This is a genomic window from Sphingomonas sp. (assembly GCF_025362505.1).
In the GTDB taxonomy this organism is placed as follows: Bacteria; Pseudomonadota; Alphaproteobacteria; order Sphingomonadales; family Sphingomonadaceae; genus Sphingomicrobium.
The window spans coordinates 1-55809 of sequence record NZ_JANYGG010000079.1; the positions used below are offsets into that span (position 1 = coordinate 1).

The window sequence follows — 55809 nt, forward strand, 5'->3', positions numbered from 1 at the left end:
GCCTGCCGTGACTCTTGGGAAAATACGGCTCAAGCCGCGCCATCTGCTCGTCCGTCAGCCAGTACAGGTTGCTCATGCTCCGTCTCCTTGCGGAGCCTGAATCAGATCGCGCCTCTCAAATCAATGGGTCCTGACCCTAGAGTTACCGGACCAGTCAATGGGGACGATAATATGCGCAGCTTTATCAAACTCGTCCGAAACACCCAAGGTGCGACCGCGATCGAATACGGCCTGATCGCCGCGCTCATCGCCGTTGCGGCCATCGGCGCGATGCAGGGCATCGGCACGAAGCTGAACTCGACGTTCAACAACGTTTCAACTTCGCTGGTCTAACCGCGTTTCGTCATGCGGAGTTGAAAAGCCCGTCGCCCCGGTGGTGCCGGGGTTTTTACGCGTTGACCGCGTCGCGTCGCGCGGCCATCGCTCCGCGCCATGCGCTTCTTTTCCGACAATGCCGCCGCCTGTCATCCGGCGGTGCTCGACGCCCTCGCCGAGGCGAACCGGCTCGACACCGCCTATGATGGCGACGCGTGGAGCAGACGGCTCGACGGCGCTTTCTCCGACCTGTTCGAAACACCGGTCCGCGCGCTGTGGGTGACCACCGGCACCGCCGCCAACTGTCTCGCGCTCGCCGCGCTGTGCCCGCCCGAAGGCGCCATCTTGTGCCACCGCGACGCGCATATCGAGGTTGATGAAGCCGGCGCGCCGGAATTCTTCACCCACGGCGCGAAGCTGACCTTGCTCGAGGGCGAGGGCGCGAAACTGCTCCCTGAGACAATCGAAGCCGCCTGCGACCGCGTCCGCGCCGACGTCCACCAGGTCCAGCCGCACGCGCTGGCGGTCACCAACGCCTCCGAATATGGTCTCGTCTACCGCGCCGCCGAGGTCGCCGCGATCGGCGAGGTCGCCAAGCGCCGCCGCCTCGGTTTCCACATGGACGGCGCGCGCTTCGCCAACGCCGTCGCGTCGACCGGCGAATCGCCCGCCGACGTGACGTGGCGCGCGGGAGTCGACGCGCTCAGCTTTGGCTTCGTCAAGAATGGCGGGATGAGCGCCGAGGCGCTGATCTTCTTCAACACCGCGCTCGCCGACGAAACCCTTCGCCGCCGCAAGCGCTCGGGCCACTTGCTGTCGAAGGGCCGCTACCTCGCCGCGCAATTGCTCGCGCTGCTCGAGGACGACCGCTGGCTTGCCAACGGCCGCGCCGCCAACGCCGCCGCAACGGCCCTCGCCGAAGCCGCCGGATCCGAACGCCTGGTCCACCCGGTCGAAGCCAATGAGCTGTTCGTCCGCATGACCCCCGCCGAAGCCGCCCGCCTGCGCGCCGCCGGTTATGACTTCTACGACTGGGGTCCCGGCGAGGCTCGTTTCGTCACCAGCTGGGACCAGGACATGGCCGCAGTCGCCGGCCTCGCCGAGGCGATCCGAGCGCTGTGATCAACCCTGCAAGCGGCGAGCATCGCTTCCGCGGGATCATCCTGCCGTTCATCGTCTTCACCGCGATCTGGGGCTCGACCTGGATCGTCATCCGCGACCAGCTCGGGGTCGTTCCGCCGCAATGGTCGGTGACTTATCGCTTCATCCTGGGGGCCGCCGCGATGGCGGTGATCGCCAGGTTCAAGGGCCACAAGCTTGCCCTGACGCGCGGCGGTCTCGGCGTCGCGCTTTTCATCGGCGTCACCCAATTCTGCCTCAACTTCAACGCCGTCTACCTTGCCGAGCGCCACGTCACCTCCGGCGTCGTCGCGACCGTATTTGCGTTGCTGCTGATCCCCAACAGCCTGCTCGCCTGGGCCTTCCTCGGCCAGCGTCCCGGCCTGCGCTTCATCGCCAGCGCGGGCATCGCCGTCGTCGGCATCGCGCTGATGATCGTCCACGAACTTCACGACAGCCGCGCCACCACCGAGCAGATATTGGTCGGTATCGGCCTGACCCTGTTCGGTATGCTCGCCGCCTCCAGCTCCAACGTCATCCAGGCGCGCGAGGAGGCGAGGCACATGCCGATGAGCGTGCTGCTCGCATGGTCGATGGGCATCGGCGCCGCGATCGACGCCGTCGTCGCGCTGGTCGTCGCCGGGCCGCCAGTGTTCGACCCGCGTCCCGCCTATTGGCTCGGCCTCGCTTACCTTTCGCTGGCCGCCTCGGCACTCGCCTTCAGCCTTTATTTCCCGGTCGTCCGCAAGATCGGCCCGGGCAAGGCGGCCTATTCGAGCGCACTCGTCCCGATCATCGCGATGGCGTTGTCGACCGGGCTCGAAGGCTATCGCTGGACGTTGCTCGCCGGCGCCGGCGCCGCTCTCGCGCTCGGTGGGATGGTGCTGGCGTTGAGCGGCGGCGGCAAGGGGCGCACCACCCCACGCTGATCGACCGGCAGGTCGGCGAGGTGCGCCGCCTTCCACGCCATCGCCCGGTGCACCCGGTTCGACCCCGACGGATGGTCGAAGAACAGCGCCTCCTCGACCCGCCCCGGCTCGATCTTGCGATATTCGCTGAGCTGCATCGCGCTCTGGGCAAAGCCGTCGGGCTCGCGCGCCGCGTCGAGCCCGAAGTTGTCGGCCTGGATCTCGTGCCGCCGGATGAGCGTATTGGTGATCGGAGTCGCGACCAGCATGATCAGCGACACCATCAGGAAATAGACCGGCACCGCGGCGAGGTCGGCAGGCCCATTGACGCCCCACCGCGCGCCATGGCGCGCGATCAATCGCGGTACCGACCACCACAGCGCGAACATCACCCCCACCAGCAACAGCGCGAATTGCGCGATCATCCACTGGATGTGGTCGAGCACATAATGCCCCATTTCATGCCCCATGACCGCCTTGACCCCCGCCGGAGTCGAGCGGTTTAGGAGATTGTCGTTGAGCGAAATGCGGATCGTCGGCCCCAGCCCCGAGACGTTCGCGGAGACTCGCTTCGACTGTTTCGATGCGTCGAAGACATAGACATTGTCGGCCGGGATATGGTTGGCGTGCGCCATTCCCAGGATCTGGTCGCGTAGCGGACCCGCCGCCATCGGCGTATATTTGTTGAGCAGCGGCGAGATGTATACCGGCTGGATCATTACGATGAAGGCGAGCAGCAACGTTACCGCCCCCGCCGACCACAGCCACCAGCGGCGAGGCGACCAGCGGATCAAGGCGAAGACGATTCCGATCAGCACCGCCATGATCAGCGCGTTGACCGCAAGCACGATCGCCTGCTCGCCGAGCCATCCGCCAAACGACTGATTCATCAGCCCATAATGTTTCTCGCGGACAAAGCCGGCGTAGATTTCCCACGGCGCGGTCAGCAGCGCGCCGATGAAGACGAATGGCACCGCAAAGAGCATCGCCTGGAGGAACCGCCGCCGCGTGATCCGCTCGGCGAGGTCGCGCCACTTCGCTGACCAGCCGAGGCGCAGCATGACGAGGTAGGACAGCACCCCGACCAGCGCGCTCCACAGCAGCATCCAGTATCCGCCCTCGAAATAAGCGTCCGACTTCGCCCGCGCGGCGCCGGACAGCGTGTCGAGATAGGCGCGCGACGCGGCCTCGACGTCGAACGTCGGCGCAATGGCGGCAAGCGTGGTGAGCATGATCAATTTCCCCCGAGTTCCGGGCGTATTATTCTAACAACACACCTTTGGCCAGTCCGTTGGCAGATCGACCAACGGCGGGGTTTTCGTGCATTGCCACCCACCGGCGCGCTCCCTAGCTAGTCGCCATGGATATCCGTACCGCGCCCGCCGCCGCCGCCCACGCCGAAACCCGCCGCGGCGATTACCGCCCGCCCGACTGGCTCGTCCCCGAAGTCGCACTCGACTTCACCCTCGACCCCGACCGATCGACAGTGCGCGCCCGGCTGATCGTCGAGCGCAACGGCGCGCACGACCGGCCGCTCCGGCTCGAAGGCGACGGGATCGCCGCTACCTGGCTCAAGGTCGATGGCGCGCCCGTCGAGCCGGTGATGGATGGCCCGACGCTGGTCATCACGCTTTGTGGCGACCGCGCGACGATCGAGACCGAAGTCGCGCTCCACCCCGCCGCCAACAGCAAGCTGATGGGGCTCTACGCCTCGGGCGGGATCCTCTGCACCCAGTGCGAAAGCCAGGGCTTCCGCCGCATCAGCTTCCACCCCGATCGCCCCGACGTCCTGTCGGTCTACACCGTGCGAATGAGCGCCGACAAAGCGCGCTTCCCGGTGCTGCTCGCCAACGGCAACTGCACCGCGTCGGGCGACGGCCAGGGCGGTACCCACTGGGCCGAGTGGAACGACCCTTTCCCCAAGCCGTCCTATCTGTTCGCGCTGGTTGCCGGCGATCTCGCCCCCAACCGCGACAGCTTCACCACCATGTCCGGTCGGAATGTCGATCTCGGCATCTGGGTGCGCGAAGCCGACCTCGCCAAGACCGCCCACGCGATGGCCGCTCTCAAATCGTCAATGGCGTGGGACGAACGCACCTACGGCCGCGAATATGACCTCGACCTGTTCAACATCGTCGCGGTCGACGATTTCAACTTCGGCGCGATGGAGAACAAGGGGCTCAACATCTTCAATTCGCGCTACATCCTGGCCGACGCCGACACCGCGACCGACGGTGATTTCGACGCCATCGCCGGGGTCGTCGCGCACGAATATTTCCACAATTGGTCGGGCGATCGAGTCACCTGCCGTGACTGGTTCCAGCTCAGCCTCAAGGAAGGCTTCACTGTCTTCCGCGACCAGGGGTTCTCCGCCGACATGGGCTCGGCGGCGGTCAAGCGGATCGACGACGTCCGCGTGCTGCGTTCGGCGCAATTCCCCGAGGATGCCGGCCCGCTCGCCCATCCGGTGCGCCCCGAGAGCTATCTCGAGATCACCAACTTCTACACCGCCACGGTGTACAACAAGGGCGCCGAAGTCATCGGCGTGATGCGCACCATCCTCGGCCCGGACCGCTTCCGCGCCGGCTCCGACCTCTATTTCGACCGCCACGATGGCGAGGCGGTGACCTGCGAGGATTTCGTCAAGGCGATGGAGGATGCGAGCGGCATCGACCTCGCCCAGTTTCGCCTGTGGTACAGCCAGGCCGGTACGCCGACCGTCACCGCGCGGCTCGATCAGGACGGCGGCAGGACGGTGCTGCACTTGTCGCAATCCGTCCCCGCGACCCCCGGCCAGTCGACCAAGCAGCCGATGGTGATCCCGCTCAGGACCGCGCTGATCGGCCGCGACAGTGGCGCCGAGCTTGCGCCCGCGCAGGTCATTCTGCTGACCGAGGCCGAGCAGGCGATCGCCTTTGACAGCATCACCGAACCGGCGATGCTGTCGATCAACCGCGACTTCTCGGCCCCGATCATCCTCGACGTGACGCGCGCGGCGGGCGAGCTTGAATCCCTCGCCGAGCACGATCCCAACCCGTTCGCCCGCTACGAAGCGCTGCAGGAACTGATGCTCCGCACGCTCATTGCCGGCGCCAGTGGCAAACCGGTCGATCCCGCCCCGGTTATCGAGGCGATGCGCCGCACGCTGGCCTCGAACGCGCTCGACCCGGCCTTCAAGGGCGAAGCGCTGCTCCTGCCGTCGGAGAGCATGATCGGCGACCGTATGCCATTGGTCGACCCCGACGCGATCCACGCCGCGCGCGAAGCCTTGCGCCGGGCGATCGGCGTCGCCTTGGCCGACCCGCTCGCCGCCGCGCAACGCGAGGGCGCGCCCGGCAGCGACCTGTCCCCCACCGCCAAGGGCATCCGCCGCCTGCGCAGCGTCGCGCTCGGGCTCATCGCCGCCGGCGACACGCTGCGCGGCGCGGCGCTGGCCAAGGCGCAGTTCGACAGCGCTGACAATATGACCGACCGCCAGGGCGCGCTCGGCATCCTCGTCAGCGTCGACGCGCCCGAGCGGCAGGCCGCACTCGACGGCTTCTACGACCGCTACCAGGCGGATTCGCTGGTGGTCGACAAATGGTTCGGGCTGCAGGCAGCGGCGCAGCGTCGCGATACCCTCGCCGCGGTCAAAGCCCTCGCCCGTCACCCCGATTTCAGCATGACCAACCCCAACCGGTTGCGTTCGCTGGTCGGCAGCCTCGCGATGAACCAGTGGGCGTTTCACACCGCGTCGGGCGAGGGCTATCGCTTCCTCGCCGACATGATCCTCGCGTCCGACCGGATCAATCCGCAGACCGCGGCACGGCTCGTCCCCCCGCTCGGCCGCTGGCGCCGGTTCGAGCCCGGCCGCGCGGCGCTGATGCGCGCCCAGCTCGAGCGGATCGTCGCCGAGCCAAACCTGTCGAAGGACGTGTTCGAGCAGGTCTCGAAATCGCTCGCCTGACAGCAGGACACGCGGGATTAACCCGTCGTCGATTAAGGTGGTGCAATGATCCCGATGCGCCACTCGACAATCTTCAAGAACCGCTGGTGGGCGGGTCTGTGGGCGGCGGGCATCCTGTGGTTTGCGCTCGACGTCGCCGGGGGCAGTGACGAAGCGGTGCAGGCGCAGGCCAACAACATCGTCGCGAACGACGCGACGGGCGCGCCGGTAACCGACGAGCAGGCCCGCCAACTGGCGCAGGCGATCAACTCGATCTGACCGCCCGCGCCCTTCGCCAGTTCGCCTTAAACGGCGTCGTTCTTTTCCTCCTCGAACGTCACCGCGACGTCGCCATTGGCCGACAGCCGCACCCGGTCGCCCTCGATGTCGGCAACGAGCCCGCGCGAGATATAGTGGTGATGGCCCTCGTGGCTGCCCTCGCCGCTGTCCTTCTTGGTCAGCTTGATGCGGTCGCCGTCGATGTGGTCGACCGTCCCGACATGCACGCCGTCGGCGCCGATCACTTCCATATGTTCCTTGATGTCCTCGAACCCGGCCATGCTGTTTCTCCTTCGCGTTGCGTGATCCCCTAACGCCGGGGCCGCGCGAAGGATGCGTCAGCCCTTCTCGATGAGCCCGCTCTGGACGATATGCCAGCGGCGCTGCTCAGGCGTCGAACCGTCGACATCATTGACCCGCCGAAGCGTCAGCGGCCCGATGAAATTGAACCGCCTGCCGGCCTTGTCCAGTCCGTACAGCCGCAGTGGCACCTGGACGAAGCTCGATCCCATCGCTCCTTCCTGGTCATGGGGCTTGCCGACCTCGCCATGAACCTCGCGGAACGTCGCAAGCGTCGCCGGAGCGAGCGGCCCCTGATTGATTCCCGCGCGCCACGCCTTGTCGGCCGCCGCGAACTTGCCCTGCTCGATCAGCGCGGCATAAAGCTGCACGACCTGCCCCGCCCCCTCGGCGCTTTTCGGGTCGATCGGCCCCTTGGGCTCGGCCAGCGGGGTGCGATCGTCGGGCAGCCCGCCTTCCGTTCCCGGCGAGCCCGGTTCGGGCACCACGGCGGGCTGCGCCTCATTGGCGATCGGCTTGACCGGCGATCCGATCGCCACCGTCGCGTTGACCGGAGTCCCCTTATTCTCGATCGGGGCCCCAGAATTGCACGCGGCGAGCAGCAATAGGCTCACGAAAATCATTCTTTTCATCATGCACAAGCGCACCTTAAAGCGTATCGTTCCGGGCCGGGAGGAACCACATCCGGCACCACGAGTTTGTTTCACATGCTCAATAAGCCTCAACAGGGAGACGACCGATGGACAATGACGAACGCCCGGTAGAGCACACGACGATCATCGAAACCGGCAATGGCGGCAATGGCGGCATCGTCGCCGTTGTCGTGCTGATCATCGTCGTGCTGGTTTTGCTGTTCCTGTTCCGTGACCAGCTCGGCTTCGGCAGCAAGTCGTCGACGATCAACGTCCCCGACAAGATCGAAGTCAACATCAACTGATCCCCAGCCGCCGCGGTCTTTCCCCATCGCGGCGCCCTCGATTTGAATCTCCCCGCGAGCGACGGTAACGCGCCCCCGTGGCAATCTTCAGGGGGCGAATATGACGCGCGGTCTCGACGAAACGCACCAACCATCGCGAACAAGCTGGGTCGCCAGCGCGAACGGCCACCCCGATTTCCCGATCCAGAACCTGCCGCTCGGCGTCTTTTCGTCGCCCGGCGGTGATCCACGCATCGGTGTCGCGATCGGCGACCGGATCCTCGACGTGCGCGCCGCCGCCGCCCTGCTCGACCCGGCCTGGCAGCGCGCCCTGTCGCAGCCCATCCTCAACGACTGGTTCGCCCACGGTCCGGCCGACGCCACCGCGCTTCGCCGCCGCCTGTCCACTTTGTTGAGCGACCCCGCGCACCGCGCCGAAGTCGAACCCCACCTCGCACCCCAGGCCGAGGCGACGATGCACCTTCCCGCGCGAATCGGCGACTACACCGATTTCTACGTCGGCATTCACCACGCGACCAACGTCGGGCGCCTGTTCCGCCCCGACGCGCCGCTGCTGCCCAACTATAAATATGTGCCGATCGGATACCACGGCCGCGCCAGCTCGGTTCGCGTTTCGGGAACGCCGGTCATCCGCCCCAGTGGCCAGCGCAAAGCCCCGCAAGCCGACGAGCCGACCTATGGCCCGACCCAGCGCCTCGATTATGAACTCGAGCTCGGCCTATGGATCGGTCAGGGCAACGACCTTGGCTCGCCCATCCCGATCGGCGAAGCGGGCGAGCATATCGCCGGCTACTGCCTGCTCAACGACTGGTCGGCGCGCGAAATCCAGGCGTGGGAATATCAGCCGCTCGGACCGTTCCTCGCCAAGAATTTCCTCACCAGCATCTCGCCGTGGGTGATCACCGTCGACGCGCTCCTCCCGTTCCGCCGGGCGATGCCCCCGCGCCCAGCGGGCGATCCCGCCCCGCTGCCCTACCTCGCCGACCCCGCCAACCAGGCGAGCGGCGCGCTCGGCATCGCGCTCGAAGTCACCCTCACGACCGAGGCGATGCGCGCCGCCGGCCTCCCCCCGCACACCCTGTCGCGCGGCGAGGCGGCAGCGGCGATGTACTGGTCTGCGGCGCAGATTGTCGCCCATCACAGCGCCAACGGCTGCAACCTCCAGCCAGGCGACCTGATCGGCACCGGCACGCTGTCGATTGCCGAAGACAGCGGTCTCGGCTCGCTGCTCGAGATCAGCGAAGGCGGCAAGGCCCCGGTTACCCTCGCCAACGGCGAGACGCGCTCCTTCCTCGAAGACGGCGACGAACTGACGATGAAAGCCTGGTGCGAGGTGGCAGGGGCGGTCCGAATTGGGTTCGGGACCTGTTCCGGACGGGTCCTCCCCGCGCGCTAGAAATCGGTGATTCCCGGCGACCATTGCGCGCTCGTATCCAAAGGCGCATGGTTGCACCGCTCGGCTGGTTTATCCGGATGGAACCCGCTTGAGTCACCCGCTCCCGAGCAACTTGCTCCGACCGCGCACGATACGCGCGCCGCTGATCGTCATGCTCGCCGGCTCAGGCGCGCTGTTGGGCGCCGCCGGCGGACGCGGCGTCGCGCCGATGATCCCGCCCTCCTACCGCGCCGCCGCGCAAGTCGAATTCGTCCAGGCGCCCGGCACGGCCCCACTGTCGGACGCCGCCCGCGACGCGCGGATCGACGGCTTTGTCGAAACAGCGCGCGCCCTCCCGGTCGGCACGGCGGCGCTGCAAGGCGGAGGCCTGCGCGACGACCCCGAACTCGCGCGCGATGCCCTCGTACTCGGGAATGGCGATCAGGCCTTGGCGATCGCGCTGCTCGACCGCGTCCGTCCCGAGCGGGTCGGGGCGACCACGCTCATCCGGATCGAGGCGACGAGCGCCGATCCCTCCCGCGCCGCGCGCTACGCCGACGCGCTCGCCAAGGCGCTGATCGCCCGCTCGCTCGCCGACCGGATGACCGACATCTCGCCGCCCGACGCGCTGCTCGATCGCGACCTTACCGCCAGCCGCCTCGCCGCCGAACGCGCCGATGTCACCCTCGCCGCTTTTCGCGCGAACAACGCCGACGGCGCCACCCAGGGCGACGCGCTCGTCGACCAGCTCCGCAGTGCCCTCGCCACCGCGCGCGGCGACGAAGCGGCGGCGGCGGCGCGCGCCTCGTCGGCCGGGGGCAGCGTCGTCGTCTCCGCCTCGACGATCGGCCAGAACGGCACCGCCAGCCTCGCCCAGTTGCGCACCCAGCGCGCCGAACTTGCCCGCCGCGTTGCGCAACTCGGCGACCGCTTCGACCACGCCTACCCGCCGCTGACCAGTGCCCGGGTCGAACTCGGCGAGCTCGATTCGGCGATCGCCGCCGAACTCCACTCGCTGTCGCGCAGCGCCCGTGCCGAGGCCACCGCCGCGACCTCGCGCGCCGCCGCGCTCGACCGCGGTCTCGCCAGCGCCGAGCAACGCCGCGCCCGCACGATCGGTGCCGGGGCCGAGATCGCCCGGCTCCAGCGCAACTCCGACACCGCGCGCGAAGCCTATCGCCAGTTGCAGGCGAGCCTCGTCCAGCGCGCAACCGATCGCAGCATCGCCCGCTCCGAACTCCGCCTCGCCGCCCCCGCCGCGCCGCCGCTCCGCCCGTCCTCGCCCGACCGGCTGCTGCTCAGCCTGTTCGGCGCACTGGCGCTCGGCATCGCCGGCGCGCTCGCCGGGCTGTGGCTGCAGCGTCCCCGGCTTGACGCACCCGCCGTCCTGTTCGCGGTTTAATAAGTGCTTTTGTATCGCGCAGTCTGTGCCGGCCCGTACCCCCGCCCGGCACAGTTTTGCCGAAACAGGCTTTAATAAGTGCCGATCGTCCCGGCCCCCGCGGCGGGCGCGCGAGATGGCGGCATCGCCCGGGTGAAGATCGCCGACCCCGCCGTCGCCGCGTGAATCGCCAGCGTCCCCGCCGGCATGTCGACCGCCACCCGGTCGCACCAGTAACGCGCGCTGTCGTCGACCCTCAGCGCGGTGCCGATCAGCGTGCCCCCACTGGCAAGGTCGCCCATGTCGCCCTCTGCCCGGCTCCCCGCGAGCCAGCTCACCGAGGTGTTGATCGACCGCATCGTCCCGCCGCGATTGGCGCGATAGACCCCCGCGACGTCGAGCCCGACGACATTCTCGTGCGTCGTCCAGCCGTTGCACGACACGCCCGGCGCGCGGCCATTGTTGCTCGCCGAACAGTTGACCGTGACGACATGCGTCGCGGCGGTCGGCGCGGTGCTGTTGTGGACGTTGAAGCCGTCGGTGGCGTTGGCGTCGGCGGCGCAGTTGAACAAGGCGGCGAGGCCGTGGACCGAGTTGATCGCGACCCCGCTCGCGCCCGTTTCGCCCGTGCCCCCGGCGTAGCGAAAGCTGCACCCGTCGGCGACGACCGCCTTCATCGCCGCGGGCACGGTCGCCGGCGCATAGGTCAGACAAGCAGCCGAGCTTCCGCCCTCGAGGTCGAACCCGTCGCCCGCGAACTGCCCGCCGACGAACAGGCTGACCGGCGCGGTCGCCTTGATCGTCGCGGTGCCGGAGCGCAGCACGCGCGTGTTGACGTTGGTCACCGCCGCCGCGTCGGCGCGGTTGATGTACAGCGTGCCCGCGACCAACGCCCAGCTACCTGGACGGACATTGCATTGCGCTGCCGTCACCACATTGGTGAGTTCGACCGCATTGCCGAAGCGGTCGAGGTTGGCGCGGTCGAGCACCCGGTTCATCGTCGCGACAGCGAAGCTGTAGCAGTTGGTGAAGGTCGCGTCGGCAGTCGGCGCGGCGAACGCGTCATAGGCCCCCGTTTTCACCCGCCCGCCCGTCGCGATCAATGCGAGGTCGACGGTCGGCAACACCGCGCCGCCGTTCGACGGGTTGTTCGCGCGCGGATAATCCCCCGCCGCGACGAAGACGGTGGCCGGCTGTCCGGCGGTGTTGGCGGCGGTTACCGCCTTGTGGATCGACTGGAACGGCGCGCCCGACGCGCCGGTGCCGGTCGTGTCGTTGCCGCTCGCGATGTTGACGTAAAGCGTCGTACCGGGCGCGCCGCGCGCGGTCGAGAACAGGTCGAACAGTTGCACCGCCGACTTGCCGACCGATCCGAACGACGCCCGCCTGTCCTCGTAAAGACTAACCACCGGGGTGAAGGCGGAGATGGTCCAGGCGGTGCTCCATGCTGCCGGCGCGGTCAGCGTGAGCGGCGCGAGCCGTGCCATGGAGCCAAGCCCCGACAATTGCGCGACGCTGACGGCGCTGCCGCCCGACGACCGGCCCATCGCTCAGGCCTCGCCGATAAGGTCGGCAGCGGTCGTGCCGGTCGCGCGGACATGGCTCGCCCGCACCCCGATGTAGCTCGCGTTGGGCAAATTCTTGTAGGTCACGTCACTCGCCGCGCCGACCCCGCGCAGCGTCACGTCGCCGCCGGTCCCGACGTAGATCCCCTTGACCACCTGCGCCAGCGCGACGGTGTCGCTCGGGATCAGCGCGAATGGCACCCGCGACGGCAGTTCGGGCGAATCGCCCATCGTGTCAAAATTGTCCGGCATGGTTCTCTCCCGTTTGCTTATCAAATCGCCGTAGCTTGCGAAACAAGCTGTAGGAAAGGCATTTCTTGAACCTTACCGGTTATTTCGAAATCCGCCGCTTAACGTGGGCGAGGGTTACGTCCGGTGCGATGGTCACCACCGGGGGCCTTGCCGTGTCGAGCGCGCTCAATCTCGCCGGACTGCTGCTGTGGGTCCGCCTCCTCACCCCCGACGAATTCGGCACGCTGTCGCTGGTCAGCGCTGCTGGTCTGATGCTCAACGCGCTCGGTTTCGAGTGGCTGCGCCTCGCCGGCGCGCGCAGCCTGAGCGATCCCACACGCTCCGAGGGAGTCTCGCCCGAACGCCTGTCCGCTTGGATTCGCGTTGCTGGGATCGCCGCCTTGATTGTCACCCTTACCGTGCTGTTGCTCACCCTCGCAGGAATTGCCGCACCGGGCCTCGCCCCGCGATGGAACGCCGCGATTCTCCTGCTCGGCGCCAGCGAAATGCTCCTCGTTGCAATCACCCTCGTCGCCCGACTCCGCCTCCAGTCGGGCACCTATGCAGGCGTCATGATCGGCCGATCCGCGCTCGCCCTTTCCGGCGGCGTCGCGCTCGTCTTCAGCGGCGCCGGCGCGGCGGGCATTGTCGCCGCCACCGCAATCGGCCAAATCGCGATCACTGCCCTCGCTATCGCCCGCGATCCGCTGTGGCGCTCGGCCATCGGCGCGCCATCGAACCGCCAGGACCGATCCGACCTGGTTCGTCTTGGCCTGCCACTCATCGCTGGATCGGCGCTTGCGCTGGCCGCCGGAACGATCGACCGCGGGCTGATCTCGGCGCATCTCGGGCTCGCCGCCGCGGGCCATTTCGCCGCCCCGGCCGAACTCGTCGCCAAGACCCTCGGCTTCGCGCTGATGGCGGTCAACCTCAGCGCCTACCCGTTGCTCGTCCGCACCCACGAGCGCGATGGCCCCGCGGCGGCGTCGCGCGCGCTCGAGCGCAACCTCGCTGTCCTGCTCGCCGTCGCGCTGCCAATCCTGCTCACCATCTGCCTCCTTGCCCGTCCACTCGCCGCCGCGCTGCTCGGCCCGGCGAGCCTCCCGCTCGCCCCTCGCCTGCTCCCGTGGCTTGCCGGCGCGGCGCTGCTGCGGCTGCTCGTGACGTTCCACTTCGGCATCGCAATCCAACTCGCGCGGCGGATGAGCTTGCTGCTGGTACCCCCGCTCATCACGCTCGCGATCCTCATCCCCGGCGCGGCCCCGGTGATCGCGAGCGGCGGCCTCGAGGGCTTCACCATCCTGCTTTTCGCGGCGCAGGGCGGAGGGACGGTTGCCGCCTGGTTCCTCGCCCGCCGAGTCCTCCCCACCCGTCTGGTTACACCGGCAATCCTGCGGCTGCTCGCGGCGAGCGCGCTCCTGACGCTGCTTCTCGCCCCGCTGCGCCCAGCATGAGCCGCTGGGCACCGATCGTTTCGCCGTCCGGAACGAACACCGCGCCAAGCAATGTCGCTCCGCAAAACAGGGTCACCCCGTCACCGAGCCGAGGATAATCCGCGACCTCGACCCAGCGTCGCCCCAATGTCACTCCCTGATAGATCGTCGCCCTTGATCCGACGAAACCTCCTTCGCCGATAACGATCCCGAGCGGATGCGGGAAGCGCACCCCGGGCCCGATCCGCGCCTGCGCCGAGACATGGCATCCGAACCGCGCGATCATCCGTCGCTCGATGAGCAGGGCGAGCACCCGGCCCCACCGCCCGCGCGCAACCGCCCAGTGCGCCGCCCGATAATGACAGGCGAGCGCGAACCCCGGGCTCAGGAACCACGCGACCGTCGCCTGCCCCACGCTCGGGCGCCTCCCGCAAGCAACCAGATCGGCACGCCACGCACTCATGGTCCTGTCGTCGCTCGGCGGGCAGCATCATAAAACTCATGATGTGCCGCGACCACCGCGCGCTCGCTGAACGGATCGAGCGCCTCGGCCGACGCCGCCCCCCCGGTTCGCCATGGCGCGCTATGGTCGATCGCGCCGCGCATCACCCCCGCCAGGGCCCGCGCGTCGCCCGGTCGGAACAGCGCGATGCACCGCCCGATCGTCGCCACCTCGGGGATTCCCCCTGACGCCGCGGCAATGATCGAGCGGCCATGAGCGACTCCTTCGACCAGAGTGCGCGGCAACGGTTCGGGCCACAGCGACGGGATCATCAGCACGTCGATCGAGCGCGCGAAATCGCCCGCATCGGCCCAGCCGAGCCAGTCGATCCGCGGATCGTCGCTTTGCCTGCGCAGTCGCTCTGCATACGCACCGCGCCCGACCCCCGCGATGCGCAGCCGCCACGCATCTCGGCCGATGTGCGGCAGTGCGTCGAGCAATGTCTCGATCCCCTTCTCGGCCTCGATTCGCCCCATGAAGCCGAACGTCAGCGGTCCCTCGGTTGGCCGCGCCGACACGCGCTTCGGCCTCGGCACGACATTGAACAGGCTGCGTCCGTCGACCGCCTTGAACCGCCCCGCATCGCGATGCGCCGCCAGAATGAAATCACTGTTCCCCGCGACCGCGTCGACCAGCGCCGACGCCGCGCGCGTCGGTCGCGTCACCAGCTGGCAATCGACGCAGCGCGACACGCACGGCTGTCCGTTTCGGAACAGTGCCGAGCGCGGGCAGATCAGCGCATAGTCGCGCAAGCTGTGCGCGAGCGAAAGCCCGCGCCGCTTGACTTCGGGCCAGATCGAAGCCCCGAACCCGGTCAGCACATGGCTGTGCACCAGGTCGGGCCGGACCGTGTCGAGCAGCCGCCCGAACCGCGCCGCCGCCGCCCGGTTCCAGCGGTCGCGCCAATGCCACAGCGCGCGCCGGCCGCTGCCCGGACGCGACCCGCCCCACGGCCAGTAATACTGGTCGATCGGCAGCCGGTGGACGATCACCCCGCGCTCGACCACGACCTGCTCCGCCGAACCCGCATCGAGCGTCGCGACATGCACCTCGACCCCGTCGCGGGCGAGTGCTTCGGCGAGCAGCGCGACCGACGTCTCGGCGCCGCCGATGCGGTGCGGCGGGTAGAGCGCGTTGACGATCAGCAGCCTCATGCCGCCACCGCCCGCGGCTGGTCCATCGCCGCGCAAGCCCCGGCAAGCACCGTCGCCGAGCTCGCCCAGCGATAGTGGAGTGCGCGGTCGAACCCGGCGGCGATCCGCGCGCTGCGCCACCGCCCGTCATCGGCCAGCGCCGCCGCCATCAGTACCGCCAGCCGATCCTCCTCGTCAGGGCCGAAATGCTCGGCCGCGCCGCCGCACACCTCGATCGCCGCGCCGCAGTCGCTCGCCAGCACCGGGCACCCCGCCGCCATCGCCTCGAGTGGTGGCAGGCCACATCCCTCGTAGCGGCTCGGGAAAATCAGCGCCCGCGCCGAGCGCAGCAGTGCGCCGACCTCGGCATCGCTCAATCGTCCGGCAAAGATCGCGCGCGGATCGTCGCCGATCTGCGTTGAACCGAAAATCCGCCCCCGCCGCTCGCCGACGATCACCAACCGCACATTGTCGCCGGCAATTCGGCGCAAGGCACGCATGACGAGTCCGAGATTCTTGTTCGCGCTCAGATTGCCGACGGTCAGGAAAAAAGGCCGCGCACCGAGCCCGAGGCGGAGCAGCACACCGTCGTCGACCGGACCGCGCAGATGATCGGCGCCGTTGGGAGCGAGCACTATGTCGGCCAGCGATATGCCGAGCACCGCCGCCAGCTCACGCCGCGAAAACTCCGACACGGTCGCGATCCTCGCCCGCCGCGCGAGCCCGCGCTCGAGCATTCGGTGCCCGAGCCCATAGCTGCGCGAGAAATACGCGGGAAAGCGATGCACCGCGGCGTCGTGCAGCACGACCAGCTGGCGCGGATGGAGCAGCGGCCCGCTCATCGCCAGCGACAGCGCGATCCCGTCGCGAGCGCCCCGCGCGAACGCCCACTGATCCCAGCCATGCCCTCCGCCGCGCCCGATCCGGCGCTGCGCGATGTGAGCGAGCCCCGCAGCGGGCGCCCCGGGCGGAGACAGCAGCACCATCTGGGGCCACCCGCCATCGCCCGCCAGCACGTCCAGCGCGCGGACGATTTCGCCGGCATAGCGCTGCACCCCGCTCTGCGGCTGGGTTGCGAACCGCCCGTTGATGAACACCGTCATCGCCGCGCCGCCAGCCGCACGTAGAGCGCCTCGGTTCGATCGACCATGTCTGTATCGCGCACCGCTCGGGCGGCGCTGACCGCCTCCTTGCGAAGCCGTACAAGCCGCGTCGGATCGGCCAGCAAGGCCAGCAGCAGCGCGGGCAGCGCTTCGCTGCCGCACAGCTGTCCGCCGCCCTCGCCGAGCAGCTGGCGCGCGCCGGTTGCCATCGTCGCGATCACCGGCACCCCCACCGCCACCGCCTCGATCACGCCATGATCGACGGCACCGGCGCGGCCGGGAACGACGAGCAGGTCGATCCCGGCGATCCATTTTTTCGTCGCAATTCCCCGCAGCCACACGAAACGATGCGCATGATCGCTCGCCGCAATCGCCTGGGCGACCAGCACCGCCTGCTCGCCATCACCCAGGATCAGCGCCCTGACATTGGATTGCCGCCGCATCGCGCCGAGCGCGGCGGCGACAAACAACAGCGGCGCAGTGTCCGGCGTCAGTCGGCCGATGAAACCGATCCAACAGTCGCCGTCGCGCGCGCCGAGCGCCTTGCGCGCTTCGCTGCGGGGTCTCGCCGTGACGGTCTGGTTCCCGTTGGCGATCAGGTGCCGCCGCTCGACGTCGATCCCCAACCGGCCGGCGTCGTCCCATTCGGCCGGGTTGGCCGCGACGAACGCGTCGGTTCGCGTGGCGCCGAGCAGCCGCTCGCCAAGCTCGATCAGCGACCTCGCCGCAACCCCGCGATCACGCCCGGCCGCTTCCAGCGCATGCGGTGAATAGACGAGGGCGGCCCCGCCAGTACCGGCCAGCCGGGCGACACTGCCGGCCTTCGCATGGTGGGCATGAAGAACTTCGAACGGACCGCGCTTGGCCAGCATCCGGCCGAGCGAACGCGCCGCCGGGATGTCGCGCCAGCTGGCGGCACGCTCGATCGGCAACGGCACCACCTCGGCGCGAATGTCGCACAGGGAATGACGAAACGCGCTGTCGGCACTGGTCGGCGAATAGATCAGGGTCAAATCGTGACCGCGCGTGGCCAGCGCCCGGGTCAACTCGACGACGTGTCGGCCGGTGTCTCCCACCGCCGCCTCGACCACCTGGCACAGCCGCATTCCCTGACTCCCGATCGCCCCCGAACGGGGGCCAACCGAGCGCTTCATCAGGCACGAGCGACTCGAATTATGCGGTATCGAGTGACGCTTGCCGATCGCTTCGGCAAGCAGGAACATGGCGCTACCGTAACAATTCGGTAGTCACGGGCCACGATCATTCAGCCTATCAAGCAACTGTGCCGGGGGAGAACAAGGTGGGCGACCGCCGGCACACGACCGACCTTTCAACCGGCCCCGCAGAGCGGCCGATCGTCGAGGCAGCGACCCGCTTCCTCCCGTGGATCGCCGCCGCTGCCGCGACCTGTATCGGCGCGGCGGTCGCGCCCTCACCGGCATGGGCGCTGGCGGCTTTTGCGATCTTCGCCGGTTTCTGCCTGACACTCGCCCGCCGCGCTCCCGCTACCTTCCTCCTGCTCGCCCCGCTGCTCGTCCTGCGCCTGACCGAGCTTGGCTCGGGGGTGGCGATCGAATCCGGCGCGGCGATGGTCGAGACCGGCACGATCGGCGCACCGAGCGGCGCCTTCGCCCACCTGTGCCTGCTCAGCCTGCTCGTCATCCTCGCGGCGGCATGGCCGATCGAGCGGATGTGGCGAGCCACGAGCGAGCGCCTGTCGCAAGCCCGGCTCGACTGGACCGACACTGCTCCGGCCCTCGCCATCGCGCTCGCGGCGCTGCTCGGCCTCGCCAGTATCATTCTCGCCTTCCTCGCGATCCGCCACGGCGTTCCGCTGATCGGCCACATCGACCGCTTCACCTACCTCGGCCAGCTCGAGGGCACTCCCTATCGCTCGATCATGATGAACCGCCCGGTGATCGCACCGCTGATCGGGGTGGTAATCGCCACCTCCCGTACCCGTCGCGCCGGCCTTGGCCTGCTCGGATGGCTGTTGCTGATGTCGGTGCTGTTCGGGGAGAAGTTCACGTCGTTACTGCTGATCATCGGCGGCGCGGCGGCGCCTCCGTTGCTCGTTCGGCTGGCGCAGGGCGGTCGGCTCCCGCGGCGCCCCCTCCTGCTCGCCCCGGCGATGTTCGCGATCATCAGCCTGCCCGCGATGCTCCTCGCCTATGGCACGATCGGCGACAGCGGGGCGGCATGGCGGCGGCTTGGCGAGCGCGCCGCGGTCCAGGGCCAGCTGTGGTACTTGGCCGACCGCGCCGGTCCGCTGCGCGAGGTCGATGTCCCGGCCCTACGCGCCGACCTTATCAGCTGGTTCCATCCCTCCAAGCAGCACGCCGAGCGCGTCGGACCGCGCTTCGGCCTCTATTATGTCATGGCGCGCTTTACCCCGACGCACCGGCTCAAAGTGGCCGAGCGAGGCGGCACCGGCTTCGTCTTCGCGCTCCATCCGTATCTGCTGCTCGCCGGTGGAGTCGTTGGCCTGTTGCTCGGCACACTCATGATCATGCTGACGCAAGGGTGGGCGCTGGCGCTGCTTCTGCGCTCGCTGGTAGCCGGGCGGTGGCTCGCCGCGCTCGCCTTCGGTCGGGTGATCAACAGCTGTTATGCCGGCATGGCGACAGGCTATTTGTGGAATATTTTCGGGGTCAAGACGCTGGTGACGTTCGCGCTCGGCCTGCTGCTGCTCAGCCTGCCCGACCTGCGGACAATACTGGGTCGACTAAAACCGCTTAGCGCCGAGCCCGGCATCACCTAATCTGTCCACTTCGGACGATTCGCGCTGCTCGGAGCGGATCGAACAGGAGACTGTTCGACCATGTTGCAGCTGCCTTACGCCACCTATCGCCCCGCGCCTGTCTCGCTAGCCGACTTGGCCCCGCCGACCGGCAAGCCGCGGCCAGCGGGCGACGCGATCATCCGCCTGCTCGACCTGACGATCGCCGCGGTCGCGCTTTTCGTGCTCGCGCCGATTATGCTCCTCGTCTCGCTGCTGATTGTCGCCGGCGACGGCGCCTCGCCGCTGTTCGTCCAGCAGCGCCTCGGCCGCGGCGGATCGGGCTTCGGCTGCCTCAAGTTCCGCACCATGATCCCCGACGCCGAGCACCGCCTCGCGCTGCTGCTCGCCGGAAACACAGCCACTCTCTCCCTGTGGCGGCGCGACCAGAAGCTCGCCGGCGACCCGCGCATCACCCCGCTCGGTCACCTCCTGCGCATCGCCAGTATCGACGAGCTTCCCCAGCTCCTGAACGTCCTCGCGGGCCACATGAGCCTGGTCGGCCCGCGCCCGATCGTCGCCGCCGAGGTCGGCCGCTACGGCCGCCGCTTCGCAACCTATTGCGACCGCCGCCCGGGCATCACCGGGCTGTGGCAAGTCACCGGTCGCAGCCGCGCCGGCTACGACCGCCGCCTCGCGTGCGACCGGCTGTTCGCCCGCCGCCGCTCGGTCGCGCTGTACCTGCGCATCCTCGCCGCGACCGTGCCAGCCGTGCTCTTGGCGCGCGGTGCCTGCTGAGGTGCCTTCCGCCCGGCGCTTGCGTCATGCCGTTCGCCGGCGCAGTCTCGCTCATCAGTCTCAGGGGGACGCAGCATGACCGAGATCCACGCCGACAATGACCTCGCCGCGCCGGTCCGCCCCGCGCCGAGCTGGTTCACCGCCGCCGCCGTCGCCGCAATCCTGTTCGAGCTGTTCGGCTGCATCGCCTATGTCATGCAGGTCACCCAGGACCGCAGCCAGCTCCCGCTCGACGAGCGGATGATGTGGAATTACACCCCGTGGTGGATGGTCGCCGCCTACGCCGTTGCGGTGTGGGTCGGCCTCGCCGGCGCGGTCGGGCTGATTCTCCGCCGCCGCTGGTCGATCCCGGCGCTCGGCCTGTCCTTGCTCGCGGTGATCGTTCAGTTCGGCGGCATTTACGCCGTCCCGCGCATCCGCCAGGTCACTCCGCCCTCGGCGCTGCTCGTCCCGCTCGGGATCATCGCCGCCGCCGCCGCGATCTACGCCCTCGCGCACCACGCCAATCACCGCGGCTGGCTTCGGTAAGCCGCGCAAAAAGGCAGGGGTGGTTGCGCTAAACCGTCCGCGCTAAAGCCGTTCTCATGTCTACCTTCACCCTCGATACCTCGACCAGCCGCGCCAACCCGACTCCGGTCCGCGGCAAGCGCACCACCGTCCCCGCGATCCGCGCGCGCAAGGTCGGCTTCACCACCGCCGACCCGATCGTGATGCTGACCGCCTACACGATGCGCATGGCGCAACTGCTCGACCCGCATTGCGACCTGCTGCTGGTTGGCGACAGCCTTGGCCAGGTGATCTACGGCCTCCCCTCGACCGTCCCGGTCACGCTCGAGATGATGTGCAACCACGGCGCGGCAGTGGTGCGCGGCAGCTGGCACGCACTGGTCGCGGTCGACATGCCGTTCGGCTCCTACGAAGGATCGCCCGAACAGGCGTTCGCCAGCGCCGCTCGCATCATGAAGGAAACCGGCTGCGCGGCGGTCAAGCTCGAGGGCGGCGAGGCGATGGCCGCGACGATCGACTTCCTCTCGAAGCGCGGCGTCCCCGTCATCGGCCATGTCGGCCTCACCCCGCAGGCGGTCAACCAGCTCGGCGGCTATGGCGCGCGCGGCCGCAGCGACGCCGAAGCCGCCCACATCCTGTCCGACGCCCGCGCCGTCGCCGACGCCGGCGCCTTTTGCATCGTCGCCGAGGGCCTCGTCGAAACGATCGCAGAGGAACTCACCGACGCGCTCGCAATCCCGGTCATCGGCATCGGCGCCTCGGCCCGCTGCGACGGCCAGGTGCTCGTCACCGAAGACATGCTCGGCCTGTTCGAACGCACCCCGCGGTTCGTCAAACGCTACGACGACCTCGCGGCACGGGTCACCGACGCCGCCGCAACCTACGCCGGCGAGGTCAAGGCCCGCGCCTTCCCGACCCCGGACCAGACCTACCCCCCCAAGCCTTGACGGGTGGTCCCCGCAGCCTCCCTTTGCCTTTGCGCGGTCGCCCCGCTAAGCACCCCGCCAGCTTGCGTTCATCTCGCGGCGGGGAAGGCAGCGCGTCGGCGTTTCCCGTGCGACCACTGAGGATATCACTTGGCGATTGCCCCTGATTCGAGCGAATCCTTCGCCCGCGAAGTCAACGAGAACCTCCGCCGCGACCGGGTGCGTGACACCGCTCGCGCTTATGGCAAATGGGTCATCGCGGGGGTTATCCTGCTGCTGATCGCGATCGGCGCATTTCTCGCGTGGCGCGACTATCAGGCCAAGCAGGCCGCCGCCGATAGCGAGGCGCTGGCCCTGGCGATCGACGATATCGGCAATGGCAATGTTGGCGCGGTGCGGAGCCGGCTTGCCTCGCTGAAGGACGCCCGCGGCGACGCGATCAGCGTCTCGGCGAAGCTGACCGATGCCGCCTTTGCGCTTCAGCAGAATGACCGGCCCAAGGCGCTCGCCGGCTATAAAGCCGTCGCCGAAGACAGCGGCATCGCCCAGCCGTGGCGCGACCTCGCCACCGTCCGCCAGACCGCACTCGAATATGACGCCCTCCAGCCGCAGGCGGTGATCGACCGCCTCGCCCCGCTCGCCAAGCCCGGCAATCCGTGGTTCGGCAGTGCCGGCGAAATGACCGCGCTCGCGCTGCTCAGGGCCGGACGCAAGAGCGAGGCCGGCCGGCTGTTCGCCGCCATCGCTGGCGACAAGGCCGTCCCCGACTCGATCCGCGGCCGCGCCGTCCAGATGGCCGGCTCGCTTGGGGTCGACGCAAGCGCTTCCCTGCCAACCCCGTGAGGCGAACCCCCGTCGCCTCTGCCGCCGCCCAGTAAGGACTAATCGATGAACCGTTCCCGTTCCCTGACCGCGGTGCTGATGATCGGCCTGGCGCTCGCCGGCTGCAGCACGATCCGCAAGGGCAAGCCCAAGACCCCGGTGCTCGGCGAGCGCGTGTCGGTCCTCGCCAGCGAACTCAACATCACCGTCGACCCGGCCACCGCAGCGATCCCGATGGCCCTTCCGGCAGCGCAGGTGAACGCCGACTGGAGCCAGCCCGGCGGCGCGCCGAACAAGGCGCCCGGCCACCTCGCGCTCGGCAAGCTGCTCGGCCAGGCGTGGAACGTGTCGGTCGGCGCCGGATCATCGGCCAAGGGCGCGCGCCTCGCCGCCTCGCCGGTCGTCGCGGGCGGCAAGCTCTACACCATCGACACCCAGTCGACCGTCCGCGCATTCGACGCCAGCACCGGCGCGACGCTTTGGGCGACCCAGTTCGGCACCGAGAAGCGTGGCGGCTCGTCGTTGTTCGGCGGCGGCGTCGCGGTCGACGGCGGGCGCGTGTTCGCCACCAACGGTCTCGGCTTCGTCGCGGCGCTCGACGCCGGCAATGGCGGCAAGATCTGGCAGAAGCGCCTCGGCGGCCCGCTGCGCGGCGCCCCGAGCGTGTTCGGCGGCTCACTCTACGCGATGAGCCAGGACAACCAGGTCTACAGCCTCAAGCAGGAGGACGGCTCGACCAACTGGTCGAACGCCGCCGCGCTCGAAATCGCCGGCATTTTCGGCGCCTCGTCGCCGGCAATCGGGCAGGGTACGGTTGTCGCCGGCTTCTCGTCGGGCGAACTCAATGCTTATCGGTACGAAAATGGCCGCATGGTGTGGCAGGACACGCTCTCCCGCACCTCTATCCGCACCAGCGTGTCGAGCCTTGCCGACATCGACGCCAGCCCGGTGATCGATAACGGCCAGGTGTTCGCGCTTGGCCAGGGCGGGCGGATGGTCGCGCTCGACCTCGTCAGCGGCCAGCGGCTGTGGGAATTGAACCTCGCCGGTATCGCGACTCCGTGTGTCATCGGCGAATGGGTGTTCATCGTCACCGACGAAGCCAAGGTTGTCGCCATCGCCCGCTCGACCGGCAAGGTTCGCTGGATTGCGCAGCTTCCGCGCTATCGCCGGGTCAAGGCGAAGTCCGGCCCGATCAGCTACAAGGGTCCGATCCTCGCCGGCGAACGGCTGATCCTCACCGGGTCGAACGGCACGCTGATCAACATCAACCCGGCCAACGGATCGTTCCAAAACCAGACCAACGTCGGCGGCCCGATCAGCCTGTCGCCGATCGTCGCCAACCAGACGCTCTACATCCTGACCGATTCGGGCCGCCTCGCGGCGTATCGTTGAGCTTAGCCGGCACCGTTCTTCAACACAGGATTTGACCCCTGCCCCTGCAACGGGCAGGGGCAACCCATGCCGCTTCCTACCGTCGCGATCGTCGGCCGGCCTAACGTCGGCAAATCGACCCTGTTCAACCGCCTCGTCGGCAAGCGCGTCGCGCTGGTCGACGACCGCCCCGGCGTGACCCGCGACCGGCGCGAGGGCGAGGGCCAGTTGATGGGCCTCGAATTCCGCGTGATTGACACTGCCGGTTACGAGGACGAGGACCCGGTCAGCCTCCCCGGCCGGATGCGCCAGCAGACCGAGGCGGCGGTGATCGACGCTGACGTCGCTCTGTTCCTGATCGACGCGCGCGAGGGGCTGACCAGCCTCGACGAGGAAATCGGTCGCTGGCTGCGCGCCCAAGACACCCCGGTGATCGTCGCTGCCAACAAGGCCGAAGGGCGCGGCGCCGAGGCCGAGCGGCTCGGCGCCTACAAGCTCGGCCTCGGTGACCCGCTCGCCCTCTCCGCCGAACATGGCGAGGGCATGGCCGATCTGTTCGACGCGCTTCGCCCCTACGTCGAGCGCGAGGCCGTCGAGGGCGCGGAAGAAGAAGCCTACGACCCGTGGCCCGAGGGCGGCCCGCTCAAGCTCGCCATCGTCGGTCGTCCCAACGCCGGCAAATCGACCCTCGTCAACCGCATCCTCGGCGAGGAGCGCATGATCACCGGTCCCGAGGCCGGGATCACCCGCGACTCGATCACCACCGACTATCAATGGACCGGTGACGACGGCGTCGAGCGTCCCGTCCGGCTCGTCGATACCGCGGGCCTGCGTAAGCGCGCCAAGATCGACGACAAGCTCGAGTGGCTCTCGACCCAGGACACGAAGCGCGCGATCGACCATGCCGAGGTCGTCGTCCTGCTTCTCGACGCGACGCGTGGGCTAGAAGCGCAGGACCTGCGCATCGCCGATTCGGTCGAGGAAGAAGGCCGTGCCCTCATCATCGCACTCAACAAATGGGACGTCGCCGACCATGCCTCGTCGTTGTTCAATGGCGTCAAGACGGCACTCGAGGACGGGCTGTCGCAGTTGAAGGGCGTCACCCTGCTGACCGTTTCGGCCAAGTCGGGCAAGGGCATCGACACGCTGTTCAAGGCGGCGTTCGAGCTGCGCGACTCATGGTCTCGGCGGGTCGGCACCGGCGAGCTGAACCGCTGGTTCGAGAAAGCGGTCGACACCAATCCGCCCCCGGCGCCCGGCGGCAAGCGGATCAAGCTGCGCTACATCACCCAGGTCAAATCGCGCCCGCCGAGCTTCGTCATCTTCGGCAGTCGGGTCGATCAGCTGCCCGACAGCTACCAGCGCTACCTCGTCAACTCGATGCGCCGCGACCTCAAATTAGGTCCAGTTCCGTTGCGGTTGACGATGCGCGCGACCAAAAATCCCTTTGATCCGGCGAAGAGTGGCGGTCGGCAATAACCAGCCATTTACTCTTTCGGAGCTATGCCGGTCGCCAGCAAGGCCCCGCGTCCCGGGGTGAGGAGCCGCCGTGACCGACGACCAACTTGACCTCGTCGACTGGAACTACTTCGAAAAGAGCCGGGCGGAACTCGGCCCGGGGTTCATCCGCATCCTCAACTATTTCCGCGAGGACGGGATCAAAAGCCTCGCCCAGATCGAAACCGCGATGCACGAAGCCAACGCCGCCGCGCTCGTCCTCCCCGCGCACACGCTCAAGGGCGAAGCGCGGATGTTCGGCGCCGGAAAACTCGCCGAAGTCGCCGAGACCATCGAGGCGACCGCGCGCAGTTGCGTCGAAACCCACCGCTTCCCCGACGAACTCGTCCCCGACGTCGTTCGCCTGCGCAAGCTGTTCGATTCGACCGTCGACCTGTTCGACAAGGCGACCAACCCGCTGCTCACCCGCACCCGCTCCCAAGGCGCGTTCGGCCGCAAGTCCGCCGCCAACAACCAGAGTTTCGGCCGGATTTAGGCTCGGCTAGAGCCAGCTCGTGATTTGCTCGAGCGGCTTCTTACGCAGCGCGTAATCAGGCACGACCGCATCGCCTGCGGGCAACCCCGTGACGATCACCATCACCGCCTTCTCGTCCGCCGGCCGCCCGCACAGGGTGCGCAGGAACCCCATCGGCGAGGGCGTATGCGTCAGCGTCGCCAGCCCGGCGCGATGAAGGCAGGCGAGCATCAGCCCGCAGGCAATGCCGACGCTCTCGGTGACATAATAATTCTGCTTCGACTCGCCCGGCTCGATCCCCCCGCGCCGCTGCCCGAACACCACGATCAGATAGGGCGCGACCTCGAGGAACCCCTTGTCGGGATCGGTCCCGAGCGGCGCCAGCGCGGCGAGCCACTCGGCCCCCGCCTTGCCGGCATAGAAGGCCGCCTCCTCCTTCTCCGCCTCGACCCGGATGCGGGCCTTCAGCTCGGGCGAGGTTACGACTGCGAAGTGCCATGGCTGGTGATTGGCCCCCGAGGGCGCGGACCCGGCGGCGAGGATCGCTTCCTCGATTACCCCGCGCGGCACCGGCGCAGGGGAGAACATCCGGCACGTCCGCCGCCCCGCGACTTCCTCGCGAAACTTGCGCGCGGCGGCGATGCGCTCCTCGTCGCTCAGCGCGGGGAGCGCCGCATAGGGCGAATGCGGAACGTTCGTCAGGCGAGCGCCCCGTCCGCGCCCATCAATTTGAGCAAGAACCCCTCATGCGCGGCGCGCAGGTCGGCGAGCGAGACCGTTTGCGGCCCGCCGCGATCAACCAGGTCGAAGGTCAGCGCGTCGCCGCCGGTCGTGCCAATCTCGACCGCGAACAGCTGCGCGGCATTGGCCGCCGCACACACTCGGGCCGGGTCTCGGGTGGCGACGATGTAGCGGGCCTGATCCTCGCCGAACAGGATCGCTGCGGGATTGGGGATCTGCGCCACGACGGTCGTCGCCATGCCCATCCCGCCGGCAAGCGCCATCTCGGCCATGGCGACCGCCGCGCCGCCGTCGGAGCAATCGTGCACCGCCGACACGGCCCCGGTCGCGATCAGGTCGCGGACGCACTCGCCCGCCCGCTTTTCCGCCGCGAGGTCGACCTTCGGCGGCGGCCCGTCGCTGCGGCCGTGGATCTCGCGCAGCCACAGCGACTGGCCGCAATGGCTGTCGCTATGCCCGATCAGCACGATCGTCTCACCCTCAGCCTTAAACCCGATCGTCACCGCGTTACCCACATCCTCGATCACCCCGACCGCGCCGATCGCCGGCGTCGGCAGGATCGCGCTCCCCGTCCCGTCCTCATTCTTCGTCTCGTTATACAGCGACACATTCCCGCTCACGATCGGCATGTCGAGCGCGATACAGGCTTCGCTCATGCCCTCGAGGCACCCGACGATCTGCCCCATGATCTCGGGCCGCTGCGGGTTGCCGAAGTTGAGGCAGTTAGTCACCGCCAGCGGCGTCGCGCCCACCGCGCACAGATTGCGATAGGCCTCGGCGACCGCCTGCTTGCCCCCCTCGACCGGGTCGGCATAGCAATAGCGCGGGGTGCAATCGGTGGTCATCGCGAGGCCCCGCTTGGTCCCGTGGATTCGCACGATCGCCGCATCGCCCCCGGTCTGCACCGTGTCGCCGCCAACCTGGCTGTCATACTGCTCCCAGATCCAGCGCCGCGACGCGATCGCCGGGCTCGCCATCAGCTTGAGCAAATCCGCCACAATATCGGTCGACTCGGGAACATCGGTCAGCGGCGCGGGCTTGGGCGTCGCCACCCACGGCCGCTCGTAAAGCGGCGCTTCGTCGGCGAGCGGCCCCAATGGAATATCGGCGACCACTTCGCCATTCCAATCGAGCACCATGTGCCCCGTATCGGTCACTTCGCCGATCACCGCGAAGTCCAATTCCCACTTGCGGAAGATGCCTTCCGCGAATCCCTCGCGCCCGGGCTTGAGCACCATCAGCATCCGCTCCTGGCTCTCCGACAGCATCATCTCATAGGGAGTCATCCCTTTTTCGCGGCACGGCACCGCGTTCATGTCGAGCCGAATGCCGACCCCGCCCTTCGACGCCATCTCGACACTCGACGAGGTCAGCCCCGCCGCCCCCATGTCCTGGATCGCGACGATCGCGTCCGATGCCATCAACTCGAGACACGCCTCGATGAGAAGCTTCTCGGTGAACGGATCGCCGACCTGCACCGTCGGCCGCTTCTCCTCCGAATCCTCGGAGAAATCGGCGCTCGCCATCGTCGCGCCGTGGATCCCGTCGCGCCCGGTCTTCGACCCGACATAGACGATCGAATTGCCGACCCCCGACGCCGCCGAATAGAAAATCTTGTCCTGCTCGGCGATCCCGACGGTCATCGCGTTGACCAAAATATTGCCGTCATAGGCCGCGTCGAAATTGACCTCGCCGCCGACCGTCGGCACGCCGACGCAATTGCCGTAGCCGCCGATCCCCGCGACCACGCCCGCGATCAGATGCCGCGTCTTGGGATGATCGGGCCGCCCGAAGCGCAGCGCATTCAGGTTCGCGACCGGCCGCGCCCCCATCGTGAACACGTCGCGCAGGATGCCGCCTACCCCGGTCGCCGCGCCTTGATAGGGCTCGATGTACGACGGATGGTTGTGGCTCTCCATCTTGAAGATCGCCGCGAGCTTCACCCCGTTGGCGCCCAGGCCGATGTCGATCACTCCGGCGTTCTCGCCCGGCCCGCAGATCACCCACGGCGCGGTCGTCGGCAGCTTCTTGAGATGCACCCGCGACGATTTGTAGCTGCAATGCTCGGACCACATGACCGAGAAGATACCGAGCTCGAGCAGGTTCGGCTCGCGCTCCATCGCGTGCAGCAGCCGCTCATATTCTTGCGGGGAAAAGCCGTGTTCGGCGACGATTTCGGGCGTGATAGCTGGGGAGTTGGTCATGAGCCGCGCGTCTAGCGGATCGGCCCGAAAACGCTAGCCGCCAAACTGGTCGGTTGCGCGCACCAGCCCGTCGAGCACGCCCGGTTCGCTGAACAGATGCCCGCCGTCGGGAATGATATTCAGCTCGACTTGGGGCCATGCCTTCTTCAACGCCCAGGCCGCGCGCGGCGGGGTGCAGCAGTCATGGCGTCCCTGGACAATCACCCCCGGGATCCCGCGCAGCTTGTGGGCGCCGCAGAGCAGCTGGCCTTCCTCGAGCCAGCCCTTGTTCGCCATGTAGTGATTCTCGATCCGGGCGACCGCGATCGCGACCTCGGGGTCGGTGAAATGCTCTTCGGTCGCGGCGCTCGGCAGCAGGGTCACCGTAACCGCCTCCCATTTGCTCCATGCCTTCGCCGCGACCAGCTTTGCCGCCTCGTCGTCGCCGGTCAGCACGCGCTGATATGCGGCCACGAGGTCGTCCCGCTCACCCTCCGCAATCGGCGCGACGAAATCATCCCAGCCTTCGGGGTAGAGCGACGAGGCACCGCCTTCCTTGTAGAGCCAGTCGACTTCGGCCTGACCAAACAGGAACACCCCGCGCAGGACCAGCTCGGTCACCCGCTCGGGATAGGTCTCGGCATAGGCGAGCGACAGCGTCGACCCCCACGATCCGCCGAACACCATCCACCGGTCGACCCCGACCATCGCCCGCAGCCGTTCGATATCCTCGACCAGGTGCCAGGTCGTGTTCGCCTCGAGGCTGGCATAGGGCGTTGACCGTCCCGCCCCGCGCTGGTCGAACACCAGAATATTGTAGCGCGCCGGATCGAACTGCCGGCGATGCTCGGGAATCGATCCGCCGCCCGGACCGCCGTGCAGGAACACCACCGGCTTGCCGTCGGCATTGCCCGACAGCTCCCAGTACAGCGAATGCCCGTCGCCGACGTCGAGCATCCCCGTCTCGCGCGGCTCGATCGCCGGATAAAGCCCGCGCCGCTCGTTCAAAAGCTGAACTCGTCATAGACGTGCCGCACGTCGCCTTGCCACTCGCCGTGATAGCGTTCGAGCAGGCGGTCGGCGAAGGTCATCCCGCTCGCCACCACTTCGCGCAGCGGGTCGAGGTAGCCGCCCTCATTGTCGCCCGCACCGTTCAGCGCGGCGCGCTGGGTGAGCCCGGCGGTGGCGATGTCGAGCACTTGCCCCGCCAGGTCGCGCATCGTGCCTCCGCCCGGCACCGGCGCTTCGAGTGCCTGGCGCGGCACCGCATGGCGCAGTGACTCGCGCTCCTCGATCGTCCAATGCTTGACCCGGTCCCACGCCGCGTCGAGTGCGCCGTCGGCATAGAGCAGCCCGACCCACAGCGCCGGCAGCGCACAGATCCGTCCCCACCGCCCGCCATCGGCACCGCGCATCTCGAGGAAGCTTTTCAGCCGCACCTCGGGGAAGGCGGTCGAGAGGTGATCGACCCAGTCCGACAGCCGCGGCTTCTCGCCCGGTAGAATGTCGAGCCGGCCGTCGAGGAAATCGCGGAAACTCTTGCCCGACGCGTCGAGATAACGGCCGTCGCGGAACACGAAATACATCGGCACATCAAGCGCGTAATCGCAGTAGCGCTCATAGCCGAAGCCGTCTTCGAACACGAACGGCAGCATGCCGGTGCGCGCGGGGTCGGTGTCTTCCCAGATGTGGCTGCGGAACGACTTGAACCCGTTGGGCTTGCCTTCGGTCAGCGGCGAATTGGCGAACAGCGCGGTCGCCACCGGCTGCAGCGCCAGCCCGACGCGGAACTTCTTCACCATGTCGGCCTCGGACGCATAGTCGAGGTTGACCTGGATGGTGCAGGTCCGCAGCATCATGTCGAGCCCGAGGCTGCCGACGCGCGGCATGTGGCGCAGCATGATCTCGTAGCGCCCCTTGGGCATCACCGGCAGTTCGGCGCGGGTCTTGTCGGGCCACATGCCGAGCCCGAGGAAGCCGAGCCCGAGGCGGTCGCCGATCGCCTTGACCTGGCCGAGGTGCCGCCCGGCTTCGGCGCAGGTCTGGTGGAGGTCCGAGAGCGCCGCACCCGACAGTTCGAGCTGCCCCGCCGGTTCGAGGCTGATCGTCCCGTCGCTACCCGATAGTGCGATGATCTTGCCGCCCTCCTCGACCGGCTTCCAGCCAAACTCGGTCAGCCCGACGAGCAGGTCGCGGATCCCGCCCAGCTCATCCCACGACGGTGCGCGGTGATCGGCCGTCCGATAGACGAATTTCTCATGCTCGGTGCCGATCAGCCACCGCTCGCGCGGCTTTTCCCCGCCCGAAAAGACCGAGAGCAAATCGTCTCGCCCTTCGATCAGCGGGGTCTCGGTCATGTCGGTACGCGTGGTCATGAATCGCCCCTAATCGCAGTTCGCGGCCGCGCAAAGCGAAACCGGCGCTCCCGTGGCGGCTGGATGCTGCTTCCTTACCTGGCGTTGGGCATCCGCTCCCATACTGGCCATTCCTCGACGATCCGCCCCTGCTCGAACCGGCTGATGTTCAGCCCGACCATGATCACCGGCGCGCCGGTCGCGGCATCCCGTCCTTCGGCGCGAAGCCGGGTCGCGAGGCGGTCTCCGTCGCTGAGCTGGTCGATAATGGTCAGGTGCGGCTCTAGCAGACCGGCCCGGAATGCGGCGATGCGCGCGCGAAGTCCGGCGAGATCGCGGTCACCGGCGGCGGTGTGCCCGACATAATGGTCGCCGATGACGTCTGCCAACCGTGCGACGTCGCCGCTTTCCCAAATCGTCACAGCAAGCGCGAAGGTCGCGCGGTTCCGTGCCGCGACGTCACTCCGGCTGTCGGCATGCGCAAACGCCGAGCCGCCAAGGACCAGCACGAGGCCGAGCGTGATCGCGGTCCGGAACGTCTGGCTTGTCATTACGCTGTCCCTTCTTGATCGGGGCCAAGTCCAGCGCCCGAGTGAGCCTAACGCCAGTCGCCGGCCAGCGCCATCCATGCCGCGACTCCCGCCAGCGCGGCGGTCTCGGCCCTCAGGATGCGCGGTCCCAGCGACACTGGCCTGACCCCCGGCGCGGCGCGGATCGCCGCTCGTTCCTCGGGCGTGAAACCGCCCTCGGGGCCGGTCAGGATCAGTGCCGGGCCCGGCGCAAAGGCGGTCCCAAGCGATTCGCCGCCGGTCTCGTCGGCGAAATATAGGGTGCGGCCGGGATCCCTCGCACTGAGCAGCGCATCCAACCCCACCGGCTCGGCGATCTCGGGCACCAGCGTTCGGCCGCATTGCTCGGCCGCCTCGACCGCGATCGAGGCCAGCCGCTCGCCCTTGACCCGCTCGACCACGGTCCGCCGCGTGATTACCGGCAGCAGCCGCGCGACCCCCAGTTCGGTCGCCTTCTCGACCAGCCAGTCGACTTGCGACCGCTTGACCGGCGCGAACGCCAGCCACAGGTCGGGCACCGCTTCGACCGGCCGCGTCCGCCGCTCGACTGACAGCGACATCCGCTTCTTGCCGACCTCGGCGATCCGGGCGAGCCACTCCCCGCTCGCCCCGTCGAACAGCAGTACCTCGCCGCCCTCGCGCAGCCGCAGCACGTTCCCGAGATAATTGGCGTGGGGGCCGTCGAGTTCAACCGTCGCGCCCTCTCCGAGCGCGGTTCGAACGAACAGCCGCGGCAACGATCGGCATGGCCAGGCAGGCGTGGCGGGCATTCTTCGCCCCTACTTGAACCGCGCGGCGATGGGAAACTGATGTGTCTTCTATAATGCCATGGCGGGACTTGTTTTGCGGCAAGTCGATCTCGCGCCAGCCGGGCTCGCCTTGCCGATCGCCGGTTGTATCTCCGGCCAAGACGGGCGCCATGACGAATCGTTCTGCATCCACTGACCGCGACCTCGCCCCCGACTCCACCCGCATGAGCTTGCCACGCCGGTCCGAACGCGTATCGCTCGGCGCCGAAATCGAGTTGCGCCGCACCGGCACGATCAAGCACCATGTCACGGTGCGCGACTGCTCGCCGGAGGGGTGCTGCATCAACCTCGTCGACCGGATCGGCCTCGACGAGGTGATCTGGGTCAAGCTGCCGGGCCTCGAAAGCCTCGAGGCCTATGTCTGCTGGACCAAGGGATTTGTCGCGGGTCTCGAATTTGCCAGGCCGCTCCACCCGGCGGTGTTCCAGATGCTGCTCCAGCGGCACGGCGGCGCGTAGCAGACCCGAGCGGCCCGTCGCTCGACTTCGCCTGAATCGAGGGGGTAAGGGCGGGTAATGACCGGCCCGGCGACCCTCGACGACACCGTCCCCGACAGCGAACGCCGCGGCCTGATCGGCGCGTTGCCCTCGACCATTCGCCCACTCGCCTCGCTGATGCGGCTCGACCGGCCGATCGGGACCTGGCTGCTTTTCTGGCCGTGCGCGTGGTCGGTCGCGCTGGCCGGGGTCGCGGGCAAGTGGAGCCTGTTCGCGTGGCTCGCCCTCGGCGCCTTCGCGATGCGCGCGGCGGGATGCGTCTACAACGACATCGTCGACCGCGACCTCGACGCCCGAGTCGAGCGCACCCGCCTCCGCCCCCTCGCCAGCGGCCGGACTACCGTTCGCGCCGCCTGGGCGCTTACCCTTGCGCTTTGCCTTATCGGCCTGGTTGTCCTGCTCCAGTTCACGCGCACCGCCCAACTCGCGGCGCTCGCCTCGATCGTTCCTGTCGTCGCCTATCCCTACATGAAGCGCATCACCTGGTGGCCGCAGGCGTGGCTCGGGCTGGTCTTCTCATGGGGCGCGATCGTCGGCTGGCCTGCCGTGACCGGATCGCTCGAAGCACCGGCGCTGTGGTTGTGGGCGGGGAGCATCGCGTGGGTGATCGGCTATGACACGCTCTACGCCATCCAGGATATCGAGGATGACGCGATGGTCGGAGTCAAAAGCAGCGCCCGCCGCCTCGGCCGCCACGCCGCGTTGGGGGTCGGCATATTCTACGTGGCGGCGCTGGCTGGCTGGAGCGTCGCGATCTGGTCGGTACGGCCAAGCCTGCTCGCGCTCGCCGCGCTGCTCCCCGCTGCGGCGCACCTCGCCAGCCAGGTCGCCCGCGCGAACCCGGCCGACGGCGCGGGTGCACTGGCGCTCTTTCGCTCGAACCGCTTCACCGGCCTGCTGGTCTTTGCCGCGATGCTGACTGTCGGCTTGTCCGCACCCGCGTAAGTCCGTAACCGCCGCGCAATGCTTTCCCCCGACGCCGCGCGCGAAACCGCCCAATCCCTTGTCGAGCGCGCCCGCAAGGCCGGTGCCGATGCCGCCGACGCCGTTTACGTCGGAGGAAGTTCGCGCAGCGTGCAGGTCCGCATGGGCGCCTTGGAAGACGTCTCTTCGTCCGAAGGCGAGGAAATCGGCCTGCGAGTGTTTCGCGGCTCGCGCTCGGCCAGCGTTGCCTCCTCGGCGCTGGCCCCCGACGCGCTCACCGCGCTGGTCGAACGCGCATTGGCGATGGCCGGCGAGGCCCCCGAGGACGCCTGGGCCGGCCTCGCTCCTGCCGACCTGCTGCTGCGCGAAGCGCCCGACGACTTCGACACGTTCGACGCGACCCACGTCGACCCCGCCGCGCTCAAGGCCCGCGCGTTGGCAGCCGAAGCCGCCGCGCTCGCCGTCCCGCGCGTGTCGAACAGCTCGGGCTCGGGCGCCTCCGCCTCCGAATCGATCATGGCGCTGGCCACGTCCGGCGGTTTCGCTGCGTCGAGCCGATCGTCAGGCCACGGCGTCTCGGCGAGCGTCGTGGCCGGCGAGGCGGGGGCACTCCAGCGCGACTATGACTATGACAGCGCGCGGTTCCTCGCCGACCTCGAGGACGCCGCGACGATCGGCCGCCGCGCGGGGGTTCGCGCCGCCGCCCGGCTTGACCCGGTCAAGCTCGTTCCCGGCCGCATGGGGGTGCTGTTCGACCCGCGCGTCGCGACCTCGCTGCTTGGTCATCTCGCCGGCGCAATCACCGGGTCGAGCATCGCGCGCAAGACCAGCTTCCTCCAGGACAAGCTCGGGACACGCATCTTCGCCGCCGGGATCACCATCCGCGACGATCCTCACCGCCGCCGCGGCCTGCGCTCACGCGCGTTCGACGGCGAGGGCCTCCCGACCAGCGCCCGCAACCTCATCGACGACGGCGTACTGACGACCTGGCTGGCCGACAGCGCCGCTGCGCGCCAGCTTGGCATTGGTCCGACCGGCCACGCCGTGCGCGGCACGTCGGGTGCACCGGGGGCAGGTCCGGGCAACCTCTACCTCGAAGCCGGTGCCCGCAGCCGTGAAGATCTGCTCGCTGCTTACCCCCGCGCGATCCTCGTCACCGAGCTGATCGGAATGGGGGTCAACGGCTTGACCGGCGACTACAGCCGCGGCGCGGCGGGCTTCCTCGTCGAGCACGGCGAGATCGTTGGCCCGGTCAGCGAAATCACCATCGCCGCCAACCTGATCGAGATGTTCGCGACGCTCGAGCCCGGCAGCGACCTGACGCTGCGCCGCGGCATCGACAGCCCGACGATCCTCATCCCCGAAATGACCGTCGCGGCGGCCTGAAGACTCTCGCTGCTTCTTGGCATCGTCTTTGCGGGTCTGGCCTAGCGCGGCCCCTCCCCGATCGCCCAGAACACATGGGTCAGCACCTTCTGGCCCGGTCCTAGCACCTTTTCGTACACGTCCGGCCGACCCTGCGCGTCGAAACGGATGGCGCGGCCCCATTCGGCCGGACTGTCGCCCGACGATTGGGTCGAGAGCGGCGCAGGAGCCGCCTTGCCCACTAGGCGGACGCCGAAATTGGTCGACGCGAATGAAGCCGCTGTCGTCGTGGTGTCTAAGTGAGTATAAATGGTCACGAGCTCGTCGAAATCATGCTGGTTCGGGTACACGTTGCTCGGGCCGTAATTGACGATTCCGATGTAACCGCCTCCGGGGGCGTTCGTGTAATCCATGCAAGTGCCTTTATTGACGTTGTCGAACGTCGTATCCTGATGGTCGAGGCCGAAATCATGACCGATTTCCTGGCAGGCGACCATCGCCCGCCACTCCAGCGTGTTATATTGCTTCAAATTGAAATAAGAATCGTTGAGCTTGGTCGTCCCCTGCGTGATGTGCAGGCCCGATAGCCAGATCGACGCGATCCCGAGCCAACCGCGCTGTCCATAGCTGTCGTTGCACACCAGTATCTGCCCCGCGATCGGGCTGCACTGCTTAGTGCTAACCCCCGATGCAATACGCTGGCTGAGACTGAGGATCGATGACGTCCCCGTGGGGATGGAGCCGAGGAGAGGGGGGGTGACGCCCGGGCTTCCGCCTGTCGAACTATTCCAATCGCTCACTGCGGCACCCACTGCCGTATCCCACACTGGCTTCGTGAGGGCCTTGTTGACCATTAGCGAGACCGGATTGGTGATGCGCGCCCAATGGTAGCCGCCCCAGCTATTGGAGGCGGTCGCCGGTGTCGATACGGTGATGGCGACGCTCGCGATCAACGCGGCGCGCAGCAATTTCCTGACCATGGGTTTTCTCCCCGTGAAAGCCGCGACCCAGATCGATTTAACCCCCGCCGCAGCCCGTCGCAGAAGTCGGGAGAAAACTGCGCCTTAACGGATAGCTAGTCAAGCCGACGCGCGCAGGCCCGAACGCGCGAGGTCGATTTTGAGACAGCGGTCCTCGACCACCTTGAGCCCCGCCGCCTCGGCCTTTGCCGCGGCCTCGGCATTGCGGATCCCGAGCTGCATCCAGATCGCCTTCGCGCCCACCGCGATCGCCTCGTCGACCACCGGCCCGACGTCCTGCGACTTGCGAAAGATGTCGACGATGTCGATCGGCTCGCCGATCTGGCCAAGCTCACGCCAGATATATTCGCCGTGGACATGCTCGCCGGTAATGCGCGGGTTGACCGGGATGGTGCGATAGCCGCGATCCTGCACCGCTTTCATCACCCCGTAAGAGGCGCGGTCGGGGCGGTCCGACGCGCCGACGATGGCGATCGTCCTCGCGCCTTTCAGCAGTTCGTCGATCTCGGCGTCGGTGGTCAGTGGCATAATGCTCTCCCTCGCCGCATCAATGCTTCAGGCGGTGACTTTCTCCAATTGCGCGAGCATCGCCTCGGCTAGCCGGGCGAAGGCCTCGGCCGCCGGGCCCTCGCCGCCAGCAGGCGGTGTCCCCGCATCGGACGCCGCGCGCAGGCTCGCCGACAGTGGCAGCCGCCCGAGGAACGGGATATTCATCCGCGCCGCTGCCGCTTCCGCCCCGCCGCTGCCGAACGGATCCGACGTCTCGCCGCAGTGCGGGCAGGCATAGCCCGCCATATTCTCGATCAGCCCGATTACCGGCACCCCGGTCTTGCTGAACAGGTCGATCGCCCGCTCGGCGTCGATCAGCGCGAGGTCCTGCGGGGTCGACACGATCAGCGCCGCCTTCGGTCGGGCCTTCTGCACCAGCGAGAGTTGCACGTCGCCCGTGCCCGGCGGCAGGTCGACCAGGATCAGCTCGGTATCGCCCCAGTCGCCGTCGATCAGCTGCGCCAGCGCGCTCGCCGCCATCGGCCCGCGCCACGCCAGCGCCTGTCCGGCCGGAACGAGCTGCCCGACCGAAAGCAATTTCACCCCCTGCGCCGTGACCGGGATCAGTAGTTTCCCGCGCGCCTCGGGGCGCTCGGTGGTGCCGAACAATTTGGGCTGCGACGGCCCGTAGATGTCGGCATCGATCAGCCCGACCCTGCGCCCCATCCGCGCCAGCGCGACCGCGAGGTTCGCCGCGATGGTCGACTTGCCGACCCCGCCCTTGCCGCTGGCGATGGCGATCAGCGTCCGCCCGACCTTGGCCGAGGTCAGCGCGATGCGCACATCCTTCGCACCTGCTTCCTGCTCGGCCTGCTGGATGCGCTCGTGAAGCGCCTCGCGCTCGGCCTTGCCCAGCCCGCTGCCGTCGACGATCAGCGTCACCACGCCCCCCGCCTCCTTGCGCGAGCGGATTCGGCTCTGGTCTGCTTCGTTGCTCATCAAACGCCTGTCATTAAAATTTCGATCACACCGATGATGCGATGTCCCCGCTATCCAGCGCGGACCTCATCGAACAGCGCCGCAGCCAAAGAGATGTTCGTTGGCCGCTTCGCCTGATGCGGCGGGAGATCCGGGGAGATTTCTGATAGACACCCGGCGCAGATAGTTTGCGCATGATATTCCGACAACCGATCTTTGGTGGCGTCGCGAACGCCTCCCCTGTATTTTCGTCGGCGCGCTTCCTATACAGGGGATATGACAATATTTTCTCGGTGGGATCGCCTGTTCGCCATTAGCAAGGGTCCGTGGGGCTCGGGCGGCAATGACGAGGAACCGACGGGCAAGCCGTCGGTGCCGCCAAGCGAGCTACCACCATCCGACAACGACGGCCCGTGGAGCCAGCCACCTCGCAAGGGCCGGAGCGGCAACCCAGCCGGCCCGGCTTCGAACATCGAGGATTTCCTCCGCCGCAGCCGCGAGCGATTCAACCCCAACGGCGGCGGTTCCTTCCCGTCGCGCCCTGACGGGTCGATCTTCGTGTGGGCCGCCGCGGCAGTGGCGGCGCTATGGCTTGTGCTGACCTCGTTGCATTCGATCGCCCCGCAGGAGCGTGGCGTCGTCACCCGCTTCGGCCGTTATGCCTACACGCTCTCGCCGGGCGTTGGCATCACCTTGCCCTCGCCGATCGACCGGGTACGCAAGATCGACGTCGAGAAGATCCAGACGATCAACCTCGGCAGTGAAGAGAGCGAGACGCTGATGCTGACCGGTGACGGCAACATCATCGACATCGCCTATCAGGTGCGCTGGAACATCCGCGTCCCCGAGCAATATCTGTTCGAGCTCGCCCAGCCCGACGAGACCATCCGCCAGGTCGCCGAAAGCGCGATGCGCGCCGCCGTCGCCAACGTCACGCTGCGCGATGCAACCCAGAAGCGCGGCGAGATCGAGAATCGCGTGCAGGAGGAAATGCAGCGAGTGCTCGACAACTATCATTCGGGCGTGCTGATCCAGGGCATCGCGATCAAGCAGGCCGATCCCCCCGCCGCCGTGCTCGACGCCTTCAAGGAGGTCTCGGCCGCGCAACAGCAGGCGCAGAGCTACGTCAACCAGGCGCGCGCCTATGCGCTCCAGCTCACCGCAAAGGCTCAAGGCGAGGCGGTCGCCTTCGACAAGGTCTACGGTCAGTACAAACTCGCCCCCGAGGTGACCCGCCGCCGCATGTATTACGAGACGATGGAGCGCATCCTCGGCAGTGTCGACAAGACGATCGTCGACGCGCCGGGAATCAACAGTTACCAGCAGCTGCCGCCCGTCATGCGCAGCGCGCCGAAGGAGCCGGCCCGATGAGCTTCCTCCTTCGCCGTCCACTGTTCGCCGCGGTCGCCGCAATCCTTTTGCTGATCGTCTTGCTCAACACGGTTGTAGTCGTGCCCGAGACGCGTCAGGCGATCATCACCCGCTTCGGCAAGCCGATCTACATCCTCAACCAGTATCGCGCGGACCAGCCACTGGGCTCTGCGGGCGCCGGGCTTAACTGGCGGATCCCGTTCGTCGACAACCTCGTGTGGGTCGACAAGCGCGTGCTCGACGTCGACATGGAGCGGCGTCAGGTGACCTCGACCGACCAGCAGCGCTTGGAGGTCGATGCCTTCGCCCGCTACCGCATCGTCGATCCCCTTCGCATGTACATCCGCGCCCGCTCGGTCGACGGGTTGCAAGGTGCGCTGGTCCCCAATCTGGGCTCGGAGCTGCGCAACGAGCTCGGCAAGCGGCCGTTCGCCTCCTTGCTCTCGCCCGAGCGCGAAGGGGTGATGGAGAATGTCCGCCGCGGGCTCGACCGGGTCGCGCGCCAGTACGGCGCCGAAGTGATCGACGTGCGCATCAAGAAGGCCGACCTGCCGACCGGTGCGCCGCTCGACAGCGCCTATGACCGGATGAAGACCGCGCGAGAGCAGGAAGCCCGCTCGATCCGCGCCGAAGGTGCCAAGCTCGCCCAGATCATCCGCGCGCAGGCCGACGCCGACGCCTCGAAAGTCTATGCCGACAGCTTCGGCAAGGACCCGCAGTTTTACGACTTCTATCGGGCGATGCAGTCGTACCAGGCGACTTTCCTTGGCGACGGTGTCACGAAACCGTCACCGACGACGATGATCCTGTCGCCGCAAAGCGATTACCTCAAACAATTCTCGGGACGCTGACGCATTCCACGCCGTTCAAATCGGGTTCATGCAATCGACCTAGCGTCGCTCGCACTAACGATTCATAATACGAGGGTTTTCGAATGAGTTTCCTCAAGGAGTCTCCGATCGTGCGCTATGCCTATGGGGTTGCCGGTGCGCTATTGCTCGGCGGTACCGCGTTTTCGATCGCCACCGGTCCGGTCGGCGCTCAGGTTGCGCAGAATTCGCCGTCGGCGATGGCGCCTCGTCCGGGCGCGCCGATGAGCTTTGCCGACCTCGCCGCGCGGCTCCAGCCGGCGGTGGTCAACATCTCGACCAAGCAGCGCATCACGGTCAAGCAGCAGGCCGACCCGTTCGAGGAATTCTTCCGCCGGTTCGGCGGACAGGGCGGCGTTGCACCCGGCGAAGGCGCGCAGCCGCAGCCGCGCACCCGCGAGACCGGCTCGCTCGGCTCGGGCTTTATCGTCTCGCCCGACGGCTACATCGTCACCAACAACCACCTTATCCAGGGTGAGAGCGGTACCGGCACGGTCGACAGCGTCACCGTGATCATGACCGACCGCAAGGAATATCCTGCCCGCATCATCGGCCGCGACCAGGCTTCGGACCTCGCGCTGCTCAAGATCGACGGCGCCAACCTGCCCTACGTCAACTGGGGCGATTCGACCCGTGCGCGCGTCGGCGACTGGGTTGTCGCGATCGGCAACCCCTATGGCCTTGGCGGATCCGTCACCGCCGGGATCATCTCGGCGCTCCACCGCGGCATCACCGGGGCGGGCGCCTACGACCGCTACATCCAGACCGATGCCGCCATCAACATGGGCAATTCCGGCGGGCCGATGTTCGACCTCAATGGCAACGTCATCGGCATCAACTCGGCGCTGATCTCGCCGACTGGGGCGAGCGTGGGCATCGGGCTCGCCATTCCGGCCGAGCTTGCCCAGCCGGTGATCGAGACGTTGCGCAAGGGCCAGCGGCCGTCGCGCGGCTACCTCGGCGTGGGCCTTCAGCCATTGGACGAAAATATCGCCGCCTCGCTCGGCTTGCCCAAGGACATGGGCGAGATCGTTCGCTCGGTCCAGCCGAACGAGCCCGCCGCGCGCGCCGGTATCCAGCAGGGCGACGTCATCGTCCGCGTCGCCGGCCAGCAGGTCAATCCCGACCAGACCGTCAGCTACCTCATCGCCAACACCCAGGTCGGAACGCGCGTGCCGGTCGACATCATCCGCGACGGTCGCCGCCAGACGATCACCGTCGTCGTCGGCCAGCGCCCGACCGAGGAAGCGCTCGCCAAGACGATCGGCGGCGGCGCCAACGACGGAACAAGCGACAGCGGCACTCCGACCGGCCCCGCGACCAAGGCTCTCGGCCTGTCGCTCCAGGCGCTGTCGTCGCAGCTGGCCCAAGCGCTGAGCCTGCCGCCCGGCACCCGCGGCGTCGTCATCACCGCGGTCGACCCGTCGAGCGATGCGTCGGACAAGGGCCTGCGCCGCGGCGACGTGATCATCTCGATCAACCGCGCGCTCGTCGCCACCCCGGCGCAGGTCAGCGCGGCGGTTGCGGCCGCTCGCGCCGCCAATCGCACCAGTGTGCTGCTGCTCGTTAAACGCGGCACCGCGCCCGAAGCGTTCATCGGGGTCGACATCGCCCCGCGCTAGGTCGCGCTAACCGCTTGTTGCGCTCCCTCGACTTCGGCTAGGCTCCGCGCCCAAGCGAAGTTGAGGGCTCGACACAGCGACACGACCAAATTGTTCATCGGCTCGGGCCCCGGCGCCGCCGATCCGCAGGCGCTCGAACTGAAGCGCGCCAATCGTCACGGCCTCATCGCCGGCGCGACCGGCACTGGCAAGACCGTCACGCTGCGGGGCATCGTCGACGGATTGAGCGCGATCGGCATCCCGACCTTCGTCGCCGACGGGACAGCCACCGTGCCTTATTGCATTAGCAGACGACTCCAACGCCAAGAACTCGACGTCTGCCGTTAAACTGATCGCCTCGGCTTGAGTTAGCCTGCTGGTTGGCTGGCGGCTTTGTCGTTCTTCGGGCTAGCGAACCCGCATTGCCTTTGCTCCATCGCAATCTGCTTGGTGATGCGGCTGGCGTTTTCCGAATAGGCCTCCGTCACCGAGCCGTGATTGACGGTCTTGCCAGTCAGCGGACTCACACCTTGGCAGATGTGGAAGACATGCGGCGTCGCGGACGTCTTGGCTCCGTTCTCCGGCGCGATCCAATACACGACATCCTGGCCGCCCGGGTGTGCGGCGTCCTTCGTCGCATCAGCCACCGCCTGCGAGTCTTTGGCAATCTCTTGCGCCTGGCTGGCGACCTCGGGGGAACAGGCCGTTGTGGGCTGACCGGCCTTGATCTGGGCCGCGCAGCTATTCATGTCCTTCGTATACTGCTCAACCGACGGCGGGTTGAAGCTGACCCCCATCATCGTCGCGAGCACTGCCAGGACGACGCCAACGCCGCCGGCAATCTTCTTGTTCTTCGGATCCATGTCCTTGTCCATGAAGATCAGGACAAGCAGCGGGAGGAAAGCGACTACCGTGATGATGGCGCCAAGCTGGTTCTGAAAGAAAAACTTCACCTTGTCAGACTCGCGCGCCGGATCCTGCTTGTTAGCAGCCTTCCACATCAGGCTGCCGGCAATCGCGCAGACCGCGATAACGACCAGAAGGCCAATTAGCAGGCCAAGGTTTCCATGGTCGAACTTGTGCTGGCGGAGCAGGACGACCCCCGCGATTTCGGTGCCGATGGCGACGATCCATGCGATCACGGCGAAAATGCGAAGGCGCTTGGCGGCGGCTCCCTGATCGTGCGTCGCACGCCATTCCTTGGTGACGTCGACCTCTGCCGCCGGTTTGTTGTCGGACATGTTTACGTCCCCCCTATCCACATTTGGGCCCAATGGGATACGAGTGCCCGATGCAGCAATTACGATCAACCCTGACTCGACAAGAATGGCGTTGAACGATTCGCGACCAGCTCAGTCGGATGCCAGATCGGCAATTCCTTGCTGCGCGGAATTCTAAGTTCAGTTGCCGGGAAGGGAGCACGATATGGGTTGGTATCTAAAGAAGAGCTTCGCGATCGGCCCTCTTAGGCTAAATCTGTCGAAGTCGGGACTAGGCGCGTCGGTGGGAGTGAAGGGCCTGAGGGTCAGTACAGGCCCCAAAGGCGCACAGGTAAATGCCGGTCGAGAGGGATTATATTATAGGGCATCGTTGAACACGCAGCCAAAACGTCCCGTTGGCGCGCTACCGCCGGGTGAAAGCGAGATTTCGAGTGCGCAAGATGGGACCAACGAACCTTCCCAAGCAGACGTTGCCGACGCAATCGTTGAGTCTGGGACCCACGCCGTGGCTAGCTCGGTCGGGCGCCAGCTCGGCAACCAGCTGATCAGGGGGATCCTCGGCGGACTGTTCCGTGGCCGCTAGCCTCGTCGACCAGCTGAGCGCGCTCGAAAGCGCGTGGCGCGCCGCGCTGCTCGCCAAGGACGAGGCGGCGCTGCGCGAGCTCATTCATCCCGACTTCAAGCTCGTCGGCGTGCGCGCGACGGGCGAGCCGATCTCGGTCGATCTTGATGCGTGGGTACGGGCGCTCGCCGCGATGGAGATCGTCGCGGTCGAGTTCAACGTGATCGAGGCGGTCGGCACCGGGGACACGCTGATCGGCACGGTCGACGCCTGCTGGAAGGTGCGCTTCATGCACCAGTGCATCGAAGAGCGCGTGCTGCTGACCGACGTCTGGGTCCGCGCCGGGGACCGCTGGCAGGTCATTCGCCGCCACACGAGTTTCGTTCCCTCGGTGTCCGGCGCCGATAGCTGAATTGCTGGCCGTGCTAAACCTGGTCACCGGCAGACCTTGCCAGCCCGACCATCAACGCGGCGAAGAGCGCGGTGCATTGGCCATTGGCAAGGGATAGGCGGTGGTCGACTTGACCCGCTCCATCGCGAACCGCGACGTGACGTTCTTGCACGGCACCTGCGCGACCAGCCGTTTGTAGAAGGCGTCATAATCGCTCATCCCCGGCACCGCGATGCGCAGCAGGTAATCGACGTCCCCCGCCAGCCGGTAGATATCCATCACCTCGGGCATCGCCGAAACCAATGCCGCGAACTCGCCGAGCCACGCCGCGCTATGATCGCCCGTCTTGATCTCGACGAACACCGTCAGCCCGAGCCCGATCGCTTCGGGATCGAGCAGCGCGACCCGGCGCTGGATCACGCCGCTTTCTTCAAGCTTTTGGATGCGGCGCCATGCCGGCGTCTGCGACAGATGCACCCGGCTCGCGACCTCGGCCACCGACAGCGACGAATCCTCCTGCAGGATCGCCAGGATTTTATAATCGGTCTGATCCATTCGTCTCCACCCGCGTTGTTGGAACATATTGCTCGACCCGGACACTCCCGGGAAAGTTTGACGCCTTTTGCCGCGACCCTGTTCCCAATTGCACCGGCGAACAGTATCTCCTCCCGGCGAGCCGTGCGCCTCGCGTCTAACTGGGCATCGCGAAAGTTTACACAATAATGTTGGAAGAATTTTCTAATTGCCGCGCGGGATCGACCCGCTGATGGACGCCAAGCGCCCGCCCGTTCCGTTCGTGCTGACCGCCAACGATCTGTTGTCGGGCTACACCGTTTATCATGACGGCGCCCGCTGGGTGGCGAAGCTGGGTGACGCCCTGGTCGCGCAAGACGCTGAGTCCGGTGACCGACTCAACGAACTTGGCCTCGCCGAGCTTTCGCGGGGGGCGATCATCGACCCCTATCTCGCCGGCGTAACGATCGGTGACGACGGCGCCATCGCCCCGCGCCATTTCCGCGATACCTATCGATTAAGCGGCCCAACCATTGCCTTCGCCGGCCCCGCCTTCGTCCCCGGAGAGCAATGATGTACCGCTACGACGAATATGACGAGACCATCGTCCGCGAGCGCGCCGCGCAATTCCGCGACCAGGTCGAGCGGCGCATCGACGGCTCGCTGACCGAGGAGGAGTTCACGCCCCTGCGGCTGATGAACGGTCTATACCTCCAGCTCCACGCCTACATGCTGCGCGTCGCGGTGCCCTACGGCACGCTCAATTCGCGCCAGTTGCGCCAGCTCGGGCTCATCGCCGAGAAATACGACCGCGGCTATGGCCACTTCACCACCCGCCAGAACATCCAGTTCAACTGGCCCGTGCTGAAGGACGTCCCAGACATCCTTGACATGCTCGCCGACGTCGAGATGCACGCCATCCAGACCAGCGGCAACTGCATCCGCAACGTCACCGCCGACCATTTTGCGGGGGTCGCCGCCGACGAGGTCGAGGACCCGCGCCCCACCGCCGAGCTGATCCGCCAATGGTCGACGCTCCACCCCGAATTCGCCTTCCTCCCGCGCAAGTTCAAGATCGCGGTGACCGGTGCCCCCGACGACCGTGCAGCCATCGCGGTCCACGACATCGGGCTCCAGATCCTGCGCAACGAGGCGGGCGACATCGGCTATCGCGTCCTCGTCGGTGGCGGCATGGGCCGCACCCCGTTTATCGCCAAGACGGTGCGCGAATTCCTCCCCAAGGCCGAATTGCTCGGCTATCTGGAAGCGATCCTGCGGGTCTATAATCTCGAGGGCCGCCGCGACAACAAGTTCAAGGCCCGCGTGAAAATCCTCGTCCACGAAACCGGCACTGAAGAGTTCATCGCCCGGGTCGAGGCCGAATACGCCCGCAGCCCCAAGCCGAGCGTCCAGGCCGACCCGGCCGAGGTCGCGCGCATCGCCGCTTACTTCGCCCCGCCCGAATACGAAAAACTGCCGGCAACCTCCGATGCGTTCGCGGCCGCCCGCAAGGCCGACCCGGCGTTCGAGCTGTTCGCGGCGACCAACCTCTTCCCGCACAAGGCGCCGGGCTACACCGCGCTGACGGTGTCGATGAAGCCGATCGGCGCTCCTCCGGGCGACGCCTCGGCCGACCAGATGCGCCGCCTTGCCGACATCGCCGAGCGCTGGTCGCTGGACGAGATGCGCATCACCCATGTCCAGAATGTCGTCCTGCCGCACGTCCGGCTTGACGACGTCCACGCCGTCTGGTCGGCGCTGGTCGAGGCAGGCCTCGAGACCCCCAACGTCGGGCTCATCACCGACATCATCGCCTGCCCCGGCATGGACTATTGCAAGCTCGCCACCGCGCGCTCGATCCCGATCGCCGAGGCCATTTCCGAACGCTTCGCTGACCCCGCGCGCCAACGCGAGATTGGCCCGCTCGGGATCAAGATCTCGGGCTGCATCAACGCCTGCGGCCACCACCATGTCGGCGCGATCGGCATCCTCGGGCTCGAAAAGGGCGGGGTCGAGAATTACCAGATCACGCTCGGCGGCGAGCCCGGCACCAATGCCTCATTGGGCGAGCGGCTCGGCGCGGGGATCGACGGGGATGCGGTTCCCGGCGCGATCGAGCGCATCGTCGAGACTTATCTCAACCTGCGCACCGGCGTCGAAGAACCCTTCATCGACACAGTCCGTCGCGTCGGCCTCGACCCGTTCAAGCCGGCACTGGTTGCCCCAACCCCGGAGGCCGCCGATGCCCTTGCTTGATCGCACCGGCCTCAAGCCCGACGAGTTCACCCGCGACGACCTCGCCGCGCCCGCGATCATCGTACCGCTCGACGGCCTCGATGAGGCCCTGTCGAATCGCGCCCAAGGCCAGCGCATCGGTATCGACGTGCCCAACACAGCCGTTCCATATGACCTCCCGACCCAGGCCGGGATCGACCTCATCGCGGTCGCCTTCCCCAAGTTCGGCGACGGGCGCGGGTTCAGCATCGGCCATGCCCTGCGCGAACAGGGTTTCAGCGGCACGCTCCGCGTATCGGGCGCATTGCTCCCGGACCAGTTCGCCTTTGCCCTTCAATGCGGCTTTGACGAGGTCGAGATCGACGCCGAACGCCTCGCCCGCCAGCCAGTCGAGCAGTGGCTCGCCGCGCTCGGCGATGTCACGCTCAGCTACCTGGAATCGACCGATGGCACCCCGTCGATCTTCGCCAAGCGGGCCGCCGCCGTTAGAGCCTTGGCCGAGTGACCGACACGCCACCCTCGATCACCGGCGCCCAGCCGTGGGAACGCCTCGCCTCGCTGCGCGCGGCGGTCGACGGCCGGATCGTCTTCACGACCAGCTTCGGGCTGGAAGACCAGGCGCTCACCCACATGATCTTCGACGCCAAGATCGACATCGACGTGGTCACCATCGACACCGGCCGGCTGTTCCCCTCGACCTATAAATTATGGGCCGACACCGAGGACAGGTACGCCCGCCGGATCAAGGCATTTTACCCCGACGCCGAGGCGGTTGCCGCGTTCGTCGCCGACTGGGGGATCAACGGCTTCTACCACGCGACCGACGCCCGCTCGGGCTGCTGCGGCGTGCGCAAGGTCGAGCCCTTGCAGCGTGCGCTGGCCGGCGCATCGGGCTGGGTCACGGGCTTGCGCGCCGACCAGTCGGAAACGCGTGGCGCCGTCCCGCTCGCCGCGTGGGACGTGACTCACGGCCTGGTGAAAACCGCGCCGCTCTACGACTGGACGCGCGAACAGGTGGTCGCCTTCGTCGAAACCGAGTCAGTCCCGATCAACCCGCTCCACGCGCAAGGCTTCCTCTCGATCGGCTGCGAACCCTGCACCCGCGCGGTTGCGCCCGGCGAGCCCGAGCGCGCTGGCCGCTGGTGGTGGGAGAACGACGAAAGCAAGGAGTGCGGCCTTCACATCGGCACCGACGGCAAGCTCGTCCGCACGAGTGTCGCCGCATGACCCCCCGCGTCCCCGAAGCGACCCCCGCGCGGATCGCGCCGCTGGCGACCTTCCCCGCCTTCTTCAAACTCGAAGGCCGCCGCGTGGTCGTCGCCGGGGGTTCGCCAGGCGCGCTGTGGAAGGCCGAGCTCCTGTCCGCCGCCGGAGCCCATGTCGCCGCCTTCGCCGGTGACAGCGAGGGCGCGGCGCTGTTCGCCGGGCTCGCCGCGCACCCCGTTGCAGGCCCGGTCACCGTCGAGCCGCGCGAGTGGAACCCGGCCGACCTGATCGGCGCAACCCTCGCCTTCGCCGATCTCCTGGACCACGACGAGGCCCTCGCCTTCGTCGCCGCCGCCCGCGCCGCAGGCGTCCCGGTCAACATCATCGACCAGACCCCGCTGTGCGACTTCCAGCTCGGCACGATCGTCAACCGCTCGCCGGTGATCATCGCCATCTCGACCAACGGCGGCGCGCCGATGCTCGGCCAGTCGATCCGCACCCGCATCGAGAGCGTGCTCCCCCGCCGCCTCGCCGACTGGGGTCGCGCCGCGCTCGAGTGGCGACCGCGCCTCAAGCGGGTTATCGAGAGTTTCGCCGACCGCCGCGACTTCTGGGGCCGCTTCACCGCGCGCACCTGGGCCAACATCGACCGCGCGCCCGCGGAAAGCGACTTCCGCGCGCTCCTCACCGGTTCGGCGGGAGAAAGGCGCGGTAGCGTGATCCTCGTCGGCGCCGGCCCGGGCGACCCCGAACTGCTCACCCTGAAAGCGGTCCGCGCGCTGCAGGCGGCGACGGTCATCCTTTACGACGACCTCGTCACCCCCGAAGTGCTCGAACTCGCTCGCCGCGAAGCAACCCGCGTCGCGGTCGGCAAGACTGGCCACGGCCCGTCGTGCAGCCAGGCCGACATCAACGCCCGCGTCGTCGAATTGGCGCTCGCGGGCGAAACCGTGGTCCGGCTGAAGGGCGGCGACCCGCTGATCTTCGGCCGCGCGACCGAGGAAATCGAGGCGTGCCGCGCCGCCGGCGTGCCAGTCACCATCGTCCCCGGCATCTCCGCGGTGCAGGGCGCCGCTGCCGCGCTCGGCTTCTCGCTGACCGAGCGGAAACACGCGCGGCGCGTCCAGTTCGTCACCGGCCACGGCGCCGACGGCAAGCTGCCGTCCGACATCGACTGGCCCGCGATGGCCGACGAGGCCGCGACCACCGTCCTCTACATGCCGCGCAAGACCCTCGCCGCGTTCGTCGAACAGGCCGTCGCGGCGGGGCTCGATGCACGGACACCGGCGCTTGCCATCGCCTCGGCCACCCGCGCCGATCAGGCCGAGGTTGCGGGAACGATCGCCGACCTCCCCGCCCTCGCGATCAGCCTCCCCGACGGAGCACCGGTGCTCGTCATCATCGGCAAGGTCGTCCGCGACCATGTCCCGGCGCTCGCCGCCGAAGCGCGCACAAGGAGCGCCGCATGACCGCGCGCGCTCCTGCCCCCGTCCTTACCCACCTCGACCAACTCGAGGCCGAAGCGATCCACATCATGCGCGAAGTGGTCGCCGAGACCGATCGCCCGGTGATGCTTTATTCGGTCGGCAAGGACTCGGCGGTGATGCTCCACCTCGCGCGCAAGGCGTTCTTCCCCGCACCGCCGCCGTTCCCGTTGCTCCACGTCGACACGACCTGGAAATTCAAGGCGATGTACGAGCTGCGCGACAAGGTCGCCGCGATGAGCGGGATGGAGCTGATCGTTCACCGCAACCCCGAGGCGATGGCGCAGGGGATCAACCCGTTCGATCACGGCAGCCACCACACCGACATGTGGAAGACGCAAGGATTGAAGCAGGCGCTCGACCAGTATCGCTTCGACGCGGCGTTCGGCGGCGCCCGCCGCGACGAGGAGAAGGTCCGCGCCAAGGAGCGCATCTTCTCGTTCCGGTCGGCGCAGCACCGCTGGGACCCGCGCAATCAGCGGCCCGAATTGTGGAACCTCTACAATACGCGAAAATCGCCCGGCGAGAGCATCCGCGTCTTCCCGCTGTCGAACTGGACCGAGCTCGACATCTGGCAATATATCTATGCCGAGGACATCCCGATCGTCCCGCTTTACCTCGCCGCCAAACGCCCGACCGTCATCCGCGACGGCACGCTGCTGATGGTCGACGACGACCGCTTCCCGCTCGAGCCTGGCGAAGTCCCGGTCGACCGCTCGATCCGTTTCCGCACGCTTGGCTGCTACCCCTTGACCGGCGCGGTCGAGAGCGAGGCCGCGACCCTGCCCGAGATTATCGCCGAAATGCTCGTCGCGACCACCTCCGAACGGCAGGGCCGGGTGATCGACCGCGAGGGCGGCGCCGGCATGGAGATCAAGAAGCAGGAAGGCTATTTCTAGTATGGCCTCCGCCTTCCAGTCGATCGACCGGGCGGCCGAGGCCCGCGCCGAGCTCGACGCCTATCTCGCGCTTAACTCCCGCAAGTCGCTGCTCCGCTTCCTTACCTGCGGGTCGGTCGACGACGGCAAGTCGACGCTCATCGGCCGGCTGCTCTACGACACCCACGCACTGTTCGAGGACCAGCTCGCCACGCTCGAAGTCGACAGTGGCAAGTCGGGAACGCAAGGGCCGGCGCTCGACATGGCGTTGCTGGTCGACGGTCTTGCCGCCGAGCGCGAGCAAGGCATCACGATCGACGTCGCCTATCGCTTCTTCTCGACCCCCAAACGCAAGTTCATCGTCGCCGACACCCCGGGCCACGAGCAATTCACCCGCAACATGGTCACCGGCGCCTCGACCGCAGAGCTCGCCGTCCTGCTGATCGACGCGCGCAAGGGCGTACTGACGCAGACCCGCCGCCATAGCTTCCTCGTCGACCTGCTCGGCATCAAGAGCCTGGTGCTGGCGGTCAACAAGATGGACCTCGTCGGCTTCAGCCAGGCGCGGTTCGACGAGATTGTCGCCGACTATCGCGCCTTCGCCGACCAGGCCGGGATCGGCGAATTCGTCGCCATCCCCGTGGTCGGGCTGTCGGGCGACAATGTCGCAAGCCGCAGCGCGTCAATGCCGTGGTACGACGGCCCCTCGCTGATCGAGCATCTCGAGAACGTACCGGTCGCCGCCAAGGCCAATGGCAAGCCCGGCGCCGATAACGCGCCGTTCCGCATGGCGGTGCAATGGGTCAACCGCCCCAACGCCGCCTTCCGCGGCTATGCCGGCCAGATCGCAAGCGGGGTCATTCGGTCCGGCGATGACGTCAGTGTCTCGCGCTCCGGCCAGTCGTCCAGGGTGGAGCGGATCGTATCGTTCAATGGCGACCTCGACGTGGCGACTGCGGGGCAATCGATTACACTGACGCTGGCCGACGAGCTCGACATTGCGCGCGGCGACTTGCTCGGCGCCGTCGACGCGCCGGTCGCGCTCGCCAACGGGCTCGACGCCACCTTGGTGTGGATGGCCGAGGAACGGCTGGTCCCGCGCCGCTCCTACCTGATGAAGATCGGCACGCAGATGCTGTCGGCCTCGGTCGACGCGATCAAGCAGAAGATCGACGTCGACACGCTGGTCCGCAGCGCGGCCGAATCGCTCGGGCTCAACGATATCGGCGAATGCCGGGTCGAACTCGACCGCGCGATCCCCGCGCTTGCCTATGGCGACAACCGCCAGCTCGGCGCGTTCATCCTGATCGACAAGGTCAGCCACGCAACCGTCGCCGCCGGAATGATCCGCGCGGTACGGACGAGCACGCGGACACGGGCTGCGGAGGATGACGAGGCGAGCCGGATCGTCTGGATCGGCGGCGCATCACCGGCCCGGCGCGGCACGCTGATCGATCGGTTGAAACAGCAACTCCAGGTCAGCGGCCACCCGGTGTTCGTGCTCGACGGCGCCGCCTTGCGCGACCTCAACGAGGACCTTGCTGGCGAGCCATCGGGCGAAACCGTGCGCCGCGCCCGCTCAGTCGCCCGCCTGCTCGCCCGCGCCGGGGTCAACGTCATCGTCGATGTCGCGGGCGGCGAAGCCGACGCCCACCCCGGCAAATGGATCGACGCCGACGCCCCCGACGCCGACGCCTCGGACGACTGGGTGATCTAGCGCAGCCACTCGGGCAGCTTGTCGGCCTCGATCAACGCCTGGATGTCCTGCCGCTCGCGAATCACCGAAAATTTGGCTCCCGACACCATCACCTCGGGCGTCAGCGGCCGGCTGTTGTAAGTGCTCGCCATCGTCGCCGCATAAGCTCCGGCGGTACGGAACACGACCAGGTCGCCCGCCTCGACCGCGCCCATCCGCCGCCCGGTCGCGAACGTGTCGCCGCTCTCGCACACCGGACCGACGACATTGGCCTTCATCTTGCCCCCATGCGGCGTGACCGGGTCGATCGCGTGATAGGCGTCGTACAGGCTTGGCCGCATCAGGTCGTTCATCGCCGCGTCGACCACCACGAACGGGTCGCCGACCCCCGGCTTGACCCGCACCACCTCGGACAATAGCACGCCGGCATTGGCGACGATCAGCCGCCCCGGCTCGAAGATCAGCCGGACGTCCCAGTCGGCGGTGATCCGCGCGACCATCGCGCCATATTCCTCGGGGCCCGGCGGAAGTGGCACGTCGCGGTCGTAGGGCACGCCCAACCCGCCACCCAGATCGGCGAAGCGGATGACATGGCCGTCCTCGCGCAGTTCATGAATTAGCGCCCCGACCTTCTCGAACGCTGCGTCGAGCGGGGCGAGGTCGGTTAGCTGGCTGCCAATGTGGACCGCCACTCCCTGCACCGCGAGGTTGGGGAGCGCGCGCGCCGCCGCATAGGCCTCGCGTGCATCGCTGATCGGCACCCCGAACTTGCTCAGCGCGCCGCCGGTCGAAATCTTCTTGTGGGTCCGCGCATCGACATCGGGATTGACGCGGAAAGCGACCGGCGCGGTCATCCCGAGATCGGTCGCGACCCCAGACATCATCTCCGCCTCGACCACCGATTCGAGGTTGAACTGGAGCAGCCCGCCCTTGAGCGCGGTCGCCATCTCGTCGGCGGTCTTGCCCACCCCCGAGAAGACGATCCGCTCGGGCGGGATACCTGCGGCGATCGCGCGGCGATACTCACCGATCGACACCACGTCCGCGCCAAGCCCCTCGCGCGCCAGTGTCGCCAGCACCGCGCCATTGGGATTGGCCTTGACCGCATAGGCGATCAGCGGGTCGCCGGTGCTGGCTAATGCCTGTGAAAATACGTGCGCATGGCGAACCATCGTCGCCGAGGAATAGACATAGACGGGCGTGCCGACCGCCGCCGCGATCGCGGGAAGCGGGACGTCCTCGCAATGAAGGACGCCGTCGCGCAGGGTGAAATGATCCATGAAAAATATAGTCTTTCAATCGGGCGCCGATCGCCCTCGCGTACTCAGATAATCAGGCGGCGAGGAGGCGATCGGCGGGGTCGACCATGCCCGGGTCGATATCGGGCAATTGGTCGAGTTCGGCGTAAATATCCGGCAGGTCGCCGCGCGTCACCAGGTCGAGAATGTCCTGAAAGCGGTCGATGACGAAGTAATTCTGCTGGAACGCATCGGTCCGGTAGCGCGTGCGGAGCACCCGTTTCAGATCGAAGCCGAACCGCTTTGGCATGTCGCTTTCGAGGCTGTAGTGCGCCTCGCCGAAGCTCGACAGGATCCCCGCGCCGTAGATCTTGAGGTCGCCATCCTCGCGCGTCAGGCCGAATTCGACGGTGTACCAGTACAGCCGTGCGAGCCGGTTGAGCGCGCCATGATCGAGCGACTCGAGCCCGACGTGACCGAGCGCCTGCATGAAGTCGGCGATTTCGGGTTGGGCGAGCATCGGGACATGGCCGAACACATCGTGGAACACGTCGGGCTCCTCGAGGTAATCGAGCTGGTCGGGCTTGCGGATGAAGTTGCCGGCGGGGAAGCGGCGTTCGGACAAATGCTTGAAGAAGATGTCGTCGGGGACGACGCCGGGCACCGATACGACCGTCCAATTGCTGCGCTTGTGGAGTCGCTCGTTGAGTTCCTCGAGGTCGGGCACCCCCGGGTGGCTGAGGCTCAGCACGTCGAGCCCCTCCTCGAACGACGCGGCCGCGCGACCGTGAAGCAGCTTCCGCTGCCGGTCGAACAATGTATCCCAAACCATATGGTCCTCGGCCGTCAGCCGGTCCCAATGCTGCGGCACGGTCCAGTCGGCGGCGGCGCCCGGCGGCGGGGTCGGCGAGGCCAGCGCGCCATGTTTCTCGTGAATAACTTGATCGGTCATCAAAGCCTCTCTCATGTCGTTCGAAAGCAATAAAAAACCCCGCCGGGGAAAGCCTGGCGGGGTGTCGAATTCAGCGGCTGTTACGCGCGCGTCAGTCGTGTCCCGCCGGGGTGGCGTAATAATAGGTGGCCGATTTGCGCGCGGCTCCGCTGCGTTTCGCGGACGCGATGCGGGTGTTTCCGAGGGAAAGCGCGGCTGTCATGCGAGCTCCATAGAGTGGCTCACGGGATCCCGTCAAGCGTCAGCGCGCTTCGTCGAGGAAGTCGCGAACCTCGTCCAGCTCGACACTCCTGTCGACGAACGCCTGTCCGATCCCGCGCGCGAGGATGAACGGCAACCGCCCGCCCTCCTTCTTCTTGTCGGTCATCATCGCCTCGACCAGCGCCGCGCCCGACGCCGTGACGCCCGCTTCGGCAAGGCTCGTCGGCAGGCCAACTTCGGCGAAATGCGCGTACACCCGGGCCGCGTCTTCCTTGCTGCACACCCCGCGCGCGGCCGAAAATTGGAACGCCAGCGCGGTCCCGGCGGCAACCGCCTCGCCGTGGAACAGCCAATCCGAAAACCCCGTCTCCGCCTCCAGCGCATGGCCGAAGGTATGGCCCAGATTGAGCAGCGCCCGCCGCCCCTTGGTCTCGCGCTCGTCGGCGGCGACGACCTTCGCCTTGCCCGCGACCGCGGTGGCGATGGCGTAGCGCCGCGCTTCGGGCTCGCCGGCGATCACCGCCGCGCCATTGCCCTCGAGCCACGCGAAGAACCCGGCATCCTCGATCAGCGCATATTTGGCGATCTCGGCATAACCCGCGCGGACATGCCGCGGGTCGAGTGTCGCGGTGCAGGCGGGGTCGATCAGCACCAATTCGGGCTGGTGGAACGCGCCCACCAGATTCTTGCCGGCGGGAACATTGATCGCGGTCTTGCCGCCGACCGAACTGTCGACCTGCGCGAGCAGCGAGGTCGGCACCTGGACATAGCCGCATCCGCGATTGACGATCGACGCGGCGAACCCAGCCAAGTCGCCGATTACCCCGCCGCCCAGCGCGATGAGATGATCGCTCCGCTCGATCCCAAGCTCGAGCAGCCGGTCGACCAGTGTCGCAAGCCCGCTCCAGCTTTTGCTGGCCTCGCCCGGCGGCATGATGATCGGTACCGCGTCGAGCCCGCCCAGCCCGGTCACGAACCGCTCGCCAAGCGCCGCCCAGACATGCTCGTCGGTGACGACGATCAGCCGCCCGTCGCGCGCGAACGAGAATAGCCGCTTCCCCGCGCGGTCGATCAACCCGTCCTCGATCACCACGTCATAGGCGCGGGCGCCGAGCGCGACCGGGATGACGGTCATGCCGTCATCCCCCGCACTGCGCGCGATGGAGCAATTTCTGGTCGGCCAGCACCAGCGCCATCATCGCCTCGACCACCGGCGCGCCGCGAATCGCGACGCACGGGTCGTGGCGGCCCTTGGTCACGATCTCGGTCTCGGCGCCGCTCTGGTCGATCGTCTGCACCGGGGTCATGATCGACGAGGTCGGCTTGAACGCGACCCGCACCACCACGTCCTGCCCGGTGGATATGCCCCCCGCGACCCCGCCCGCATGGTTCGCCAGGAACTGCGGCCCGCCAAATCCGGCGCGCATCGCGTCGGCATTCTCCTCGCCGCGCAGCCGGGCAGCGGCGAACCCGTCGCCGATCTCGACCCCCTTGACCGCGTTGATCGACATGCAGGCCGACGCCAGTTCGGCGTCGAGCTTGGCATAGAGCGGTGCGCCCCAGCCCGCCGGCACCCCGCTCGCGACGCACTCGATCACCGCGCCCAGTGACGACCCCGCCTTGCGCGCATCATCGACCATCGCTTCCCATCGCGTGGCGGCCCCGGCATCCGGACAGAAGAACGGGTTCGCCCCGATCGCCTCGGCATCGAACGCGGCGCGGTCAATCGCGTCGCCGCCAAGCTCGACCAGATAGGCCCGGATCGAAACCTCGGGCACGACCAGCCGTGCCACCGCTCCCGCCGCGACCCGCGACGCGGTCTCGCGCGCACTGCTCCGCCCCCCGCCGCGCCAGTCGCGGTGGCCATATTTCGCATCAT

At 67.7% G+C, this 55809-nt stretch carries 56 protein-coding genes and 1 pseudogene (1 of these 57 only partly in view); 33 read left to right on the forward strand and 24 right to left on the reverse strand.

All coding sequences use genetic code 11. The features are described 5' to 3' along the window. The first annotated feature begins 171 nt into the window (after positions 1-171). The 3 genes from Q0R27_RS07600 to Q0R27_RS07610 all read left to right on the forward strand — a co-directional run bounded on the left by Q0R27_RS07600 (position 172) and on the right by Q0R27_RS07610 (position 2363). Positions 172-333 (forward strand): Flp family type IVb pilin, encoded by a 162-nt coding sequence (locus tag Q0R27_RS07600; protein ID WP_293943104.1) that lies wholly within the window; start codon positions 172-174, stop codon positions 331-333. A gap of 99 nt (positions 334-432) precedes the next feature. Beyond that, positions 433-1437, forward strand: coding sequence for a beta-eliminating lyase-related protein (locus Q0R27_RS07605; protein WP_293942979.1), 1005 nt, complete (start codon positions 433-435; stop codon positions 1435-1437). Beyond that, positions 1434-2363, forward strand: coding sequence for an EamA family transporter (locus tag Q0R27_RS07610; RefSeq protein WP_293942981.1), 930 nt, complete (start codon positions 1434-1436; stop codon positions 2361-2363). Before Q0R27_RS07605 ends, Q0R27_RS07610 begins: the two co-directional genes overlap by 4 nt. Here the strand turns inward: Q0R27_RS07610 and Q0R27_RS07615 are convergent. Next, on the reverse strand, positions 2261-3574 hold the full coding sequence (locus tag Q0R27_RS07615) for a M48 family metallopeptidase (protein ID WP_293942983.1): 1314 nt from the start codon (positions 3572-3574) through the stop codon (positions 2261-2263). The genes Q0R27_RS07610 and Q0R27_RS07615 overlap by 103 nt on opposite strands. Before the next feature lie 128 nt (positions 3575-3702). On the opposite strand from Q0R27_RS07615, the gene pepN reads away from it, so the two are divergent. Both pepN and Q0R27_RS07625 read left to right on the forward strand, forming a co-directional pair. Beyond that, complete coding sequence (gene pepN, locus Q0R27_RS07620) at positions 3703-6288, forward strand: aminopeptidase N (RefSeq protein ID WP_293942985.1); 2586 nt, start codon at positions 3703-3705, stop codon at positions 6286-6288. A gap of 45 nt (positions 6289-6333) precedes the next feature. Next, positions 6334-6546 carry a hypothetical protein gene (locus tag Q0R27_RS07625; RefSeq protein WP_293942987.1) on the forward strand — a complete coding sequence of 71 codons (213 nt, stop codon included), beginning with the start codon at positions 6334-6336 and terminating at the stop codon, positions 6544-6546. 26 nt (positions 6547-6572) lie between these two features. Here the strand turns inward: Q0R27_RS07625 and Q0R27_RS07630 are convergent, their stop codons facing one another. Next, complete coding sequence (locus Q0R27_RS07630) at positions 6573-6827, reverse strand: DUF2171 domain-containing protein (protein ID WP_293942989.1); 255 nt, start codon at positions 6825-6827, stop codon at positions 6573-6575. Positions 6828-6884: 57 nt separating this feature from the next. Next, the gene (locus tag Q0R27_RS07635; RefSeq protein ID WP_293942991.1) at positions 6885-7460 is read right to left on the reverse strand and encodes a hypothetical protein; all 576 of its coding nucleotides are present in this window, start codon (positions 7458-7460) and stop codon (positions 6885-6887) included. Positions 7461-7585: 125 nt separating this feature from the next. Here Q0R27_RS07635 and Q0R27_RS07640 point away from each other — a divergent pair, with 125 nt between their 5' ends. The 3 genes from Q0R27_RS07640 to Q0R27_RS07650 all read left to right on the forward strand — a co-directional run bounded on the left by Q0R27_RS07640 (position 7586) and on the right by Q0R27_RS07650 (position 10560). Then, on the forward strand, positions 7586-7783 hold the full coding sequence (locus Q0R27_RS07640) for a hypothetical protein (RefSeq protein ID WP_293942993.1): 198 nt from the start codon (positions 7586-7588) through the stop codon (positions 7781-7783). 100 nt (positions 7784-7883) lie between these two features. Continuing rightward, positions 7884-9179 (forward strand): fumarylacetoacetase, encoded by a 1296-nt coding sequence (gene fahA / locus Q0R27_RS07645; RefSeq protein ID WP_293942995.1) that lies wholly within the window; start codon positions 7884-7886, stop codon positions 9177-9179. Between the two features lie 88 nt (positions 9180-9267). Beyond that, positions 9268-10560 carry a hypothetical protein gene (locus tag Q0R27_RS07650; protein WP_293942997.1) on the forward strand — a complete coding sequence of 431 codons (1293 nt, stop codon included), beginning with the start codon at positions 9268-9270 and terminating at the stop codon, positions 10558-10560. Between the two features lie 71 nt (positions 10561-10631). Here Q0R27_RS07650 and Q0R27_RS07655 read toward each other — a convergent pair whose 3' ends face one another. Both Q0R27_RS07655 and Q0R27_RS07660 read right to left on the reverse strand, forming a co-directional pair. Further along, complete coding sequence (locus Q0R27_RS07655) at positions 10632-12086, reverse strand: hypothetical protein (protein WP_293942999.1); 1455 nt, start codon at positions 12084-12086, stop codon at positions 10632-10634. 3 nt (positions 12087-12089) lie between these two features. Then, positions 12090-12356: a hypothetical protein gene (locus Q0R27_RS07660; RefSeq protein WP_293943001.1), complete on the reverse strand. Its 267-nt coding sequence runs from the start codon at positions 12354-12356 to the stop codon at positions 12090-12092. Between the two features lie 65 nt (positions 12357-12421). Between Q0R27_RS07660 and Q0R27_RS07665 the strand changes: the two genes are divergently transcribed. Beyond that, on the forward strand, positions 12422-13789 hold the full coding sequence (locus tag Q0R27_RS07665; protein ID WP_293943003.1) for an oligosaccharide flippase family protein: 1368 nt from the start codon (positions 12422-12424) through the stop codon (positions 13787-13789). On the opposite strand, the gene Q0R27_RS07670 is transcribed toward Q0R27_RS07665, so the two are convergent. The 4 genes from Q0R27_RS07670 to Q0R27_RS07685 are packed head-to-tail and all read right to left on the reverse strand — an operon-like array spanning position 13713 to position 17729. Beyond that, positions 13713-14231: a hypothetical protein gene (locus Q0R27_RS07670; protein ID WP_293943005.1), complete on the reverse strand. Its 519-nt coding sequence runs from the start codon at positions 14229-14231 to the stop codon at positions 13713-13715. The genes Q0R27_RS07665 and Q0R27_RS07670 overlap by 77 nt on opposite strands. Next, positions 14228-15424 (reverse strand): glycosyltransferase family 4 protein, encoded by a 1197-nt coding sequence (locus Q0R27_RS07675; protein WP_293943007.1) that lies wholly within the window; start codon positions 15422-15424, stop codon positions 14228-14230. Before Q0R27_RS07675 ends, Q0R27_RS07670 begins: the two co-directional genes overlap by 4 nt. Further along, the gene (locus Q0R27_RS07680) at positions 15421-16506 is read right to left on the reverse strand and encodes a glycosyltransferase family 1 protein (protein WP_293943009.1); all 1086 of its coding nucleotides are present in this window, start codon (positions 16504-16506) and stop codon (positions 15421-15423) included. Before Q0R27_RS07680 ends, Q0R27_RS07675 begins: the two co-directional genes overlap by 4 nt. Next, positions 16503-17729 carry a glycosyltransferase family 4 protein gene (locus Q0R27_RS07685; protein WP_293943011.1) on the reverse strand — a complete coding sequence of 409 codons (1227 nt, stop codon included), beginning with the start codon at positions 17727-17729 and terminating at the stop codon, positions 16503-16505. The genes Q0R27_RS07680 and Q0R27_RS07685 overlap by 4 nt, the downstream gene beginning before the upstream one ends. Positions 17730-17806: 77 nt before the next feature. Here Q0R27_RS07685 and Q0R27_RS07690 point away from each other — a divergent pair, with 77 nt between their 5' ends. From Q0R27_RS07690 to Q0R27_RS07725, 8 genes are all read left to right on the forward strand, one after another. Further along, positions 17807-19267 carry a DUF6418 domain-containing protein gene (locus tag Q0R27_RS07690; RefSeq protein ID WP_293943013.1) on the forward strand — a complete coding sequence of 487 codons (1461 nt, stop codon included), beginning with the start codon at positions 17807-17809 and terminating at the stop codon, positions 19265-19267. Between the two features lie 60 nt (positions 19268-19327). Continuing rightward, positions 19328-20023, forward strand: a complete 696-nt coding sequence (locus Q0R27_RS07695) for a sugar transferase (protein WP_293943015.1) — start codon at positions 19328-19330, stop codon at positions 20021-20023. A gap of 75 nt (positions 20024-20098) precedes the next feature. Then, the gene (locus Q0R27_RS07700; protein WP_293943017.1) at positions 20099-20551 is read left to right on the forward strand and encodes a hypothetical protein; all 453 of its coding nucleotides are present in this window, start codon (positions 20099-20101) and stop codon (positions 20549-20551) included. 56 nt (positions 20552-20607) lie between these two features. Continuing rightward, positions 20608-21477, forward strand: a complete 870-nt coding sequence (panB, locus tag Q0R27_RS07705; protein ID WP_293943019.1) for a 3-methyl-2-oxobutanoate hydroxymethyltransferase — start codon at positions 20608-20610, stop codon at positions 21475-21477. A gap of 129 nt (positions 21478-21606) precedes the next feature. Next, entirely contained in the window at positions 21607-22299 is a 693-nt protein-coding gene (locus tag Q0R27_RS07710; RefSeq protein ID WP_293943021.1) for a tetratricopeptide repeat protein, read from the forward strand. 45 nt (positions 22300-22344) lie between these two features. Beyond that, positions 22345-23673: a PQQ-binding-like beta-propeller repeat protein gene (locus Q0R27_RS07715; RefSeq protein WP_293943023.1), complete on the forward strand. Its 1329-nt coding sequence runs from the start codon at positions 22345-22347 to the stop codon at positions 23671-23673. Between the two features lie 66 nt (positions 23674-23739). Beyond that, entirely contained in the window at positions 23740-25131 is a 1392-nt protein-coding gene (gene der, locus Q0R27_RS07720; protein ID WP_293943025.1) for a ribosome biogenesis GTPase Der, read from the forward strand. 70 nt (positions 25132-25201) lie between these two features. Then, entirely contained in the window at positions 25202-25645 is a 444-nt protein-coding gene (locus Q0R27_RS07725; RefSeq protein ID WP_293943027.1) for an Hpt domain-containing protein, read from the forward strand. Positions 25646-25651: 6 nt separating this feature from the next. Here the strand turns inward: Q0R27_RS07725 and Q0R27_RS07730 are convergent, their stop codons facing one another. The 6 genes from Q0R27_RS07730 to Q0R27_RS07755 form a co-directional block, all read right to left on the reverse strand. Then, the gene (locus Q0R27_RS07730; protein WP_293943106.1) at positions 25652-26326 is read right to left on the reverse strand and encodes a nitroreductase family protein; all 675 of its coding nucleotides are present in this window, start codon (positions 26324-26326) and stop codon (positions 25652-25654) included. Next, entirely contained in the window at positions 26323-28569 is a 2247-nt protein-coding gene (gene purL / locus Q0R27_RS07735) for a phosphoribosylformylglycinamidine synthase subunit PurL (protein WP_293943029.1), read from the reverse strand. The genes Q0R27_RS07730 and purL overlap by 4 nt, the downstream gene beginning before the upstream one ends. Before the next feature lie 33 nt (positions 28570-28602). Beyond that, on the reverse strand, positions 28603-29556 hold the full coding sequence (gene pip, locus Q0R27_RS07740; protein WP_293943031.1) for a prolyl aminopeptidase: 954 nt from the start codon (positions 29554-29556) through the stop codon (positions 28603-28605). Further along, entirely contained in the window at positions 29553-30923 is a 1371-nt protein-coding gene (locus Q0R27_RS07745) for a glutamate--cysteine ligase (RefSeq protein WP_293943033.1), read from the reverse strand. Before Q0R27_RS07745 ends, pip begins: the two co-directional genes overlap by 4 nt. A 74-nt stretch (positions 30924-30997) precedes the next feature. Further along, positions 30998-31453 carry an ester cyclase gene (locus tag Q0R27_RS07750; protein ID WP_293943035.1) on the reverse strand — a complete coding sequence of 152 codons (456 nt, stop codon included), beginning with the start codon at positions 31451-31453 and terminating at the stop codon, positions 30998-31000. A 47-nt stretch (positions 31454-31500) separates the two neighbouring features. Then, positions 31501-32241, reverse strand: a complete 741-nt coding sequence (locus Q0R27_RS07755; RefSeq protein ID WP_293943037.1) for a 16S rRNA (uracil(1498)-N(3))-methyltransferase — start codon at positions 32239-32241, stop codon at positions 31501-31503. A gap of 149 nt (positions 32242-32390) precedes the next feature. On the opposite strand from Q0R27_RS07755, the gene Q0R27_RS07760 reads away from it, so the two are divergent. From Q0R27_RS07760 to Q0R27_RS07770, 3 genes are read left to right on the forward strand one after another with little or no spacing between them, the layout of a single operon-like run. Further along, positions 32391-32738: a PilZ domain-containing protein gene (locus tag Q0R27_RS07760; RefSeq protein ID WP_293943040.1), complete on the forward strand. Its 348-nt coding sequence runs from the start codon at positions 32391-32393 to the stop codon at positions 32736-32738. 57 nt (positions 32739-32795) lie between these two features. After that, on the forward strand, positions 32796-33722 hold the full coding sequence (gene ubiA, locus Q0R27_RS07765; RefSeq protein WP_293943042.1) for a 4-hydroxybenzoate octaprenyltransferase: 927 nt from the start codon (positions 32796-32798) through the stop codon (positions 33720-33722). An 18-nt stretch (positions 33723-33740) separates the two neighbouring features. Then, a complete protein-coding gene (locus Q0R27_RS07770; RefSeq protein ID WP_293943045.1) occupies positions 33741-35087 on the forward strand; it encodes a metallopeptidase TldD-related protein in 1347 nt (448 codons plus the stop codon). A gap of 41 nt (positions 35088-35128) precedes the next feature. On the opposite strand, the gene Q0R27_RS07775 is transcribed toward Q0R27_RS07770, so the two are convergent. The 3 genes from Q0R27_RS07775 to Q0R27_RS07785 form a co-directional block, all read right to left on the reverse strand. Further along, positions 35129-36046 (reverse strand): hypothetical protein, encoded by a 918-nt coding sequence (locus Q0R27_RS07775; protein ID WP_293943047.1) that lies wholly within the window; start codon positions 36044-36046, stop codon positions 35129-35131. Between the two features lie 99 nt (positions 36047-36145). Then, entirely contained in the window at positions 36146-36574 is a 429-nt protein-coding gene (locus tag Q0R27_RS07780; protein WP_293943049.1) for a CoA-binding protein, read from the reverse strand. Positions 36575-36601: 27 nt separating this feature from the next. Then, positions 36602-37534 (reverse strand): Mrp/NBP35 family ATP-binding protein, encoded by a 933-nt coding sequence (locus Q0R27_RS07785; protein ID WP_293943051.1) that lies wholly within the window; start codon positions 37532-37534, stop codon positions 36602-36604. A gap of 255 nt (positions 37535-37789) precedes the next feature. Between Q0R27_RS07785 and hflK the strand changes: the two genes are divergently transcribed. From hflK to Q0R27_RS07805, 4 genes and pseudogenes are all read left to right on the forward strand, one after another. After that, on the forward strand, positions 37790-38884 hold the full coding sequence (gene hflK, locus Q0R27_RS07790; protein WP_293943053.1) for an FtsH protease activity modulator HflK: 1095 nt from the start codon (positions 37790-37792) through the stop codon (positions 38882-38884). After that, positions 38881-39735 carry a protease modulator HflC gene (locus Q0R27_RS07795; protein ID WP_293943055.1) on the forward strand — a complete coding sequence of 285 codons (855 nt, stop codon included), beginning with the start codon at positions 38881-38883 and terminating at the stop codon, positions 39733-39735. The genes hflK and Q0R27_RS07795 overlap by 4 nt, the downstream gene beginning before the upstream one ends. Positions 39736-39818: 83 nt before the next feature. Further along, the gene (locus Q0R27_RS07800) at positions 39819-41375 is read left to right on the forward strand and encodes a Do family serine endopeptidase (protein WP_293943058.1); all 1557 of its coding nucleotides are present in this window, start codon (positions 39819-39821) and stop codon (positions 41373-41375) included. Between the two features lie 60 nt (positions 41376-41435). Further along, positions 41436-41633: pseudogene (locus tag Q0R27_RS07805) on the forward strand (helicase HerA-like domain-containing protein); the annotation flags it as partial. Positions 41634-41722: 89 nt separating this feature from the next. Here Q0R27_RS07805 and Q0R27_RS07810 read toward each other — a convergent pair. Then, positions 41723-42595 (reverse strand): hypothetical protein, encoded by an 873-nt coding sequence (locus Q0R27_RS07810; protein ID WP_293943060.1) that lies wholly within the window; start codon positions 42593-42595, stop codon positions 41723-41725. Positions 42596-42779: 184 nt separating this feature from the next. On the opposite strand from Q0R27_RS07810, the gene Q0R27_RS13460 reads away from it, so the two are divergent. Together Q0R27_RS13460 and Q0R27_RS07815 are read left to right on the forward strand one after the other, a co-directional pair. Beyond that, positions 42780-43157 carry a DUF4236 domain-containing protein gene (locus Q0R27_RS13460; protein WP_366080048.1) on the forward strand — a complete coding sequence of 126 codons (378 nt, stop codon included), beginning with the start codon at positions 42780-42782 and terminating at the stop codon, positions 43155-43157. Next, positions 43147-43548 carry a nuclear transport factor 2 family protein gene (locus tag Q0R27_RS07815; protein ID WP_293943062.1) on the forward strand — a complete coding sequence of 134 codons (402 nt, stop codon included), beginning with the start codon at positions 43147-43149 and terminating at the stop codon, positions 43546-43548. The genes Q0R27_RS13460 and Q0R27_RS07815 overlap by 11 nt, the downstream gene beginning before the upstream one ends. 51 nt (positions 43549-43599) lie before the next feature. On the opposite strand, the gene Q0R27_RS07820 is transcribed toward Q0R27_RS07815, so the two are convergent. After that, a complete protein-coding gene (locus Q0R27_RS07820) occupies positions 43600-44082 on the reverse strand; it encodes an Lrp/AsnC family transcriptional regulator (protein ID WP_293943064.1) in 483 nt (160 codons plus the stop codon). A 187-nt stretch (positions 44083-44269) separates the two neighbouring features. Here Q0R27_RS07820 and Q0R27_RS07825 point away from each other — a divergent pair, with 187 nt between their 5' ends. The 7 genes from Q0R27_RS07825 to cysN are packed head-to-tail and all read left to right on the forward strand — an operon-like array spanning position 44270 to position 51560. Next, a complete protein-coding gene (locus Q0R27_RS07825) occupies positions 44270-44614 on the forward strand; it encodes a DUF2849 domain-containing protein (RefSeq protein ID WP_293943066.1) in 345 nt (114 codons plus the stop codon). Continuing rightward, the gene (locus Q0R27_RS07830) at positions 44614-46296 is read left to right on the forward strand and encodes a nitrite/sulfite reductase (protein ID WP_293943108.1); all 1683 of its coding nucleotides are present in this window, start codon (positions 44614-44616) and stop codon (positions 46294-46296) included. Before Q0R27_RS07825 ends, Q0R27_RS07830 begins: the two co-directional genes overlap by 1 nt. After that, entirely contained in the window at positions 46283-46780 is a 498-nt protein-coding gene (locus Q0R27_RS07835) for a DUF934 domain-containing protein (RefSeq protein ID WP_293943068.1), read from the forward strand. Before Q0R27_RS07830 ends, Q0R27_RS07835 begins: the two co-directional genes overlap by 14 nt. Beyond that, the gene (locus Q0R27_RS07840; protein ID WP_293943070.1) at positions 46777-47502 is read left to right on the forward strand and encodes a phosphoadenylyl-sulfate reductase; all 726 of its coding nucleotides are present in this window, start codon (positions 46777-46779) and stop codon (positions 47500-47502) included. The genes Q0R27_RS07835 and Q0R27_RS07840 overlap by 4 nt, the downstream gene beginning before the upstream one ends. Beyond that, the gene (gene cysG, locus Q0R27_RS07845) at positions 47499-48950 is read left to right on the forward strand and encodes a siroheme synthase CysG (RefSeq protein ID WP_293943072.1); all 1452 of its coding nucleotides are present in this window, start codon (positions 47499-47501) and stop codon (positions 48948-48950) included. Before Q0R27_RS07840 ends, cysG begins: the two co-directional genes overlap by 4 nt. Next, positions 48947-49864, forward strand: a complete 918-nt coding sequence (gene cysD / locus Q0R27_RS07850) for a sulfate adenylyltransferase subunit CysD (RefSeq protein ID WP_293943074.1) — start codon at positions 48947-48949, stop codon at positions 49862-49864. Before cysG ends, cysD begins: the two co-directional genes overlap by 4 nt. Before the next feature lies 1 nt (position 49865). After that, the gene (gene cysN, locus Q0R27_RS07855; RefSeq protein ID WP_293943077.1) at positions 49866-51560 is read left to right on the forward strand and encodes a sulfate adenylyltransferase subunit CysN; all 1695 of its coding nucleotides are present in this window, start codon (positions 49866-49868) and stop codon (positions 51558-51560) included. Here cysN and lysA read toward each other — a convergent pair. The 4 genes from lysA to aroC all read right to left on the reverse strand — a co-directional run. Then, entirely contained in the window at positions 51557-52819 is a 1263-nt protein-coding gene (lysA, locus tag Q0R27_RS07860) for a diaminopimelate decarboxylase (protein ID WP_293943079.1), read from the reverse strand. The two genes, cysN and lysA, sit on opposite strands and share 4 nt — an antisense overlap. Before the next feature lie 52 nt (positions 52820-52871). Beyond that, the gene (gene phhA / locus Q0R27_RS07865) at positions 52872-53729 is read right to left on the reverse strand and encodes a phenylalanine 4-monooxygenase (RefSeq protein ID WP_293943081.1); all 858 of its coding nucleotides are present in this window, start codon (positions 53727-53729) and stop codon (positions 52872-52874) included. Between the two features lie 241 nt (positions 53730-53970). Further along, positions 53971-55065: a 3-dehydroquinate synthase gene (aroB, locus tag Q0R27_RS07870; protein WP_293943082.1), complete on the reverse strand. Its 1095-nt coding sequence runs from the start codon at positions 55063-55065 to the stop codon at positions 53971-53973. A gap of 4 nt (positions 55066-55069) precedes the next feature. Continuing rightward, positions 55070-55809 carry the 3' portion of a chorismate synthase gene (gene aroC / locus Q0R27_RS07875; RefSeq protein WP_293943084.1) on the reverse strand. The gene runs 331 nt beyond the window's last position, so 740 of the gene's 1071 nt are visible here — the last part of the coding sequence; the start codon falls outside the window, past its right edge; its stop codon occupies positions 55070-55072.

Coding starts and splice junctions, on each gene's coding strand:
- Q0R27_RS07600 (WP_293943104.1), top strand. CDS start 172: ATGCGCAGCTTTATCAAACTCGTCCGAAACACCCAAGGTGCGACCGCG.
- Q0R27_RS07605 (WP_293942979.1), top strand. CDS start 433: ATGCGCTTCTTTTCCGACAATGCCGCCGCCTGTCATCCGGCGGTGCTC.
- Q0R27_RS07615 (WP_293942983.1), bottom strand. CDS start 3,574: ATGCTCACCACGCTTGCCGCCATTGCGCCGACGTTCGACGTCGAGGCC.
- pepN (WP_293942985.1), top strand. CDS start 3,703: ATGGATATCCGTACCGCGCCCGCCGCCGCCGCCCACGCCGAAACCCGC.
- Q0R27_RS07625 (WP_293942987.1), top strand. CDS start 6,334: ATGATCCCGATGCGCCACTCGACAATCTTCAAGAACCGCTGGTGGGCG.
- Q0R27_RS07630 (WP_293942989.1), bottom strand. CDS start 6,827: ATGGCCGGGTTCGAGGACATCAAGGAACATATGGAAGTGATCGGCGCC.
- Q0R27_RS07640 (WP_293942993.1), top strand. CDS start 7,586: ATGGACAATGACGAACGCCCGGTAGAGCACACGACGATCATCGAAACC.
- fahA (WP_293942995.1), top strand. CDS start 7,884: ATGACGCGCGGTCTCGACGAAACGCACCAACCATCGCGAACAAGCTGG.
- Q0R27_RS07655 (WP_293942999.1), bottom strand. CDS start 12,086: ATGGGCCGGTCGTCGGGCGGCAGCGCCGTCAGCGTCGCGCAATTGTCG.
- Q0R27_RS07660 (WP_293943001.1), bottom strand. CDS start 12,356: ATGCCGGACAATTTTGACACGATGGGCGATTCGCCCGAACTGCCGTCG.
- Q0R27_RS07670 (WP_293943005.1), bottom strand. CDS start 14,231: ATGAGTGCGTGGCGTGCCGATCTGGTTGCTTGCGGGAGGCGCCCGAGC.
- Q0R27_RS07675 (WP_293943007.1), bottom strand. CDS start 15,424: ATGAGGCTGCTGATCGTCAACGCGCTCTACCCGCCGCACCGCATCGGC.
- Q0R27_RS07680 (WP_293943009.1), bottom strand. CDS start 16,506: ATGACGGTGTTCATCAACGGGCGGTTCGCAACCCAGCCGCAGAGCGGG.
- Q0R27_RS07685 (WP_293943011.1), bottom strand. CDS start 17,729: ATGTTCCTGCTTGCCGAAGCGATCGGCAAGCGTCACTCGATACCGCAT.
- Q0R27_RS07695 (WP_293943015.1), top strand. CDS start 19,328: ATGTTGCAGCTGCCTTACGCCACCTATCGCCCCGCGCCTGTCTCGCTA.
- Q0R27_RS07700 (WP_293943017.1), top strand. CDS start 20,099: ATGACCGAGATCCACGCCGACAATGACCTCGCCGCGCCGGTCCGCCCC.
- panB (WP_293943019.1), top strand. CDS start 20,608: ATGTCTACCTTCACCCTCGATACCTCGACCAGCCGCGCCAACCCGACT.
- Q0R27_RS07715 (WP_293943023.1), top strand. CDS start 22,345: ATGAACCGTTCCCGTTCCCTGACCGCGGTGCTGATGATCGGCCTGGCG.
- der (WP_293943025.1), top strand. CDS start 23,740: ATGCCGCTTCCTACCGTCGCGATCGTCGGCCGGCCTAACGTCGGCAAA.
- purL (WP_293943029.1), bottom strand. CDS start 28,569: ATGACCAACTCCCCAGCTATCACGCCCGAAATCGTCGCCGAACACGGC.
- Q0R27_RS07745 (WP_293943033.1), bottom strand. CDS start 30,923: ATGACCACGCGTACCGACATGACCGAGACCCCGCTGATCGAAGGGCGA.
- Q0R27_RS07750 (WP_293943035.1), bottom strand. CDS start 31,453: ATGACAAGCCAGACGTTCCGGACCGCGATCACGCTCGGCCTCGTGCTG.
- Q0R27_RS07755 (WP_293943037.1), bottom strand. CDS start 32,241: ATGCCCGCCACGCCTGCCTGGCCATGCCGATCGTTGCCGCGGCTGTTC.
- Q0R27_RS07760 (WP_293943040.1), top strand. CDS start 32,391: ATGACGAATCGTTCTGCATCCACTGACCGCGACCTCGCCCCCGACTCC.
- ubiA (WP_293943042.1), top strand. CDS start 32,796: ATGACCGGCCCGGCGACCCTCGACGACACCGTCCCCGACAGCGAACGC.
- Q0R27_RS07770 (WP_293943045.1), top strand. CDS start 33,741: ATGCTTTCCCCCGACGCCGCGCGCGAAACCGCCCAATCCCTTGTCGAG.
- Q0R27_RS07775 (WP_293943047.1), bottom strand. CDS start 36,046: ATGGTCAGGAAATTGCTGCGCGCCGCGTTGATCGCGAGCGTCGCCATC.
- Q0R27_RS07780 (WP_293943049.1), bottom strand. CDS start 36,574: ATGCCACTGACCACCGACGCCGAGATCGACGAACTGCTGAAAGGCGCG.
- Q0R27_RS07785 (WP_293943051.1), bottom strand. CDS start 37,534: ATGAGCAACGAAGCAGACCAGAGCCGAATCCGCTCGCGCAAGGAGGCG.
- hflK (WP_293943053.1), top strand. CDS start 37,790: ATGACAATATTTTCTCGGTGGGATCGCCTGTTCGCCATTAGCAAGGGT.
- Q0R27_RS07795 (WP_293943055.1), top strand. CDS start 38,881: ATGAGCTTCCTCCTTCGCCGTCCACTGTTCGCCGCGGTCGCCGCAATC.
- Q0R27_RS07800 (WP_293943058.1), top strand. CDS start 39,819: ATGAGTTTCCTCAAGGAGTCTCCGATCGTGCGCTATGCCTATGGGGTT.
- Q0R27_RS07810 (WP_293943060.1), bottom strand. CDS start 42,595: ATGTCCGACAACAAACCGGCGGCAGAGGTCGACGTCACCAAGGAATGG.
- Q0R27_RS13460 (WP_366080048.1), top strand. CDS start 42,780: ATGGGTTGGTATCTAAAGAAGAGCTTCGCGATCGGCCCTCTTAGGCTA.
- Q0R27_RS07820 (WP_293943064.1), bottom strand. CDS start 44,082: ATGGATCAGACCGATTATAAAATCCTGGCGATCCTGCAGGAGGATTCG.
- Q0R27_RS07830 (WP_293943108.1), top strand. CDS start 44,614: ATGTACCGCTACGACGAATATGACGAGACCATCGTCCGCGAGCGCGCC.
- Q0R27_RS07835 (WP_293943068.1), top strand. CDS start 46,283: ATGCCCTTGCTTGATCGCACCGGCCTCAAGCCCGACGAGTTCACCCGC.
- cysG (WP_293943072.1), top strand. CDS start 47,499: ATGACCCCCCGCGTCCCCGAAGCGACCCCCGCGCGGATCGCGCCGCTG.
- cysD (WP_293943074.1), top strand. CDS start 48,947: ATGACCGCGCGCGCTCCTGCCCCCGTCCTTACCCACCTCGACCAACTC.
- cysN (WP_293943077.1), top strand. CDS start 49,866: ATGGCCTCCGCCTTCCAGTCGATCGACCGGGCGGCCGAGGCCCGCGCC.
- lysA (WP_293943079.1), bottom strand. CDS start 52,819: ATGGATCATTTCACCCTGCGCGACGGCGTCCTTCATTGCGAGGACGTC.
- phhA (WP_293943081.1), bottom strand. CDS start 53,729: ATGACCGATCAAGTTATTCACGAGAAACATGGCGCGCTGGCCTCGCCG.
- aroB (WP_293943082.1), bottom strand. CDS start 55,065: ATGACCGTCATCCCGGTCGCGCTCGGCGCCCGCGCCTATGACGTGGTG.